Annotated in this window: 56 protein-coding genes (1 of these 56 cut by a window edge); 31 read left to right on the plus strand and 25 right to left on the minus strand. The window is 71.7% G+C overall.

Features of this window, described 5'->3' with window-relative positions; translation table 11 throughout:
* Window positions 1-216: 216 nt before the first annotated feature.
* Complete coding sequence (locus ACZ6BG_RS27555; protein WP_469006248.1) at window positions 217-522, plus strand: hypothetical protein; 306 nt, start codon at window positions 217-219, stop codon at window positions 520-522.
* A gap of 311 nt (window positions 523-833) precedes the next feature.
* On the opposite strand, the gene ACZ6BG_RS27560 is transcribed toward ACZ6BG_RS27555, so the two are convergent.
* The 4 genes from ACZ6BG_RS27560 to ACZ6BG_RS27575 all read right to left on the minus strand — a co-directional run bounded on the left by ACZ6BG_RS27560 (window position 834) and on the right by ACZ6BG_RS27575 (window position 3269).
* Window positions 834-1430, minus strand: coding sequence for a phage tail protein (locus tag ACZ6BG_RS27560; protein WP_469006250.1), 597 nt, complete (start codon window positions 1428-1430; stop codon window positions 834-836).
* A 366-nt stretch (window positions 1431-1796) separates the two neighbouring features.
* On the minus strand, window positions 1797-2240 hold the full coding sequence (locus tag ACZ6BG_RS27565) for a PIN domain-containing protein (protein ID WP_468454259.1): 444 nt from the start codon (window positions 2238-2240) through the stop codon (window positions 1797-1799).
* Complete coding sequence (locus ACZ6BG_RS27570) at window positions 2237-2497, minus strand: ribbon-helix-helix domain-containing protein (RefSeq protein WP_469006253.1); 261 nt, start codon at window positions 2495-2497, stop codon at window positions 2237-2239. Before ACZ6BG_RS27570 ends, ACZ6BG_RS27565 begins: the two co-directional genes overlap by 4 nt.
* Before the next feature lie 103 nt (window positions 2498-2600).
* Complete coding sequence (locus ACZ6BG_RS27575; RefSeq protein ID WP_469006256.1) at window positions 2601-3269, minus strand: YdcF family protein; 669 nt, start codon at window positions 3267-3269, stop codon at window positions 2601-2603.
* A 93-nt stretch (window positions 3270-3362) separates the two neighbouring features.
* Between ACZ6BG_RS27575 and ACZ6BG_RS27580 the strand changes: the two genes are divergently transcribed.
* Window positions 3363-3659, plus strand: a complete 297-nt coding sequence (locus tag ACZ6BG_RS27580) for a S1 domain-containing protein (protein WP_469006258.1) — start codon at window positions 3363-3365, stop codon at window positions 3657-3659.
* Window positions 3660-3954: 295 nt separating this feature from the next.
* Here ACZ6BG_RS27580 and ACZ6BG_RS27585 read toward each other — a convergent pair whose 3' ends face one another.
* A complete protein-coding gene (locus ACZ6BG_RS27585) occupies window positions 3955-4449 on the minus strand; it encodes a hypothetical protein (protein ID WP_469006260.1) in 495 nt (164 codons plus the stop codon).
* Between the two features lie 123 nt (window positions 4450-4572).
* Window positions 4573-5751 (minus strand): helix-turn-helix domain-containing protein, encoded by a 1179-nt coding sequence (locus ACZ6BG_RS27590; RefSeq protein WP_469006262.1) that lies wholly within the window; start codon window positions 5749-5751, stop codon window positions 4573-4575.
* A 129-nt stretch (window positions 5752-5880) separates the two neighbouring features.
* Between ACZ6BG_RS27590 and ACZ6BG_RS27595 the strand changes: the two genes are divergently transcribed.
* From ACZ6BG_RS27595 to ACZ6BG_RS27605, 3 genes are all read left to right on the plus strand, one after another.
* Entirely contained in the window at window positions 5881-6459 is a 579-nt protein-coding gene (locus tag ACZ6BG_RS27595; protein WP_469006264.1) for a flavoprotein, read from the plus strand.
* A gap of 302 nt (window positions 6460-6761) precedes the next feature.
* Window positions 6762-7937 (plus strand): 4-hydroxybenzoate 3-monooxygenase, encoded by a 1176-nt coding sequence (locus tag ACZ6BG_RS27600; protein WP_469007178.1) that lies wholly within the window; start codon window positions 6762-6764, stop codon window positions 7935-7937.
* Window positions 7938-8098: 161 nt separating this feature from the next.
* Window positions 8099-9814, plus strand: coding sequence for a methyltransferase (locus ACZ6BG_RS27605; protein ID WP_469006266.1), 1716 nt, complete (start codon window positions 8099-8101; stop codon window positions 9812-9814).
* A gap of 111 nt (window positions 9815-9925) precedes the next feature.
* On the opposite strand, the gene ACZ6BG_RS27610 is transcribed toward ACZ6BG_RS27605, so the two are convergent.
* Genes ACZ6BG_RS27610 through ACZ6BG_RS27620 form a run of 3 tightly spaced genes read right to left on the minus strand, consistent with a single transcriptional unit; the run spans window position 9926 to window position 11845 of the window.
* Window positions 9926-10486, minus strand: coding sequence for a CGNR zinc finger domain-containing protein (locus ACZ6BG_RS27610; protein ID WP_469006269.1), 561 nt, complete (start codon window positions 10484-10486; stop codon window positions 9926-9928).
* Between the two features lie 30 nt (window positions 10487-10516).
* Window positions 10517-10774, minus strand: a complete 258-nt coding sequence (locus ACZ6BG_RS27615) for a hypothetical protein (protein ID WP_469006271.1) — start codon at window positions 10772-10774, stop codon at window positions 10517-10519.
* A gap of 21 nt (window positions 10775-10795) precedes the next feature.
* Complete coding sequence (locus ACZ6BG_RS27620) at window positions 10796-11845, minus strand: alpha/beta fold hydrolase (RefSeq protein WP_469006273.1); 1050 nt, start codon at window positions 11843-11845, stop codon at window positions 10796-10798.
* A 318-nt stretch (window positions 11846-12163) separates the two neighbouring features.
* Between ACZ6BG_RS27620 and phoA the strand changes: the two genes are divergently transcribed.
* Window positions 12164-13543, plus strand: coding sequence for an alkaline phosphatase (gene phoA, locus ACZ6BG_RS27625; RefSeq protein ID WP_469006275.1), 1380 nt, complete (start codon window positions 12164-12166; stop codon window positions 13541-13543).
* Between the two features lie 134 nt (window positions 13544-13677).
* Here phoA and ACZ6BG_RS27630 read toward each other — a convergent pair whose 3' ends face one another.
* The gene (locus tag ACZ6BG_RS27630; protein WP_469006277.1) at window positions 13678-15816 is read right to left on the minus strand and encodes a TerD family protein; all 2139 of its coding nucleotides are present in this window, start codon (window positions 15814-15816) and stop codon (window positions 13678-13680) included.
* 142 nt (window positions 15817-15958) lie between these two features.
* On the minus strand, window positions 15959-17278 hold the full coding sequence (locus tag ACZ6BG_RS27635) for a PucR family transcriptional regulator (protein ID WP_469006279.1): 1320 nt from the start codon (window positions 17276-17278) through the stop codon (window positions 15959-15961).
* 318 nt (window positions 17279-17596) lie between these two features.
* Here ACZ6BG_RS27635 and ACZ6BG_RS27640 point away from each other — a divergent pair, with 318 nt between their 5' ends.
* From ACZ6BG_RS27640 to ACZ6BG_RS27660, 5 genes are all read left to right on the plus strand, one after another.
* Window positions 17597-18490 carry a DUF4394 domain-containing protein gene (locus tag ACZ6BG_RS27640; RefSeq protein ID WP_469007180.1) on the plus strand — a complete coding sequence of 298 codons (894 nt, stop codon included), beginning with the start codon at window positions 17597-17599 and terminating at the stop codon, window positions 18488-18490.
* Between the two features lie 495 nt (window positions 18491-18985).
* Window positions 18986-19543, plus strand: coding sequence for a tellurite resistance TerB family protein (locus tag ACZ6BG_RS27645; protein ID WP_468454237.1), 558 nt, complete (start codon window positions 18986-18988; stop codon window positions 19541-19543).
* A 346-nt stretch (window positions 19544-19889) separates the two neighbouring features.
* A complete protein-coding gene (locus ACZ6BG_RS27650) occupies window positions 19890-20093 on the plus strand; it encodes a cold-shock protein (protein WP_030362120.1) in 204 nt (67 codons plus the stop codon).
* A 237-nt stretch (window positions 20094-20330) separates the two neighbouring features.
* Window positions 20331-21818: a DEAD/DEAH box helicase gene (locus tag ACZ6BG_RS27655; protein ID WP_469006283.1), complete on the plus strand. Its 1488-nt coding sequence runs from the start codon at window positions 20331-20333 to the stop codon at window positions 21816-21818.
* Window positions 21819-21990: 172 nt separating this feature from the next.
* A complete protein-coding gene (locus ACZ6BG_RS27660) occupies window positions 21991-22320 on the plus strand; it encodes an SCO5918 family protein (RefSeq protein WP_469006285.1) in 330 nt (109 codons plus the stop codon).
* A 93-nt stretch (window positions 22321-22413) separates the two neighbouring features.
* Here ACZ6BG_RS27660 and ACZ6BG_RS27665 read toward each other — a convergent pair whose 3' ends face one another.
* Window positions 22414-22806: a hypothetical protein gene (locus ACZ6BG_RS27665; protein WP_469006287.1), complete on the minus strand. Its 393-nt coding sequence runs from the start codon at window positions 22804-22806 to the stop codon at window positions 22414-22416.
* 175 nt (window positions 22807-22981) lie between these two features.
* Here ACZ6BG_RS27665 and ACZ6BG_RS27670 point away from each other — a divergent pair, with 175 nt between their 5' ends.
* Complete coding sequence (locus ACZ6BG_RS27670; protein WP_469006290.1) at window positions 22982-23422, plus strand: helix-turn-helix domain-containing protein; 441 nt, start codon at window positions 22982-22984, stop codon at window positions 23420-23422.
* A gap of 5 nt (window positions 23423-23427) precedes the next feature.
* Here ACZ6BG_RS27670 and ACZ6BG_RS27675 read toward each other — a convergent pair whose 3' ends face one another.
* A complete protein-coding gene (locus tag ACZ6BG_RS27675; RefSeq protein ID WP_469006293.1) occupies window positions 23428-23823 on the minus strand; it encodes a DUF5994 family protein in 396 nt (131 codons plus the stop codon).
* A 493-nt stretch (window positions 23824-24316) separates the two neighbouring features.
* Here ACZ6BG_RS27675 and ACZ6BG_RS27680 point away from each other — a divergent pair, with 493 nt between their 5' ends.
* From ACZ6BG_RS27680 to ACZ6BG_RS27690, 3 genes are all read left to right on the plus strand, one after another.
* On the plus strand, window positions 24317-24712 hold the full coding sequence (locus tag ACZ6BG_RS27680) for an STAS domain-containing protein (RefSeq protein ID WP_469006295.1): 396 nt from the start codon (window positions 24317-24319) through the stop codon (window positions 24710-24712).
* A 159-nt stretch (window positions 24713-24871) separates the two neighbouring features.
* A complete protein-coding gene (locus ACZ6BG_RS27685; protein ID WP_469006297.1) occupies window positions 24872-25630 on the plus strand; it encodes an ANTAR domain-containing protein in 759 nt (252 codons plus the stop codon).
* Window positions 25627-26451 carry a GAF domain-containing protein gene (locus ACZ6BG_RS27690; protein WP_469006300.1) on the plus strand — a complete coding sequence of 275 codons (825 nt, stop codon included), beginning with the start codon at window positions 25627-25629 and terminating at the stop codon, window positions 26449-26451. Before ACZ6BG_RS27685 ends, ACZ6BG_RS27690 begins: the two co-directional genes overlap by 4 nt.
* Here ACZ6BG_RS27690 and ACZ6BG_RS27695 read toward each other — a convergent pair.
* Window positions 26448-27044, minus strand: a complete 597-nt coding sequence (locus ACZ6BG_RS27695; protein WP_469006302.1) for a TetR/AcrR family transcriptional regulator — start codon at window positions 27042-27044, stop codon at window positions 26448-26450. The genes ACZ6BG_RS27690 and ACZ6BG_RS27695 overlap by 4 nt on opposite strands.
* Window positions 27045-27132: 88 nt before the next feature.
* Between ACZ6BG_RS27695 and ACZ6BG_RS27700 the strand changes: the two genes are divergently transcribed.
* The 3 genes from ACZ6BG_RS27700 to ACZ6BG_RS27710 all read left to right on the plus strand — a co-directional run bounded on the left by ACZ6BG_RS27700 (window position 27133) and on the right by ACZ6BG_RS27710 (window position 31271).
* Window positions 27133-28743 (plus strand): outer membrane protein assembly factor BamB family protein, encoded by a 1611-nt coding sequence (locus tag ACZ6BG_RS27700; RefSeq protein WP_469006304.1) that lies wholly within the window; start codon window positions 27133-27135, stop codon window positions 28741-28743.
* An 88-nt stretch (window positions 28744-28831) separates the two neighbouring features.
* Window positions 28832-30463 (plus strand): outer membrane protein assembly factor BamB family protein, encoded by a 1632-nt coding sequence (locus ACZ6BG_RS27705; RefSeq protein WP_469006307.1) that lies wholly within the window; start codon window positions 28832-28834, stop codon window positions 30461-30463.
* 88 nt (window positions 30464-30551) lie between these two features.
* Window positions 30552-31271: a hypothetical protein gene (locus ACZ6BG_RS27710; RefSeq protein WP_469006309.1), complete on the plus strand. Its 720-nt coding sequence runs from the start codon at window positions 30552-30554 to the stop codon at window positions 31269-31271.
* Between the two features lie 2 nt (window positions 31272-31273).
* On the opposite strand, the gene ACZ6BG_RS27715 is transcribed toward ACZ6BG_RS27710, so the two are convergent.
* Window positions 31274-32791, minus strand: coding sequence for an MFS transporter (locus tag ACZ6BG_RS27715; protein ID WP_469006310.1), 1518 nt, complete (start codon window positions 32789-32791; stop codon window positions 31274-31276).
* Window positions 32792-32922: 131 nt separating this feature from the next.
* Between ACZ6BG_RS27715 and ACZ6BG_RS27720 the strand changes: the two genes are divergently transcribed.
* The 3 genes from ACZ6BG_RS27720 (at window position 32923) to ACZ6BG_RS27730 (ending at window position 34241) form a co-directional block, all read left to right on the plus strand.
* The gene (locus tag ACZ6BG_RS27720; RefSeq protein WP_469006312.1) at window positions 32923-33408 is read left to right on the plus strand and encodes a MarR family winged helix-turn-helix transcriptional regulator; all 486 of its coding nucleotides are present in this window, start codon (window positions 32923-32925) and stop codon (window positions 33406-33408) included.
* 69 nt (window positions 33409-33477) lie between these two features.
* Window positions 33478-33843 carry a PH domain-containing protein gene (locus ACZ6BG_RS27725; protein ID WP_189731390.1) on the plus strand — a complete coding sequence of 122 codons (366 nt, stop codon included), beginning with the start codon at window positions 33478-33480 and terminating at the stop codon, window positions 33841-33843.
* A 65-nt stretch (window positions 33844-33908) separates the two neighbouring features.
* Window positions 33909-34241, plus strand: coding sequence for a putative quinol monooxygenase (locus tag ACZ6BG_RS27730; protein WP_469006315.1), 333 nt, complete (start codon window positions 33909-33911; stop codon window positions 34239-34241).
* A 68-nt stretch (window positions 34242-34309) separates the two neighbouring features.
* Here ACZ6BG_RS27730 and ACZ6BG_RS27735 read toward each other — a convergent pair whose 3' ends face one another.
* Window positions 34310-34687 carry a nuclear transport factor 2 family protein gene (locus ACZ6BG_RS27735; protein ID WP_469006317.1) on the minus strand — a complete coding sequence of 126 codons (378 nt, stop codon included), beginning with the start codon at window positions 34685-34687 and terminating at the stop codon, window positions 34310-34312.
* A gap of 260 nt (window positions 34688-34947) precedes the next feature.
* Here ACZ6BG_RS27735 and ACZ6BG_RS27740 point away from each other — a divergent pair, with 260 nt between their 5' ends.
* Window positions 34948-35955 carry an SGNH/GDSL hydrolase family protein gene (locus ACZ6BG_RS27740; RefSeq protein ID WP_469006319.1) on the plus strand — a complete coding sequence of 336 codons (1008 nt, stop codon included), beginning with the start codon at window positions 34948-34950 and terminating at the stop codon, window positions 35953-35955.
* Between the two features lie 16 nt (window positions 35956-35971).
* Here ACZ6BG_RS27740 and ACZ6BG_RS27745 read toward each other — a convergent pair whose 3' ends face one another.
* Together ACZ6BG_RS27745 and ACZ6BG_RS27750 are read right to left on the minus strand one after the other, a co-directional pair.
* Complete coding sequence (locus ACZ6BG_RS27745; RefSeq protein WP_469006323.1) at window positions 35972-36925, minus strand: CU044_5270 family protein; 954 nt, start codon at window positions 36923-36925, stop codon at window positions 35972-35974.
* Window positions 36918-37463 (minus strand): RNA polymerase sigma factor, encoded by a 546-nt coding sequence (locus ACZ6BG_RS27750; RefSeq protein WP_469006325.1) that lies wholly within the window; start codon window positions 37461-37463, stop codon window positions 36918-36920. Before ACZ6BG_RS27750 ends, ACZ6BG_RS27745 begins: the two co-directional genes overlap by 8 nt.
* 106 nt (window positions 37464-37569) lie before the next feature.
* On the opposite strand from ACZ6BG_RS27750, the gene ctaD reads away from it, so the two are divergent.
* Together ctaD and ACZ6BG_RS27760 are read left to right on the plus strand one after the other, a co-directional pair.
* On the plus strand, window positions 37570-39207 hold the full coding sequence (gene ctaD, locus ACZ6BG_RS27755) for an aa3-type cytochrome oxidase subunit I (RefSeq protein ID WP_469006327.1): 1638 nt from the start codon (window positions 37570-37572) through the stop codon (window positions 39205-39207).
* Between the two features lie 5 nt (window positions 39208-39212).
* A complete protein-coding gene (locus tag ACZ6BG_RS27760) occupies window positions 39213-39557 on the plus strand; it encodes a hypothetical protein (RefSeq protein ID WP_469007182.1) in 345 nt (114 codons plus the stop codon).
* 98 nt (window positions 39558-39655) lie between these two features.
* Here ACZ6BG_RS27760 and ACZ6BG_RS27765 read toward each other — a convergent pair whose 3' ends face one another.
* Entirely contained in the window at window positions 39656-40609 is a 954-nt protein-coding gene (locus tag ACZ6BG_RS27765) for an esterase/lipase family protein (protein ID WP_469006331.1), read from the minus strand.
* A 195-nt stretch (window positions 40610-40804) separates the two neighbouring features.
* Between ACZ6BG_RS27765 and ACZ6BG_RS27770 the strand changes: the two genes are divergently transcribed.
* Complete coding sequence (locus ACZ6BG_RS27770; protein ID WP_469006333.1) at window positions 40805-40933, plus strand: hypothetical protein; 129 nt, start codon at window positions 40805-40807, stop codon at window positions 40931-40933.
* Between the two features lie 203 nt (window positions 40934-41136).
* Here ACZ6BG_RS27770 and ACZ6BG_RS27775 read toward each other — a convergent pair whose 3' ends face one another.
* Entirely contained in the window at window positions 41137-42225 is a 1089-nt protein-coding gene (locus tag ACZ6BG_RS27775; RefSeq protein ID WP_469006336.1) for a PP2C family protein-serine/threonine phosphatase, read from the minus strand.
* A 177-nt stretch (window positions 42226-42402) separates the two neighbouring features.
* Between ACZ6BG_RS27775 and ACZ6BG_RS27780 the strand changes: the two genes are divergently transcribed.
* A complete protein-coding gene (locus ACZ6BG_RS27780) occupies window positions 42403-44457 on the plus strand; it encodes an ATP-binding protein (protein WP_469006338.1) in 2055 nt (684 codons plus the stop codon).
* A gap of 101 nt (window positions 44458-44558) precedes the next feature.
* On the plus strand, window positions 44559-45236 hold the full coding sequence (locus ACZ6BG_RS27785) for a TetR/AcrR family transcriptional regulator (protein ID WP_468454182.1): 678 nt from the start codon (window positions 44559-44561) through the stop codon (window positions 45234-45236).
* Window positions 45237-45351: 115 nt separating this feature from the next.
* On the opposite strand, the gene ACZ6BG_RS27790 is transcribed toward ACZ6BG_RS27785, so the two are convergent.
* Window positions 45352-46218: an LLM class flavin-dependent oxidoreductase gene (locus tag ACZ6BG_RS27790; RefSeq protein ID WP_469006341.1), complete on the minus strand. Its 867-nt coding sequence runs from the start codon at window positions 46216-46218 to the stop codon at window positions 45352-45354.
* Between the two features lie 683 nt (window positions 46219-46901).
* On the opposite strand from ACZ6BG_RS27790, the gene ACZ6BG_RS27795 reads away from it, so the two are divergent.
* The 4 genes from ACZ6BG_RS27795 (at window position 46902) to ACZ6BG_RS27810 (ending at window position 50012) form a co-directional block, all read left to right on the plus strand.
* Window positions 46902-47501 (plus strand): hypothetical protein, encoded by a 600-nt coding sequence (locus tag ACZ6BG_RS27795; protein WP_469006345.1) that lies wholly within the window; start codon window positions 46902-46904, stop codon window positions 47499-47501.
* 242 nt (window positions 47502-47743) lie between these two features.
* Entirely contained in the window at window positions 47744-48559 is an 816-nt protein-coding gene (locus tag ACZ6BG_RS27800) for a hypothetical protein (protein WP_469006349.1), read from the plus strand.
* A 192-nt stretch (window positions 48560-48751) separates the two neighbouring features.
* On the plus strand, window positions 48752-49243 hold the full coding sequence (locus tag ACZ6BG_RS27805) for a cupin domain-containing protein (RefSeq protein WP_469006351.1): 492 nt from the start codon (window positions 48752-48754) through the stop codon (window positions 49241-49243).
* The gene (locus ACZ6BG_RS27810; protein ID WP_469006353.1) at window positions 49236-50012 is read left to right on the plus strand and encodes an SDR family NAD(P)-dependent oxidoreductase; all 777 of its coding nucleotides are present in this window, start codon (window positions 49236-49238) and stop codon (window positions 50010-50012) included. The genes ACZ6BG_RS27805 and ACZ6BG_RS27810 overlap by 8 nt, the downstream gene beginning before the upstream one ends.
* Before the next feature lie 307 nt (window positions 50013-50319).
* Here the strand turns inward: ACZ6BG_RS27810 and ACZ6BG_RS27815 are convergent, their stop codons facing one another.
* The 4 genes from ACZ6BG_RS27815 to ACZ6BG_RS27830 form a co-directional block, all read right to left on the minus strand.
* Window positions 50320-51339: an endonuclease/exonuclease/phosphatase family protein gene (locus tag ACZ6BG_RS27815; RefSeq protein WP_469006356.1), complete on the minus strand. Its 1020-nt coding sequence runs from the start codon at window positions 51337-51339 to the stop codon at window positions 50320-50322.
* A gap of 89 nt (window positions 51340-51428) precedes the next feature.
* Window positions 51429-52676, minus strand: a complete 1248-nt coding sequence (locus ACZ6BG_RS27820) for a hypothetical protein (protein ID WP_469006358.1) — start codon at window positions 52674-52676, stop codon at window positions 51429-51431.
* Between the two features lie 118 nt (window positions 52677-52794).
* The gene (locus ACZ6BG_RS27825) at window positions 52795-53640 is read right to left on the minus strand and encodes an ABC transporter permease (RefSeq protein ID WP_468454167.1); all 846 of its coding nucleotides are present in this window, start codon (window positions 53638-53640) and stop codon (window positions 52795-52797) included.
* Window positions 53637-54046, minus strand: the end of a protein-coding gene (locus tag ACZ6BG_RS27830) for an ATP-binding cassette domain-containing protein (protein ID WP_469006361.1). Its footprint extends 652 nt past the window's final position; only the last 410 of its 1062 coding nucleotides appear in the window; its start codon lies beyond the right edge, outside the window; its stop codon occupies window positions 53637-53639. Before ACZ6BG_RS27830 ends, ACZ6BG_RS27825 begins: the two co-directional genes overlap by 4 nt.

The following is a 54046-nucleotide window of genomic DNA, read 5'->3' on the forward strand; positions in this document are numbered from 1 at the left end:
TCAGACCGCCGCCCTGCGCGTACCTCATGACAACGGCATACCGCGACGATCAAGACTTGTCAGCAGCTACGACACCACGAGTTCAGGCTCAGTAGAACCTTGAAGCGGCGCGTATGACCGACAACGCCTGATTCGCATAGAGCTACGGATCAGAAGGTCATAGGGCAGATGCACCGACACGCTACTGTGCCGATGCATCGCTCTTGAGGGGGACTGATGACCGATCGATCTTGGCAACTCTTGCAGGCGAACAACCTGCTCGGAACTCTCACGCTCGATGAGATCGACCAGCCGTGGTTTCGCTGCCACTTCACCGGGACGCCGGCCTGGGAAGGCGTTCGCCCCATCCTTGAGGAGTGGACCCACTCGATAGAGGCAGAGCAGCCTGACCCTCCAAGGGTCGAGCGAGCCATGGGAGCGGTGGATGCTCTAGGGCTGTCATTGGTGCCTGCCGACGGCAGCGAACCGATCGACGACTTCCTCATCCACGTAAGGGGCACTCAGGCCAGCTTCCGCTACTAGTTGCTCGTAGAGCTCAGCTGAGACCAACAGTTGATCGTCGTGCCAGACCCGTGCCAGGTTGGGCGGGGAACCACGGGGAATCGCGGACGGCCAGGAGACACCCGTCCGGCCCTCGCAGGCCGTTACCCCGCAGGTCAGATGGACAGCTGGCCCTGGAACACCCGAGCTTCCCAAGCTGAGAGTGCGAGTTCGATTCTCGTCACCCGCTCTTCTTCGAACCCCCGGGTCATGGGCCCGGGGGTTCTTTGCTGCGCCCGAGGGTTCCTTGCCGTGCGGGTGCCCCGAGCGTCTTGCCTGATCAAGGAAGTGCCCTAGCCGACCGACAGGGACGAGAACTGGATCGTGACGCTCTGGGCGTTGCCGGTCTGGGGGTTGTCGACCTTGATGACCCTGGGCTCTTGCAGGGTGTACTGCTTCGTCGGGTTGCCCGCGGCGCCCAACATGCTGAGGGACGCCGTCTCGGGCTGGGTGCTGCCGTTGATCAGGTCGGTGAACTGCTGGGACTGTTCGGCGCCACGGACCACGGTCACCGTGCCCGTCTTCTGCTCGCCGGGGACGAGCCTGCGGTCGGGGGACTGCTCCGTGGGCTGGTCCACCTTCAGTTCGGAGACTCCGCCGAGGGCCTCGGTGCCGCCGCCGACGCTCAACTGGAACGTGTGGGTGGCAAGGGCGTCGCCCGGCTGGAGGCCCGCCTCCCCGCCCTCGGCCCGGGAGGACAACTCCGAGCGGCCCTTCGCGCCGCTGTCGGACGACTTGGCACGCGACTCGGCCTTCTGGGACGAACCGGCGCTCGACGCGTCGGTGTCCGAGGACCCGGAGCCGCACGCGGTCAGCAGCCCCAGGGACAGCAAGGCGGCGGTGGCCACCCCGACCATGCGGCGGCGCGAGCTGATGGTGGAACGGGTCATGGGGAGACTCCCTGAACTGGTCTGCGCTTGAGCCGTCCACAGCGGGTCGGGGCGCGGAATCACTTCCCTGGTGCCCACCGGTCAACGGCTGTGTGTGTTGGACGACTTGAGTCTGCGAGCCAGCCCGTCCCAGCCGCCACAGAAAGCAGGCAGAACGGGAAGCTGGGACGCCCTGTCCCCGCTCACCAGGTGAAACGAAGCACGGCTGGAACGCTGGGGTGGGACGCCCACGGCGGGAGCGCGGTGTGATCGGCGGAGTGCTCCCGGGCCCGCGGCTGGTGAGGGCGGGCCAGGCCGGCGAAGGCACCGTCCAGGTGCGGGCCGTGGTTCAGGACCGGGCCGATCCGGGGGTCGCCGTCAGAGAGGTCAGAGAGGGAGGTCGTCGGGCAGTACCCGGAATGCCTTGTGGCGGCCGAGCGGGCGTACGGCGCGGAAGTCCCGGCGGTCGAGCGTGAGGATCGCGTCCGTGTCGTAGTCGGAGGCCAGGGCCACATTCACCGCATCCGCGAGGTCGAGATCGAGGGAGCTGTAGCGCGCGCGGACGGACTGGGCGGCGCCCAGGTGATCCTCCGTGATCTCCGGCGCGACGACGCGGCCCCGGCGCATCCAGTGCCGGATGTCGTCGATCGCGCTGAGCGCGGCCTCCCGGCCCAGTTCGCGCGTCGCGACGTGGTCGAGCTCGGCGAGCAGAAGCGGGGACATGACGAGAAGGCCGGCGGCCAGAATCGCCTCGTTCGCCGCGGCGTGCTCCGGATGCGTGGCGTCGAGCGCGGCCAGCAGGCCGGAGGTGTCGGCGATGACGATGATCACGCGGCGGTTCCGGCGTCCGTCTCGCGGCGTACCGCGTCGGCGACCGTGTCACGGACCTCGGCCTTGGACGGCGTACGGCCCCGCCCCTCGAAGGTGCGGGAAAACAGCGGCTCGTCCCAGACGCGGTTCGCCATGGCCGCGAGGTGGATGCCTTGGCGAATGATCTCGGCCTCGCTTATGCCCCGGCGCTTGGCGGCCTCCTTGATGATCGCCAGGTCCTCGGGGTCGGCGTAGACGTTGGTCCGCTTCATAGACATGTACCAATGGTAGTCCATGTACCAGATTGGGGCATGTTTGCTCGCGCAGGCACCCCAGCACCCCCAGCCCTCTCCCAAGGCCGCGCCCACGGATCGCAGAGGTTCAGGGAGCGATCAGGCGGCTGGTGAAGCCGTCCCGGATGAGGGATTCGTACGCGGCACACACCCCCTCCGGGACCTCCTGCTCGATGGCGAACCCGCGCTTTGGATACTCGATGACCCGCTGGAGGTCACCGACCAGCATGTCCACCACGAGCTTCTCGTCGCCGCTGCTCTTCAGGTAGTCGTCGAACTCCATCCGCTCCGAGGCGCACACGAACTCGGCCTCGGGCCACAGCTTGCGGGCGGTCGCGAAGGACCGGCGCTGCATGTACGGCTTGGAGACCAGGAGCACCGTGGCCGGTGTGATGCCCGCGGCCGCGAGGGCGTCGCGGGAGAGGGTGATGTTCTGCCCGGTGTTCGCGGCGTTCGGCTCCAGGAGGATCACGGAGGCGGGTACGTCGAGGTCGACGGCGTGCTCGCGGAAGTGCACCGCCTCGCCGCGCGGGAAAACCTTGGCGGTGGTGCGGCTGTTGCCGCCGGTGAAGACCACGACGGGGAAGAGGCCCGCGTGGTACAGCTCGGCGGTGCGGGTGGCGACGCCGAGGTCGTGGCTGCCCAGGCCGATCGCCGCGTCGACGGGGTAGGGCTCGTGGTGCATCTGGTGGTGGTCCCAGATCAGCGTGGCCTGGTGCCGCTGATCTTCGGTGATGGCCCGCCGGTTGTCCCTCACGCGTTCGTCTCCCTGGTCACCGTTGACAGGCCCCTGTACGCGCCACAGCGGACGCCTGTCGACAACTTCACCCGCCCAGAACATGATTGGACAATGCCCGAGTTCAGTTGGCCGGACCGCTCGCAGGTGCCGGCCTTGGATGATGTTGACCGTTCCTGGCCGGCAACGGTCTCCGCGCTCCCCCTTGGATCTCGCGTCAGCGGACGAGTCATCGGCCGACAGCCGTTCGGTGTCTTCCTTCGCCTCGATGGCACGCCGCATGCGATCGGCCTTGCCGAGATCACCGCCATGCCTCACCACATGGAACTGCCCGACTTGGGGGCCATCGTCACCGGTGAGGTGATCTGGCACGCGGACCGCACCCGTCAGGTGAGGATCCGCCTCGATTGATGTGTGTCCGGCTGACCACCCCACAGCCCGCACAGCTCTTCAGAGGACCTGGGTCTTCTTGTAGCCCGCCGGGCGTCCGCTTACCAGCCGGGCGTCCGCTCGGATCAGCCATCGCACGCCGGATCCGCGCCAGATGCCTGATCGTCCGGCTTCGCCTCCGCGGCCGCGGCCCGTGCCGCGCGGAGCGCACGCCTGATGCGGGCCGCCGGGTCGCAGTCACGTTCTGCCAGGCAGTCCGCGCACCCGTCCAGGTGCGCGAGCAGCGCCTGGTACGTGGACCATTCCGTGGCCGGGGTCACTCCGATACCCCCGCCGACCGCGCGAGGCCCAGGGCGACCAGTGCGGCCACGGACGGGTGGGGGCACAGGTCGCCCGGCTGGTGCGGGAGGCTCACCCAGTAGGGGCCGGGTGGCGAGGTGCGACACACCGCTGGGATGCCGAGGTACGTCCCTGCCCCCAGGAGCGGGGCTTCGTGGTCGTACGACCAGATGTGCCCGGGGACAGCCCGGACCAATGCGTAGTAGTGGCGGCTGAAGCCGTTGCAGAACACCGGACCGCCCAGCATCGCCGCGAGCGAGACGTCCACCACCTCTGCCGCGTCCGTGCCGAAGGCCGCGTACACGAGAGGGCCGGAGAGCCTCACCGCGCAGAAGCGCGGCCCGCACGGGAGCAGTGCGACGCCTCCCTCCGCCCACTCGCGCCGGGCGTGCACGGAGCCCGGCTGAGCGTGCGCGAACCACTCGGAGATGGATGCGTCGGAGATGGCTTCGTCTGCTTGGTGGGTGTCCACTGGTCTCCCCTGCTGTCATCGCCGATCGAGTCCAGGACCAGGGTGGCGACGCACAAAGGGGCCAACTGTCACTTCACGGTGACACCTGGTCACATCTCTGCTCGCCTCCGCGGACGACTGCCGTCACTGACCGAGCCACGCGGAGATGTGGCCCAGGGCATCAGGGGTACGGCGCTGCTGGCGCACCAGTCCTTCGACGGTCGCGCGGGCCCCGGGGTGGTACCGCGTCTGCTGGGGAGCGAGTGCGCGGGCGTTCGTGAGGGAGACGAGCGCCGCGTCGTTGCGGCCGGTCTCCATCTCCGAGCGCCCGCGGTCGATCCACACGTGGGCGCGGCGCGACGCAGGCCATGACGCAGGGATGTGGATCTTCTTGGCCTTCGCCACGGCCTCCCCGTGACGCCCCATCTCGGTGAGCGCGGAGAGTTCGTGCGCCGCGCAGTTCGTCGGCCCGAATGACAGCCAGTGCACATGGCCCATCTCCCCGACCCGTTCGGCGATCTGCTTCGCTTCGGCCAGTCGGGTCCGTACCACGTCCTCGTCGCGGGCCCGGGCGGCGATGACGGTCGCACCCAGGTGCAACTGCCCGGCCACTGCCAGGGACTGAGGGGATTCGTCGGCCTGAAGGAGAAGGCGGTGGCCGGCGTCCACGAGGCGCAGCCCGATGGTGTGCTCGCCCTCCCGGTGGTAGACGAGACCGCGCATGTACTGGCGGACGGCCGACAGGACGGGGTCGGAGGCCCGTTGCGCGGCCCACTCCATCCGGTCAAGGGCGATGGTGGACAGGTCGTAGAAACCGAGCTTGATGGTGACGTCGTGTGCTGTGCGGTAGGCGGAGCCGAGCGCGGACCACAGTTCGGGCGACGGCTTGCGGTGTGCGGCTGTGGTCAGCTCGGTGATCAGCTGGGGCAGGGCGCGCGCGGCCTTGTGGAGGTGAGTGGCTCGCACCTCCCGGCAGAGGGTGGCCGTGGCTTCGACGAGCCGAGGCGTTTCCCGGGGGGATACGTCGGGGTCGGCGCCGAGGTCGTACAGATCGAGCGACTCGCGAATGGGCCTGATCAGCTCGGCGAGGCGGTCCTGCTGGAGCTCGGTCATGTAGGGCTGCCCCGTCAGGACAGCGACATCGATCCGCAGCGCCCTGGCGCACGCCGCAGTGAAGTCCGGGCTCGCCGCCTTGTGCCCGCTCTCCACCTGGTGGAGCAGGCTGTACGAGTAACCGGCCTTCATGGCCAACCCTCGCTGCGTGTACCCGGCCAGCTTCCGCTGCTGGGCGATACGGGCCCCGGGGTGATCGTCACTGGGCATGCTGGACTCTGCTCCTGACGGCCATCTGGAACGGTACCCACACCGGGCGCCCCCGGACCGCAAACCGCCTCTCATCCACCTGCTTCGGGGGTAGTTGCCCGACGCCCGCACACGGGGTGGGATGAGCGCATGACCTCGAGCTCACGAACCCTGTACCTGTTCGCCTCGGCCGCGCCGCCGGTGTTCGATCTCGGGCGGGTCATCGAGACGGCGCAGGGCGACGACGGTTGGAACGTGTGCGTCGGCCTAACGCCGACCGCGGCGCGCTGGGTCGCGGACGGTCTCGCGGGCGGCCTCGACGGGTTGGAGGCCCTGACCGGGCACCCCGTCCGGAGTGAGTACAAGCTCCCGGGCCAGCCCGATGTCTGGCCCCCTGCGGACGCGATCCTCTTCGCCCCGGCGACGTTCAACTCCCTCAACTCATGGGCCCTGGGCCTCACATCGTCCTTCGTGGTGGGCGTCGCCGCCGAGGCCATCGGCAAGAACATCCCCACGGTGACGGTGCCTTGCGTGAACGCCGCGTACGCCCGACACCGACAGCTCGACCGCAGCGTGGCGGAGCTGCGCGAGCAGGGGGTGGTGGTGTTGTACGGGGAAGGCGGGTTCACCCCCAACCCGGCTGGGTCGGGGGAGCCGGAGGGGTATCCGTGGGGGCTTGCTCTTGAGGCTGTGAAAGAGGTGGCCGGTGGGTCGAGGGGTGACGGTTGAAGGCGACCTGCGCCTTGTCAGCCTGCTGAGGCGGTGGCTTCGGCGGGCGCCGGGCCCAGACGAGCAGCGGTGATCGGCGGTCACCCACCTCCCGCCGCCCAGGCCCACCAACCCCCGTAGCCGAACCCACGGCGGCAGCCGAACCCGCGCCCACCCCCTCACGTCAGCGCATGCGCCAACCCGCACGCCCCACCTCACTGCTACAACCCCCGCTCCTTCAGGTGATCTCGTCAGGTCAGTCACTTTCACGGCACCTACGATCCCGTTTTGTGACAGACATGCAGAGCCGACGTGAAGCCGATGTGGTGGTTCTCGGTGCCGGACCGGCCGGGCTCGTGGTGGGGAATCTTCTGCAGGGCAGCGGGATCGACTGTGTCGTCCTGGAGCGGGCCGGGCGTGCGCATGTGCAGGCGCGGGCGCGGGCCGGGTTTCTGGCCGCCAATACCGTGCGGATTCTGGAGCGGCACGGGCTGGATGAGGGGATTCGGCTGCGGGGGCGGGGCCACAGCACGTGTGAGTTCCGGAGTGCGGACGGGCGGTTTCGGCTGGACTACGGAGGGCTCGGGCGTGGGGAGCGGCATACCGTTTATCCCCAACAGGATCTGGTGACTGACCTGTTGGCGCGTTTTCTGGGGCTTGGCGGGCGCGTGGAATTCGGCGTGGAGGCCGTCGCCGTCCTCGACGCCGATAGCGGGCAGCCCTCCGTCGCCGTGCGCGAGCCGGACGGGCGGCCCGGCCGGTGGCACGCGCGGTACGTGGCCGGGTGCGACGGGCGGCACGGGGCGGCACGGCGTTCGCTGCCGGACGGGTCGGTGCGACGTCATCACTGCGACCACGGCGTGAGCTGGCTCGGGGTGCTCGCCGAGGCGCCGCCCAGTCTGGACGCCGTCGGGTACGCGGTGCACGAGCGGGGGTTCGCCGGGCACATGGCGCGGACCAGCGAGGTCACTCGGTATTACGTGCAGTGCGAGCGCGGTACGCCGGCCGATGCCTGGTCCGAGGAGCGGGTCTGGGAGGAGTTGGAGCTGCGGATGTGGGCGGACAAGTACGGCGCGCTGCATCGGGGGCGGCTCGTACAGCGCGCCGTCGTCGACCTCGAGTCCGACGTTCTCGAACCGCTGCGCCACGGCTCTCTGTTCCTCGCGGGCGACGCCGCCGCACTCGTCAGCCCGTCCGCCGCCAAGGGCGCCAACCTCGCCGTCCTGGAGGCCGAGATCCTCGCCGGTGCCCTCGTCGACGACCTCGTCCACGGTGACTCCAAAGGTCTCGACGCCTACTCCGCGCGCTGCCTGGCCTACATCTGGCGTGCGCAGGAGTTCTCGCAGTGGATGATCCGGCTGCTGCACAGTCGCCCGTCGTCCGGTGAGCCGGACGGCTCGGTGGCCTTCCACGACTCCCTGCGGCGTGCCCGTCTGAGCTCGTTGCGTACTTCGAGGAGCCAGCAGGACTGGTTCGCCGAGCACTACGTCGGCGTCTGAGGTTCGGCGCCCGGCCGCTTCCTGCTGCGGGTCTCTGCTCCGCCCGTCTTCGCCCGTTGCCCTCTTGCCCCTCCCCCCGACCCCCTCCTGCCCGTTTTGCCCCCACCCTGTGCCCTCTCCCTCCCCTTCCCCACTCCAATCCAAGACCGAGGATTCCCGCAGTGATCACGACCTTGTCGGGCGACACCTCCCGCCTGCTCACGACCGTCGACTTCGTCAAGGAGCAGGACACCGCCGCCCTGCTCCCCCTCCTCTTCCCCGGGCTCGACGGGCCCGAGCTGCGGACTCTCGTGGAGCACTGCCGGTTCTCGCATGCCGCGCAGCTCGTCTTTCCCGCGGACGATGCGGAGCTGCGGGCCATGCTCACCGCCTGCGGACTCGTCGCATCCCTACCGCCGCAGGCGAGTGTCGTCGTACGCGAGCGACTGGCCGTGCGCCACCGGCGGTGGGCGGACGGCCTGGACGTCGGCATCCTGCGCCCCCCGGTGGTCGGCGCGGACGGGGCGCACCGGACGGTCGAGGTGTTCGTGCTGACCGTGCCGCCCGGGTCGGACCTGGACGTCATCGCCGAGGCCGAGCGGGAGCGGCAGCACGAAGCGCACGTGGCCTTCGAGGTGGTGGCGCCCGACCCGCTGGTGCTGCGCGGCCTGTGCGCGACCTTCGCGCGGTACGGGGCCACCGCGGACGGCGGCGGCTACAACCCGCACGAGAACGGCACGGTCTTCTACTTCGGGGCGGCTGCGGAAGCCAAGGCCGGTTACCGGCGCGTGGAGTTGTACGTCCCCGGCGACCACCGCGACGTACTCTCCGCGCACCTCGAAGAGCATCGCGCCCAGCAGCCCGCCGAAACGGTCCTGCGTCTGCTGACCGGGGCGTGGACGACGCAGGCGCTGGCCGCTTTCGTCGAGCTCCGGGTGCCCGACGCCATGGCCGGAGAGGGCGGGCCAGGCGTCGGCACCGGGACCGGCGTCGACGAACTGGCGCGGAAGGTCGGCGCACGGCCGCAGAACCTGGCCACGCTGCTGCGCTACCTCGCCATGCTGGGCATCGTCGCGGAGGATCGCGACGGCTTCCGGCTCACCGAGGCGGGCGCCCTGCTTCGCACCGGTGGCCCGGGGTCGATGCGGGCGCTCGCGCTGATGTACGGCGGGCCGTTCTACCAGTCCTTCGCCGGGCTCGGGCACACCGTGCGGACGGGACAGGTCGCCTTCGAGCACCACTTCGGCGAGAACCACTTCGACCACTTCGCCCGCGACCCTCAACTGGCGGAACTCTTCGACCAGTCCATGGCCGCCGGGTCCGCCATGTTCGACCCGGTCCCCGCGCATCCGGCGCTCACCGCCGCGGCCGGGGCGCCCGCCGGGGCCACGGTGGTCGACGTCGCGGGCGGCAACGGGGAGTTGCTCGGCCGCGTCCTCGCCGCGCACCCCCGGCTGAACGGGGTCCTGCTGGAGCGTCCGCACGTCGTCGAGGCCGCCCGCCGGCAGCTGGCGGAGCTCGGCCCGCGGTGTGCCTTCCGCGCCGGGGACTTCGCGGACGTACCCACGGGCGGTGACGTCTACGTCCTGTCCCGCGTCCTGCACGACTGGGACGACGAGCAGTGCCGCGAGATCCTGCGGCACTGCGCCCGCGCGATGCCCGCCCACGCCGACCTGCTCGTCGTCGAACGCGTGCTGCCCGCCGACGGGGCGTACTCGCTGGCGACCGCCTGGGACCTCCACATGATGTGCAACGTCGGCGGACGCGAACGGCGCGCCGACCACTACGGCAGGCTGTTCGCCGACGCCGGGCTCGCCCTGGTGGGCCGGACGCCGTTGCCGTTGGACGGCGCGGTGCTGCACGTGAGGGGGACCGGAGGGTCGGCCTCGGCGGGATGACTTGGTGAGGGGGGCGCTCCGGCCGTCGTGTCGTCCCTGGTGAGCGGGGGTCGGCGGGAGGAAGGGCGAGCCCGGCCGGGGCAGAGGTGAGGCGGGGCGGACCCGGGACGGTCAGTGCGCCGCCGCGGGCCCGCTCTTCTTGCGGGCCCGGTACGCCGCCGCCTTGATCTTGTTGCCGCAGGACTCCATCCCGCACCACTGCCTGCGCGTGCCGCGCGAGCGGTCGATGTACGTGCGCGTGCACTCCGGATTGCCGCACTCCTTGAGCAGCGGTACGTCCGGGCCGCTCAGGAGCTCGATGGCGTGCCGCGCCACCATCGACAGGGCCTCCTCCGGAGTGGCCTGCGTCCAGCGGCCCGCGGGGGTGAGCTGTGGGACGGCGGGCTGCTTGCGGGCGGCGTTGTTCACCACCGTCAGCGCCGTCCCGTCGTACTCCTCGCCGAGACGGCGCGCCGTGATGAGCGAGTAGAGGGCTTCCCGCACTGCCCTCGCCTGCTCCACGTCGCCCTCCTGACCTGGGGATACCGCGTCCACGAGGCCTGACTCCACGTACCACGCGTTCAGCCGCTGTGGCGTAACGAACATCTCGAAGCGCAGGGAGCGGCGCGCGCGGAGGGTCGCGGCGAAGTCGAGGGCCGGGTTGCCGCAGACGAAGACGTGGTCGAGGTTCACGTCACTATTCTGACAGGTGACGGGCTGGGCTCAGAGGCCCAGGTCGGCGGCCAGGCAGGCGAAGGACCGCCAGGATCCCTCGGGGTCGTAGGCGTACCGCGCCGGGTGGTGCGGGGTGGCCTCCCTCTCCTCGGTCATGTCCTCGTAGGGGATGCGGGCGGGGAGTTGGCCGAAGGCCGCGCGGCGAGCTGCGGTTTCGGTGGCGTCCGCGGTGCCGGCCGTGGCGCTCTGGGCGGGCTGGGCGCCCTGGCTGGGCCGGGTGCTCTGGGTGCTCTGGGTGCTCTCCATCGTCGAACTCCGTTCTCGCTGTCAGAAGTTGTCCACGTCCACGACCGCCTGCGCGAAGGCCGCGGGGGCCTCCTGCGGGAGGTTGTGCCCAATGCCCGCCAGGGTCCGGTGGTCGTACGCCCCCGTGAATCTGTCGCGGTACGAGGCTCCGTTGCCCGGCGCGGTGAAGGGGTCCCGTTCGGGGTCGAGGGTGATGGTGGGGACCGTGATGACGGGGCGGGTGGCGAGTCGGCGCTCCAGGGCGTCGTAGCGGCGCTCGCCGTCGGCGATGCTCAGGCGCCAGCGGTAGTTGTGGATGACCACGGCCGCGTAGTCGGGGTTGTCGAAGGCGGCCGCCGTGCGCTCGAACGTCGCGTCGTCGAAGTCCCAGGTCGGGGAGACCGTGTCCCAGACGAACCTGGTCAGGTCATGGCGCAGAGTCTTGTCCTCCATGGCGCGGCGGCCGCGCTCGGTGGAGAAGTAGTACTGGTACCACCAGGTGCGTTCGGCCGCCGGGGGCAGCGGCTTCTGGTTGGTTTCGAGGTTGATGATCAGGTAGCCGCTCACCGAGACGAGGGCCTTGCAACGGTCGGGCCACAGCGCGGCGATGATGTCGGCGGTGCGCGAGCCCCAGTCGAAGCCCGCGAGGACGGCCTTCTCGATCTTGAGGGCATCCATGAAGGCGATGATGTCGGTGGCGATGGCCGACTGCTGGCCGTTGCGGAACGTCCGGGCGGAGCGGAAGCGGGTCGGGCCGTGGCCGCGCAGGTACGGGACGATCACCCGGTAGCCCCGCTCGGCGAGGAGCGGGGCGACGTCCACATAGTTGTGGATGTCGTACGGCCAGCCGTGCAGGCAGATGACCACGGGGCCGTGGGCGGGGCCCAGTTCGGCGTAGGCGACGTTCAGCAGGCCGGCGTTGATGTGCTTGAGGTGGGGGAAGGTGGCGGCGGAGGGTGCGGTGGACGCGCCCCCGGGCACGGTGGACGCACCCCGGAGCGCCGCGGACGCGCCCTGCACCCCGGCCAGCGAGGCGGCCGCCGCCCCGGCCCCCGCCCCGAGACCCTTGCTGAAGCCACGCCTGCTGATCATGCGCATTCCTCCGCGTGTCCACGAATCCACGTACACCGGCTTGTCCGATGACTGACTCTTGCATGGGTGGTGTCACCAGTCAAGGTGGTGACGCTAGAGAAGGATGACCCCAGGCTGGCGGCGTACGTCACCACCCCAGCAAGTGATGGTGCGTCCCCCGAGGCCAGAGCACCCCGCCCCCCCACACACAGAAGGCGGGCCTCACGTCGTCCTCAGGTCATCGAGAAGGCACCGGCACGTCCCGTCCGGTTCACGTGGCGCTGGTGAGGTGGCTGCACCGTACAAGGACGTAACAAAGCACGTTTTGAGGAGTTCGCCATGGCCAGACCGCGTCTGTCCCGTCGTCGCCTGATAGCCGCCGGTTCCGTGGCCGCCGCCACCGCGGTGGCCGTGACCGTCACCGCGTCCGCGGGGGCCTCCGACACCAAGGACCAGGCCCAGCGGGCCATCAAGGGCGGGAAGGCGAAGAACGTCATCCTGCTCATCGGCGACGGCATGGGCGACTCGGAGATCACGCTCGCCCGGGACTACACGGTGGGCGCGAACGGCCGCCTGAACATGGACAAGTTCCCGCTGACGGGCGCGTACACGACGTACGCGGTGCACGCGGACGGCACGCCCGACTACGTCACCGACTCCGCCGCGAGCGGCTCCGGCTGGGCCACCGGCGTGAAGACGGTCAACGGGCGCATCTCGAAGACGCCGGGCACCGACAAGGCCGTACCGACGATCCTGGAGCTGGCCCAGAAGAAGGGTTACGCGACCGGCTCGGTCACCACCGCCGAGCTCACCGACGCCACCCCGGCCGTGCTCGCCTCGCACGCCACCGACCGCAGCTGCCAGGGCCCGGCCGACATGGCCAAGTGCCCGAAGGACACCATCGCCAAGGGCGGGCCCGGCTCGATCGCCGAGCAGAGCGTGAACCACAAGGTGGACGTGCTCCTCGGCGGCGGACAGCAGCGGTTCGACCAGAAGGTCACGGACGGCAAGTACAAGGGCCTGACCGTCACCCAGCAGGCGAAGAAGCTCGGCTACCAGGTCGTCACCAACGACCGCGAGCTGAAGAAGGTCAAGTCGGTCAAGAACGGCAAGCCCGTCCTCGGCCTCTTCGCGCCCGGCAACGTGCCCGTCGAGTGGACCGGCAAGGCGGCGGCCAAGGGCGGTACGGACCCGCAGCGCTGCACGACCTCCAACCCGGGCCGCCCCGCGGGCACCCCCGCCCTCAAGGACCAGGCGAGCAAGGCCATCAAGCTCCTGGAGGCCAAGCAGAAGAGCGGCAAGAACAAGCAGGGCTTCTTCCTGCAGATCGAGGGCGCCTCGATCGACAAGCAGGACCACGCCGCCGACCCGTGCGGCCAGATCGGCGAGACCGCGGCGTTCGACCGCGCGGTGAAGGTCGCCCGCGACTACGCCGCGAAGCACCCGGACACCCTGGTCGTCACCACCGCCGACCACGCCCACACCAGCCAGATCGTGCCCCTGGAGGCCCAGCCCCCCGGCCTCTCCTCCACCCTCGTCACCAACGAGGGCCAGCAGCTGAAGGTCAACTACTCCACGAACACCCCGGGCCAGTCCCAGGAGCACACCGGCACCCAGGTCCGCATCGCGGCCCAGGGCCCGCAGGCGTACCGCGTGCTCGGGGTCACCAACCAAACGGATCTCTTCACTACGGTGCGGGAGGCGTTGCGGCTGCGCTGAGCCGGGGCTCGACCGGGCTGGGGCTCCGCTGAGTCGAGGCTCCGCCGGGCTGAGGCTCCGCTGAGTCGAGGCTCCGCCGGGCTGAGGCTCCGCCGGGCTGAGGGACGCGGCCGGTACTCCTCCGGCCGCGTCCCTCAGCCCACAGCGGAGCGTTCCGCGGACGGATTCCGGCGAGGCGCCGGGCGGTCCAGGTGGGTCACCACCGTGGCGTAGAAGCGGTCGACAGCGTCGTCGACGCTGCGGATGAAGCCGGACTCGGCGTTGCCGCGGCTGCTGCCCATGCCCTTGAAGAGGGTGAGGCGGAAGCCGGTGATCGGTGCGTCGTTCCTGGGCAGGAGGTCCGCCGGTTCCGGGCGCAGTCGCTCCAGCGTGCCCCGCGGCCCTCCCGTACCGCCTTCCACCAGGGTTTCGACATGGAGGTCGGCGGGGGCTTCGGCGAGGCGCCGGACTAGGCGTTTGACCCAGGTCAGGGGATAGCCCTGGGCGGGGGCGGGCATCTCGATGGAGACGCGCAGCTTGCCCGTGCGCAGGTCGGCGGCGATGACGAGGACGCCCGGCGTGTCCTCGATGCGCATCTCCGCCTGCAGCCGCCCCTCGAGGCAGAGTTGGTCCGCCAGGTGGGCGCGTCGGATGCCGGGGTCCGTTCCACGCCGGGAGCGCTGTACGGGCAGCACCTTCTGGCCGAGTTCACCGCCGAGCCTGAGACAGACCTGGCGGATGAGCCGCTCCCAGCTCTCCACCACCTCAAGGCTGCGCGGGTCGCCCTGGCAGAGGGTCTCGTCGTCGATGCCGTTGCGTACCGGCACCCAGGCCGAGCCCATGTTCTGGAAGCCGTGGCAGCCGGAGTTCTCGTGCTGGAGGTAGTGCAGCAGTTCCTGGAGCAGCCACGCGTGCGCCATGTTGCCCACGCCCTCGTGCCGGATCAGCATCTGCGCCTGGTGGGCCACTTCGGCCCAGGACAGATGCCACAGCGCCACCTTGTGCTTGCGCCGTCCGTCGATCCTGACGTCGACCAGGGGGCTGCCCTCCAGCGCGACGTCGTTCGAGAGCGTGACCACGGCCTCGTAGCCGCGGCGTGCGGCGATGTCCATGTACGCCTGGACCTGCTCCCCCTTGAGAGGGTTCCCGTTGGTCTTCGTCTCGACCAGTACCGTCCACAGCTTGCCGGCCCGCTCGACACGGATCACACCGTCCGGTCGGCGCGGGGAGTCGCCGTTGGGCAGGGAAACCTCGGTGAACGTCTCCATGCGGCCCGCCGGGGCCCCGAACGCAGCGGTGAGCCTCCTGCCGAACTCCGGGATCTGCGCCATCACCGACAACAGCACCGAGGTGGCCCGCAATTCGCGGTCACGGTCGCTCTTGAGTGCGGAGAGGGGGAACAGCCTGGCCTCCTTCCAGGACTCGTTGTCCGCCAAGGACTTCTTGGCCGCCTTCGGCAGGGTGACCTTCTTCTTGGCGGTACGAGGTCGCGCCGGGGCCCTCCTCGGCTGCGCGTCCGCTTCGGGACGCCTCTGCGCCGGGACCGCCTCCAACATGGGCGGGGGTTCGCAGTCGACGGCCGGAGCAGGCTCCGGGGTCACGGCCTCGACCGGAGCCGCGGCCGGGTCCACGACCGGAGCCTGGGACAGAGCCCGGGCCGGCGTCGCGGCCTCCACCGGTACGTCCGCTGCCTCGCCGTCCAACGCCTCCTCGGCACCCCCGGCGTCCAACGCCTCCTGAGCAGCCTCGTCGTCGTCGATGTCGACACCGAAGTCCGTCGCCAGCCCGGCGAGACCGGCGTCGTAGCCCTGCCCGACAGCCCGGAACTTCCACTCCGCGCCCCGCCGGTAGACCTCACCGAAGATGAACGCGCTCACCGAACCAGCGTCCTCGATCGCGAACCGCAGCAGCCCCTCCCCGGAGCCGTCGGCCAACGTGAGCCGCAGGTCGCCGAGTTCGCCGAAGTGCGCCCCGCCGTACCGGCTCGCCGCCACCACGATCCGGTCGACGCGCTCCGGGACCGCCGTCAGGTCGAAGCTGATCCGGTCCTTGTCACCGCTGCCCGTAGGCGTCTTGCCCAGGAGCTGCACGCTCCCGTCAGCGGCGACGGGGTTGTTGTAGAAGTAGAAGTCCCCGTCGCTGCGCACCTTGCCGTCGGCGCCCAGGAGCAGTACGGAGACATCCGCGTCGCCCTCCCCTGTCGGGCTCGTCCAGTCCAGACTCACGATCACGGAGTCGGCGTTCTCGCTCAGGGTCCCCAGCCCCACATTGGCGCCCTTGCTCAGCTCGTACATGGCCCCACCCCCCAATAGCGCACGTCAGGCACACGTCGGCCACCACCCCATGACCATGCGTCGACCGAGCCCGTGTGACGTGGCACACACTGACTGCACACCGGAACTGTAGTACCGAGCGAGCACAGCCTGTGGCCGTCCGTCAGAAACGCGGACCCCACGCCCCTGACAACCCTCGCCTCACCACCGCGCTCAGCGCCCGCACCCCATGTGTCGACCCCGGTGCGATCCCCGTCAGTTCGCGTACGCGGCGCAGGCGGTAGTCCAGGGTGCGGGGGTGGACGTTGAGGGCCGCCGCCGTGGCGGTGCGGTTCAGGTCGTGGGTGTAGTACGCGTCGAGCGTGAGGAGGAGGTCCGGGCCGGGGGCGAGGCGGCGGGCCAGCGTGTGGAGCCAGGCGTCGACGAACGGGACGTCCGCCACGGCGAGTTCGACGAAGACGTCAGCCGTGGTGTGCGCGTGCGGGCGGGCGGGTGCGCGGCGCAGGGGGGCCGCTCTGCTGATGCGCCTCGCTCGGTCGAGGGCGGTGGGCAGGTCGGGGAGGGCGGCGGTGGCGGTGCCCGCCGCGCAGGGGATGGCGAGGGACTGGGTGAAGTCCCGTACGAGATCCTGCACTTCGGGCAGGTGCTCGTGCGCTTTTGGCAGTCGCGCGTGCGCCTCCGGCAGTCGCGCGTGCGCGTCGGGCGGATGGGTGTGGTCTGGCGGATGGGTGTGGTCGGGTGCGACGGGCGGGGGCGCCGAAGGGATCAGAGGGGTCAGGGCTATCAGTTCGCCGGGGGTCGAGGGCGTTGCCGCGCACCACATCAGCGGGACCTGGTACTGCTTGAGCAGCGCCTGGACCTCGGCCTCCGGGCCCCAGTCCCGCTCCGCGCCCGGCCCGCCGGCCGACGGCACCCGGATCACCGTCACCGCGCAGTACGCGGGGACCTCCATCCCCACGGAGCGGGCGAGTTCGTCCGCCATGGGATCCCCGGCCAGCAGCGCCCTGACCAGGAGCGCGACCTGGTCCACGTACGGGAGGCGATGGCGCAGCGCCGAGACGAAGCCCTGGCAGTACGCCTCGATGCCGCGTTCGCCCTGAGCGGCGAACCAGCCGAGGAGGCGGACGAGTTCGTCGGCGTCGCCGTCCCGCTGGGCGTCCGTCGCCTCGTTGACCTCGCGGAGCATGAGGGCGGTGTGCAGGCGCAGGACGCGCTGGCGGGATTCCGGGGACAGGCCGGAGGCGGCTCGGGCCTCGCCCATCGCGGCTATGGCTGCGAGGTCGGACTCGGTCAACTCGGCGCTGGTGGGGGCAAGTTCGCCGGTGCGGCGGCGCAGCCACACCGCGTACTCCAAGGTCTCCGCCCTCGCCCGGGCGTTCGTGTCCAGGCTCCTGAACTCCGGGATCTCGCGCGCGTACGTCTCGACCTCCCGGCGGGCGCTGCTGGACGCGCGCCGGGCCAGCTCCGCGAAGAGGCCGCCCATGGCCGGAGCATGCCATTCCGGCGGAATTGATCGACAGGTCAAAACCGGACGGGGTTTGTCACTTCGCGTGAATCGGAGGTGGATTTCAGTGGCCACTCGCCGTGCGCATTTGTCATCGTGCGCAAAGTTGCCGGGCGAAGACCGGCATGTCGCTTCCTTTGCTTGTGGCCTCCCGACGAGGCGGGCTTAATGGGGATCTGGAAATACCACAGCCATATTCATGCCCGCCTGAACTTCTTCACTTGGGAGGAAATCGTGAGACGTGATTCCAGAACCAGGACGACGGAGAGGACACGCAGGTCCAGGAACAGCAAGCGGATCGTGGCCGCCCTCTCCGCGTCGGCCGCCTCCGCCGCCCTCCTGGTCGCCGCGCCGGGCGCCAGCTCGGCCACCGCCCCGGCAGCGGGCACCAAAGCCACCGCCGCCACCAAGACCCCCGCCGCCACCCCCAGCCTCCGCGCCTTCGGCATCCTCGTCGGCGGCACCCGCATGGCCACGTTCACCACCGACCGGCCCGACAGCCTCGACTGGGTCCGGGTCATCAAGGGGCTCAAGGGGGACACGAAGCTGATCGGCATCGACCACCGGGTGCAGGACGGGCTGATGTACGGCGTCGGCGACCAGGGCGGGATCTACACGATCAAGACCCCGCCGGACGTCGCGGACGTCGTCGTCACCAAGGTGTCCCAGCTCCAAGTCGCCCTGTACGGCACGAAGTTCGGCGTCGACTTCAACCCCGCCGCCGACCGGCTCCGCGTCATCAGCGACAACGGACAGAACCTGCGGCACAACCTCAATGACGGCAGCACGGCCGAGGACAGCGTCCTCACCACCCCGCCGAACCCCGCCCCCACCCGGGGCGTCACCGCCGCCGCGTACACCAACAACGATCTCAACGGCGCCACCGCGACGACCCTGTTCGACATCAACACCACGTCCGACCAGGTCGTCATCCAGTCTCCGGCCAACAACGGCACCCTGGCCCCGACCGGATCCCTGACCCTCGACGCTGGCGCGGATTCCGGTCTGGACATCTTCAGTTATCTGACGGGCGGCAAGACCACCTCGAATATCGCCTTCGCGTCCCTCACTCCGTACGGGGCGGAAACTCCGTCCTTCTACAGCGTGAATGTCTTCACCGGTGAGGCGACCGTCATCGATCAATTCCCGCTGGATGTCACCGATGTGACGATCAAACTCAGCGGTAGCTGAGGCGGTAGCCGAGGAACTGTTCGGGGAACCGCCCGCTGTCCGATCTCCACCACCCGCGCCCACTCCGGCGGCCCGTCCGGTACGCAGCCGGGGTCGCTCTCGTCCCGCGTCGAGGTGTCGCGGCGGTGGCGGGGGAACAGGCCGACCGCCGTCCGGCACGGCGAACTCGCGTACGCGCGGCCAGACGGACGGGTGCCCGTCGGAGGGGCGCCGGGAGGAAGGACGGGTGTGCCCGTTCGCGATGTCGGTGAGCATCAGCACTCACCTTGCGCGGACGGGTCCCCCAATCTGTCAACAGAGTGAGTCGTCATCGCGAGGGATGGTACGACCACACACCGCGCTGTGTCAGGTGTTTTTCCTGAGCTGTGCCAAGTCCTGGTCCGCCCTGTACTGAGTCTGGAACTTCGGGGAACGTGGGGGCGTTGGCAGAAGGCAGAAGGACGCGCGGAACGCGCGCGCACGAGCGGTTACATGGCAGAAGCTGAGGTGGCACAGATGGCTATGTGGGACAAGCTCAAGGAGCAGGCCAAGGGTCTGCAGCAGGCGCAGGGTTCGCGCTCGGGCAGCTCGGGCGGGCACGGGCACGGCCGACCCGGTGGGTCCTCCGGCGGCTCGAAGGCGCAGTTGATCAGCGCGCTCAAGTCCCAGCTCACGTCCCTCAAGACGGAGCTGAAGAGCGGTTCGTACCGCGACGCGAGCATGGCCATGTGCGCCCTGGTCGCGGCCGCCGACGGCCAGGTCGACCCGGCCGAGCGGCAGCACGTGGAGTCGCTGATCCTGCAGAACGACGTGCTGCAGAACTTCCCGCCGGAGCAGCTGCGCCAGCGGTTCAACAAGCACGTGGACCAGCTGGCGTTCAACTTCCAGCAGGGCAAGACGGAGGTCCTCCAGGAGATCGCCAAGGCGGCCAAGAAGCAGACGGAGGCCCGGGCGGTCGTGCAGACCGGCCTGGTCGTCGCGGGCGCGGACGGCTATGTGGCCCCGGCCGAGGAGCAGGTCCTGCGTGAGGCGTGCGCCGCGCTCGGCCTTTCCCCGCAGGAGTTCGGCCTCTGAGACGGCCACAGGGCGGCCGCCGGGAGCAAGCCAGGAGGGGCCCGGGAGCGGCCCGGCAGCGGCCCGGCAGCGGCCCCTGAAACGGTCGGGCGGCGGCCCCTGGGATCTCGGCGGGAAAATATCTGTCGTGGCGACATGAGGAATTACAGTCAGGCGCACTGAGGGTTCCTCGCGCGACAGCCGGAGCAATTTCTTTTTTCACCCTCCCGCGATCCTGCCGTGCTACTGTCGATCTCAGTTGCAGTTGTGGTTCCCGAAAACGGTTCATTTTTTCCGACGGGGCACATCACGGCGACACGGGGTCCGCACAGGGCGGACTCCGAGCACCGCCCCGAAGGAGAAGAAAATGGCTGCTGGTACGGTCAAGTGGTTCAACGCGGAAAAGGGCTTCGGCTTCATCGAGCAGGACGGCGGCGGCCCGGACGTCTTCGCCCACTACTCGAACATCGCCACCCAGGGCTTCCGTGAGCTGCTCGAGGGCCAGAAGGTGACGTTCGACATCGCGCAGGGCCAGAAGGGCCCGACGGCGGAGAACATCGTCCCCGCCTGACGCAGCGGACACACGCACTTCGCAGCTGGGGCCCGCACCTTGGGGTGCGGGCCCCAGCTCGCTGCGTTTCCGGACGCCCACCGCGTCTGCCGTATTCCACGGCAGCGCCACCGGCGCATTTCTCGCGGGAATTGTCCCGCCACTCTTGGCTCGTTCTTGCGATTCTCTGCGCCGCCCCTTGTGCTGCGGGAATTCCTTGATACCTGCCGATACGTGCCACATCAAGGAAGGTTCCGCATGAACCGCACACGCAATGGCGATCGCTACACCCGTACCCGAACCGGCGGTTCCGGCCGCCCGAATTCCGGGGGCCGCACCGGCTCGGGGCGACCGAATTCCGCGGGCCGCGCCGGCGGCCCGTCCCGCCCGAACGGCCACGCCCGGCACCGCACCGCGCTCCAGGGCGAGTTCGCCCCGCCGAAGACGATCACCCCCGCGCTGCCCGCCGTCGAGGCGTTCGCCGACCTGGACATGCCCGCGGAACTCCTCACCGCCCTCGGCCGGGAAGGCGTCACCGTGCCGTTCCCGATCCAGGCGGCGACCCTGCCGAACACCCTCGCGGGCCGCGACGCGCTCGGCCGCGGCCGCACCGGCTCCGGCAAGACCCTCGCGTTCGGCCTGGCCCTGCTCGCCCGTACGGCGGGCCGTCGTGCCGAACCCCGGCAGCCGCTCGGACTCGTCCTCGTACCCACCCGTGAACTCGCCCAGCAGGTCACCGACGCGCTCACGCCCTACGCCCGCTCGCTGCGGCTGCGCCTGGCCACCGTCGTCGGCGGGATGCCGATCGGACGCCAGGCGAGCGCGCTGCGCGGCGGCTCGGAGGTCGTCGTGGCCACTCCCGGGCGGCTGAAGGACCTCATCGACCGGGGCGACTGCCGTCTGGACCAGGTCGACGTGACCGTCCTCGACGAGGCCGACCAGATGGCCGACATGGGCTTCATGCCGCAGGTCACGGCGCTGCTCGACCAGGTGCGGCCCGGCGGGCAGCGGATGTTGTTCTCCGCCACCCTCGACCGCAACGTCGACCTGCTCGTCCGGCGCTATCTGAACGACCCGGTGGTGCACTCCGTCGACCCGTCCGCGGGGGCGGTGACCACGATGGTCCACCACGTCCTGCACGTGCGCGCCGCCGACAAGCACCAGGCGACCACCGAGATCGCGGCCAGGGACGGCCGGGTGATCATGTTCCTGGACACCAAGCACGCCGTGGACCTGCTGACCAAGCACCTGCTGAGCAGCGGTGTCCGCGCCGCGGCGCTGCACGGCGGAAAGTCCCAGCCGCAGCGCACCCGGACCCTCACCCAGTTCAAGGACGGGCACGTGTCGGTGCTCGTCGCCACCAACGTGGCGGCGCGCGGCATCCACGTCGACCAGCTCGACCTGGTCGTGAACGTGGACCCGCCCACCGACCCCAAGGACTATCTGCACCGCGGCGGCCGCACGGCCCGCGCCGGGGAGTCCGGCAGCGTCGTCACCCTGGTGACCCCCAACCAGCGGCGCGCGATGAACCGTCTGATGGCGTCCGCGGGCGTCACCGCGCAGACCACCGAAGTACGCTCGGGCGAGGCCGAGTTGAGCCGTATCACCGGAGCTCAGGCGCCGTCCGGCATCCCGGTCGTGATCCGCGCGCCCGCCCCGGAGCGACCCCGCCGCAGCGCCTCGTCCTCGCCCCGGGGACGTCGCGGTCGCGGCGGGCGGAGCCGGTCCGCCACCCCGAGGGCCTAGGGTCGGCCCACCGGACAGGCCCTAGAGTCTCCTCAGGGCCCCGTGGCCCGGCGGACCCGCGGGCCACGCCCGGGGCCGCCCGGCCCCCGCGCCACCCGGCCCCGTCAGGACCGCTCAGCCCGCTCAGCCCGTAGCCCCGCTCAGCCCCTTCTCTCCCCGTCTGTGAGGCATCATGCGCTGCGTCATCGCCAGGTTCCCGTTCGACCTCTCCAAGAGCGAAGTGCTGGCCACGATGAAGGACGTCGAGCCCGAGCCGGTCACCGGTGGCGAGTACGTGATCATCGGCCGCCGCAACTACCCCGCCAAGCAGGTCGGCGCCGTCATCACCCGCCAGGACCGCCGCGACTTCACCAGCGGCGAGGTCACCCGCGCCATGGCCCGGCTCGGCTTCACCTGCCGCAGCGCCCAGGAGCCCGCGCCCCAGCAGCCCCTCGCCCCCATGGAGAACGCCTCGGCGCTGCTCGGCGGCCCCGTCCCCGAGCCCACCACGCTGGAGCCGTAAGGCGCCCTGGAGCCGTAAGGCGCCGCACACAGGTCCGAAAGCCGTGAAGGGCCCCGCCGACTCATGTCGGCGGGGCCCTTCACACATGCGTGTTCACTGGTCGGAGTAGCTGAAGTCACCCACGGTCCAGGCGCTGACGTCCTTGATCGCGACCCGGTACATGCCCCCGGTCTCGGGAATCCCCACGCTGCCCTGGAGGATCCGGGCGAGGTGGAAGTGGAGATGCGTGGGCGCGCCGCCGCCCCCGTCGTCCGTGTCCGGTGCGGACCGGACCGGCGTGCTGTGACCGGCGAAGACGTCGGAGAACGGGCCGAGGCGGTCCGAGTCCTTCAGGACCTCGGAGACCCGCTGCCTCCACACGCTTTCGGGAGCGAGGCGGCCGGTGAGCACGGCGCCGGCGACGACTACGGTAAGCGACATCTGATTGCTCTGCTCCGACTCGACCATGGCGGAGATGTTGACGAGCAGCTCGTCAGGGTTCGACATGACAGCGGATTCTATTCAGCGGCCGGTCCCCGCCCCACCCCGCGTGCGGCCCCACCCGGGGACGGAAACGGAAAGTCGCCAGGGCGGCGGAGGCGACGCATGGTGTTGAATTCGTTCGGGGCCCCGGGTGCCGTACGGCATCGGGGCCCTTCGACGCGTTGCACAACGAGGTGACATGACAGCAGATATCCCCCTCAGTGGTCGTCTGGACGACGACGACTATCCCGCCTACACGATGGGCCGAGCAGCGGAGATGCTCGGCACCACCCCGGGCTTCCTCCGGGCCATCGGCGAGGCCCGCCTGATCACCCCGCTCCGCTCCGAGGGCGGCCACCGGCGCTACTCCCGCTACCAGCTGCGCGTCGCCGCCCGCGCCCGTGAACTCGTCGACAAGGGCACCCCCATCGAAGCCGCGTGCCGCATCGTCATCCTTGAGGACCAACTTGAGGAGGCCCAGCGGATCAACGCGGAGTACCGCCGGGCGGCGAGCGAGGCGGCGAGCGAGGCGGCGAGCGAGGCGGCCGACGCCCGGACTTCCGGCGCCGAACCCGAACCCGGCGCCGAACCCGGGACGGACACCCGGCCCGGCACCGACACCGGATCCGGCCACCGCTGAACCGCTCAGCACGCCTGCGCCGCCACCGCCGCCATCAGGCGCTCGGCGTCGGGCGCGGCCACCTCCGGCGGGACCACGAGCAGGTCCCTGCGGCCCCGGCCGGAGCTGAGCAGGCAGATCGTGTGCCGGTTGCGGGCGCCTGGCTCCCTGCGCAGTCGTACGACATGGGCGGCGATGAGCAGCCGCCGCGGGGAAGGCGACCACACGTCCTCGTGCACGCAGGCACCGTCGACCTGCCCCCAGGTCGGGGGCACCGCGCCGAGCAGCAGGGGCAGTTCGACCATCAGGTCGCGGGAGCGTGGCCACCACGCCCCGTCGACGCGGCGGGGCGACGAGTCGTGCGGAGCCAGCCGGAGACGCACCACGGGCTGGGCGGGCGGGCGCTGAAGGACGGTGGACATGAGCGGGCGACTCCTGTCTGGGGGCCCGCCGAACCAGGCGGCGGGCGGGGGTCCTCGGCCTCGGTAGGAGGCCGTGCGGCCGGGGTCCAGGGCCGTCCTCGTGCGGGGGGGGCGCGGAGCATCGGGAGAACGAGGCCGGTCCGGTCACCGGCGTGCGAAGTGCCCTCGGTGTGCCCACCGTACTCGCCCGGCGGGAAAAAGGGCTTCGCGAGAGCGGTCTTCACCGGAGCCGCGTGCCGCGGCTGCCGCGGCTCCCACAGGACCCGCGGCAGCCCCGCTCCCCCGGTCAGCTACCGCCCCCGAACCACCAGAAAGCGTCACGCGCGGTACCCGCACCGACGGCCTGTGCGCACACCTGAAGCGGCCGGGACCCGTGCCGCCCCCGGCAGTACGCTGGTCGTACGGCCGCCCGTGACCCCGGCCCTCTCCGTGCAGTCCCACCCCGCGCAACAGAGGCCCTGCGCAAGGCGAAAGCACCCGGAAGGCAGAGGCGATGGGACCCATGGGCCCGTATCCCGACCTGTTCGAGGACTGCCAACTAGTTCAAGCCAACGGCGAGTTGGACCTGACCAATGTCCCTGACCTGGTTCGCGACCTGGACCGGGCGCGCGGCCTGAGGCCCGGCCGCCCCTGGCTCATCGTCGACCTGAGCCAGGTGACGTTCATGGACGGCAGCGTCCTCTCGCCCCTCTGCGCGGCCTGGGAGGACTGCCGACGGCGGCTCGGCTGGCTCCGCCTCGTCCGCACCGGCCCGGGGACCGCGCTCGTGCTCCGGGCCAGCGGGCTCGTCGACCGGTTTCCCCGGTACGCGAGCGCACGGGACGCCTGGCGGGGCGTACAGGCCGACGAGGGCGAGCGGCGCCCCCCTGCGGCGGACCGGCCCGCGTGAGGCACGGCAGCGGCCGGTCGACGCCCCGGCCGGGGGCGGCCCGACCGGGGGCGGCCCGACCGGGGGCGGCCCGACCGGGGGCGGCCCGACCGGGGGCGGCCCGACCGAGGGCGGCCCGACCGAGGGCGGCCCGGCTCGGCCATCGAGGAACGGATTCCGGTGATCAGTGACGGCATGGCCGCCGTCCTGCGGTCGCTGCGCCGGTACGACGACGTCGACCTCGCGCGGGCGTGCGCGTGGGCACTGCGCGCCGACGGCGTGGCGCTGGCGGTGCTCGTGGGCGCCGACCGGATGGCGGAGCCGCTGTGGCACTACCCCGAAGTGAGCGCGCGGTTCGAGGAGTTGCAGTTCACCCTCGGCGAGGGCCCGGGTCCTGATGCCGTCCGCGCCGGCTCCCCCGTCCTCGAACCCGACCTCGGCCGGGTGCGCCCCGACCGATGGCCCGAGCTGCTGCGGGGCGCGCAGGAACTCGGCGTGCACGGCGTGTGCTGCTTCCCGCTGTGCGTCGGCGTCATCCGGGTGGGCGTGCTCACCGTGCTGAGCACCGCGGACCGGCGGCTCGGCGCCCAGCAGGCGATGGACGCCCGCGCCCTGGCCGCCGCGCTGACCGGCACGCTCCTGAACGGGGACCGGCGCAGCGAAGGCAACGGCGGTGGGCCGGGGCCCGGGCCCGCACGGCTCGCCGGACTCAACCGCCCGGCCGTGCACCAGGCCACCGGCATGATCAGCGTCCAGCTCACGGTGTCCATGGAGGAGGCGCTGCTGCGGCTGCGGGCCCACGCCTACAGCAGCGGGCGGCCCCTCGGGGAAGTCTCGGCCGACGTGGTCGCCCGCAGGCTCCGTTTCGACGACGGTTTCGACGACGGTTTCGACGACGACAAGGACGGGCCGTGTTCGCCCGACGGTGGAGAGGAATGATCGGTATGGCCCGCGAACGACGTCTTGCGGAGATCTTCGTGGAGGTCGCGGACTCCCTGGTCGAGGACTTCGACGTACTCGACCTGCTGCAACGCCTGTCCACCCGCTGCGTCGAACTGCTCGACGTGTCGGCGGCGGGCATCCTGCTCGTGGACGCGCACGACGAGCTGCAGATCATCGCCGCCTCGGACGAACACGCCCGGCTCCTGGAGCTGTTCGCGCTCCAGCACGACCAGGGCCCCTGCGTGGAGTGCTACCACAGCGGGGCCGCCCGCACGAACATCGACCTGACGTCCCCGGCGGAGACGTCCCGCTGGCCCCACTTCGCCGTACGGGCCCGCGATACGGGCTACTCCGTCACGCACGCGCTGCCGCTGCGCCTGCGCAACCGGGTCGTCGGCGCCCTCAACCTGTTCCAGGCCGCCCCGGCGCCGCTCACCCCGGACGACACCGCGCTCGCGCAGGCACTCGCCGACGTGGCGACCATCGCGATCCTCCAGCAGCGCACGCTGGAGCAGTCACACGTCGAGAACAGCCAGCTGGAGGCCGCGCTGAGCAGCCGCATCCTGGTCGAGCAGGTCAAGGGGGTGCTCGCCGAGCGCTGGAACACCTCCGTCGACGACGCCTTCGCGGCCTTCCGCTCGTACGCGCGCGCCCATCATCTGCGCCTGTCGGAGCTGGCGGGACGGATCATCTCGGACGGCTTCGACACGACCGCCATCCCGGCGCCCGGACAGCCGGGAGAGCCGGGAGAGCCAGGAGAGACGGGAGAGCCAGGGGAGCCAGGACGCCACGCCGACCCGACGCCGGACAGGTCCTAGTCCGCCCGCAACGACCGCCAGATCCGGTCCGGAAGCACCCGGATCGCCTCGTCCAGATCCACCTCGTAGGTGCCGGACAGCCAGCGGTGGGCCGTCTCCGCGACCGGGCCGAGGAGCAGGACCTCGATCATCTGGTCGGGCAGCACGGCCACTTCACCCGCGGCGACGCGGGCGTACATCCAGGAGGAGATGGCGGCGAACTTGGCCTCCTTGGCGGCCATCACCTCCTTGGCGTGGGCCGCGAGATAGCGGGAGTACGTGGAGGCGTGCAGGAAGGTGGCCACGTCGCGGTGCTCGCGGGTGAAGTCCAGGTACGCCCTGACGAAGGCCTGGACGCCGGTGCGGGCGGTGCGGCAGCGAGTGACGGCGGCCACCACGGGGTCGCAGAGCTGGTCCTGGCAGCGGATGTAGAGCGCGGCGGCCAGACCGTCGAAGCTGCCGAAGTGGTGGTAGAGGCTGCCGAAGCTGACGCCGCTCGCCGCCGTGACCGCGTTGACCGTGAATCCCTGCTGTCCCGATGCCGCGTACACCCGCAGGGCCGTGTCCAGGAGCAGGTCGACCGTGGCTTCGCCGCGCTGCTGCTTAGGCGCCATGCGGAACAGCGTAGTTCAGATCCAGCACCGAAAACTTTTTCTAGAAAAAGTCTCTAAAAACTCCGTTGGTTGGGACACACTCTCTGCCATGGTCAGTCATGAGCCCGAGCCGGGGCGTCCGCCGGCGCACCAGCCGGTCCCCGGCAACCCCTACGCCCAGCCGTTGCCGCAGCCGCCCGCTCAGCCTCCGCTCCAGGCCCCGTCCGGACAGCCGCCCACGAGTTCCCGCAAGCGCGCCCTCGTCGTCGGCGTCGGCGCCCTCGCCCTGGTGCTCGTGGGCACGGGCGTCTTCGTGCTCACGCGGGGAGACGGCGACGGGGACAAGGACGGTTCCCGTAAGCCCGTGGCGCAGGATTCGCGAAAGCCCACGCGGGACGACGCCGAGTCGGCGCCCGCGCGCGACGGCAGCGACGACGACGGCGGCAAGGGCACCGGGTCGGCCGGGCAGATCGACGTCAACGCAGGACGCAAGCCCGGTGACGCCAAGGCCTGGCTCGCCGTCAACGACGTGAAACTGCCGGGCAAGGGCGGCCAGTTGCTCGATCTGTGGCGGGTGGACGGCCTCGTCGCACAGGCCGAGTACAACGAGGTCAGCGCGTACAAGAGCGCGGACGGCGAGCGGGCGTGGCGGGTGCGGCTGCCCGGCGAGGTCTGCGACACCCCGGTGAACCCCTCGCCCGACGGCAAGGTCATCGTCGCCTACACCACGAGCGAGGCCCGGGTCGGGGCCAAGTGCAATCAGTTGCAGCAGATCGACCTCAAGACCGGCAAGAAGGGCTGGCACAAGCAGCTCAAGGAGCACAGCACGCTGGACAGCACCACTGCCACGCACGTGGCGATCAGCGGCTCCACCGTCATGGTCGACCAGGACTCGACCGCGCACGCCTACCGCATGCGGGACGGCAAGCGGCTGTTCACGACCAAGCACCAGCGCGAGGGTGCCTGCTTCCTGCGCGGTTTCGCGGGCGGCGCCGGGCTGCTCGAGGTGCGGTCGTGCGCGGCGGGTTCGAAGCTCGCCCACGGCAGGCTGCGCAAGCTCGACCCCCGTACCGGCAAGGCCGAGTGGAACTATCGCAGCAAGAAGGGGTGGACCATCGAAAAGGTGTACTCCGTCGACCCCGCCGTCGTCGTCCTGCGCAGCCGCACCGAGCCGGAGAAGTGGGCCGTCGCCGCCGTCGACAAGCGGGGCGAGCAGCGGTCCTGGATCGAACTCGACCAGGACAAGTTCGAGCAGTGCACCGGGGCCGGGGACTCCGGCGAGGGCGTGCAGAACTGCGTCGGGGGCGTCGTCGCCCACGACACGCTGTACCTCGCGGGCAAGCCCAAGGACATCCTCGGGCCCAACAAGATCACCGCGTTCGACCTCGGCACGGGCAAGGCCAAGTGGTCCACCGGCGCCGGAGGGCGGCAGCTCCTGCCCGTCACCGTCAGCGACCGGGACGGGCCCGGGGTGGTCGTGTACGCGCGGCCGTACCGGGACATGACCGGGCGCACCCTGCTGCTGCCGCCCGGCGGCGGCAAGCCGAAGGTGCTCCTGAAGCACACCGCCGCCGCGCAGAAGATCGAGGTCTTCATGTTCGCCGGGAACACGCTGTACTTCGACGGGCGGCTGTTCATCACGCCGACGCGCCTCGACGGCAGGAGCCACGGTTCCGCCGGCGAGGAGAAGAACGGGCGGATGCTCTCGTTCGGACCGTGACGCAGCCGTTCCCCCAGTAGTCGCACAGCCGTTCCGGCCCCTGCTCGCACCGCCGTCTCTCTCCCCCCTCGCTGTTCCTGGAGTCACGATGACCAACCCGCCCTCACCGCAGTCGCCGCCGCCCCAGCCGGGAGGCTTCGGACCCCCGCCGCCCCAGCCCCCGCAGACGCCCCAGCCGGGCGGCTTCGGCCCGCCGGTCGAGCCGCCGCCCGGCGGGTACGGGCAGCCCGGCGGATACTCCCAGCCCGGCGGCTTCGGACCGCCCCAGCCGGTGACCGCGACGAACCCGGCGGCGGGCGGGGGCGGGCGGCCCCCGGGCCGGGGCCGGGCGGCGATCATCGGCTCCGCCGTGCTCGCCATCGCGCTGATCGTCGGCGGTGGTGTCTGGTACGCCAGTCAGCAGGGCGACGACGACGGCTCCAAGGACAAGTCGGCGGGCAAGCCGCGGGCCGACGGCGCCGGACCCGCGTACGAGAAGCCGAAGGAGCCGGTCCCCGCCGACCCGAAGGCCTCGTTCAAGGGCGCGGCCGAGCAGCCCAAGCTGCCGAAGGGGGCGAACACGTACCGGGTGAAGGGGTCCTGGCTCACCGACAAGGTGTACGCGAAGGCGTCGGTCAAGCGGATCACCGGCCTGGACGCGGCCACCGGCAAGGACGTGTGGAAGCTGGACAAGCCCGGGATGTCCTGCGCGGGCTCCACCAACCTCGGCGACGGCTCCATAGCCGTCGTCGTCACCCAGCCCGCGCCGAAGCCCGGGGACGACGAGAACGGCTACGCCCCCTGTACCGAGGTCATGGCGTTCGACGTCGACACGGGCAAGAAGCTCTGGACCAAGTCCGTCACCATCGGCTACCAGAAGGAGAAGACCCAGTTCAACCAGGCCACGATCAGCGGCAACACCGTGGCGCTGTCCGGCCTGTACGGCGGCGCGGCCTTCGACCTGCGCTCCGGCAAGCTCCTGTGGAAGCCGAAGCTGGGCGAGAAGTGCCGGGACGTCGGCTACGGCGGCGGCGACCGGCTCGTGGCGGTGCGCTCCTGCGGTGACCTGAGCGCGGCGCAGTTCAAGGTCGAGCTGCTCGACGCGGCCACGGGCAAGCCCAAGTGGAGCTACAAGATGCCCGAGGGCGTCAAGTCCCCGAACGTCATCTCCACCTGGCCGGTGGTGGTCGGCACGGACTCCGGCGAGATCACCTCGTCCGGCGCGACCGACATCTTCTCCCTCGACGACCGCGGCAAGCTGCGCACGAAGTTCGAACTGCCGGACGGCCAGTACATGCACACCTGCGGGACGTCGTCGACCAACGAGGACTGCAAGGGCATCGTGGCCGGGAACGGCAAGCTGTACGTGGCGACGGCGCGGCGCGACGGCGCCAAGGAGTACACGACGACGAACGACATCGTGGTGTTCTCGCTGGCCACGGGGAAGACCACCGGGCAGCGTCTGAAGGGCGGCGAGGAGTACCCGGTCTTCCCCATCCGCATGGACGGCGGGAACCTCCTCGTCTACAAGAGCTCCCCCGTCACCCGGGTCTACTCCGTCCACGGCCGCACGATGAAGCAGACCCTGCTGCTCGACGCCACCACCCGCCCGACCGCCCTGCCGCCGCTCATCTCGGAGCTGCACTACCGCCACGGCAAGCTGTACCTCAGCACCGACCTGCTGTCCCGCCCGGTCTCGGACCGAAAGTCGAGCATGATGATGGGATTCGCCGCGAAATAGCAAGCATGATCTAACCTGGCCCCGACGGACATATGTGTGCGAAGTGCCGGGCGGCGCGACGCGGTGGGGGAAAGAGGACGGTCAGCCGATGCCGCGAGCTGTGCTGGCCGTCCGCCGCCTCCGCGCCGCCCTGCGGGCCGAGTGGCAGTTCCTCTGCCTGGCCGCGTGGCGGGAGCTGCGGGAGCGCCGCACCGCCGGGGTGTCCCTTGCCGTGGCGGCCGCCCTCACCATGGTCTGCCTGCACGAACTCCAGCAGATCCCGGCGAGCGACCGCGTCCTGCGCCGGGTCAGCGAGGTCCGCGCCGACCAGCCGCTCTGGCAGTCGCTGCTCCGCACCCCGGTCTCCGTGCTGGTCCCGACCCGGGACCAGCCGGTCTGGGGCGGCCTGCCCCGCCTGCTTCTCTCCCTCGGCCTGGCCCAGCTCCTCATCGGCTGGAAACGCACCCTGTTCACCGCGTACGCGGCCACGCTGGCCGGCACCCTCAGCGCGCGGGTGATGGTGGCCATCGGCCCCGACCACTTCGCCGGGGTGCCGGCCGCGTACGCCCACGACGTGGACACCGGCGCGTCGGCGGCCGTGGTGGGCCTCTTCACCTACCTGGCGGTGCGGCTGCGGGCCCCCGTCCTGTGCCTCCTGACCGTCGTGCCGACGGTTGTGGGCTCGATCCTCGAACCGAACCTGGCGGGCCGGGAACACCTGGTGGCGGTGACGCTCGTCCTCGTCCTGGCCCTGCTCCAGGAGCACCGGCGCCCGAACGAGTTCCGCCGGGACCGCTCCCGCCCGGACAGGGCCGCCCCGGCCGCCTGACGTCAGACGGACCCGGGGTCCGAGGGGCCCGGCCGGGTCGGGCGCAGCACCGTCAGCGCCACCACCAGGGCCGCCACCAGGAGGGCCGCTCCGACCGTGAAGGCCAGGTGGTAGCCGGATGTCAGGGCTTCCGCGGGGGTGCCGCCCTCGGCCAGGGTCCGCTCCGTGCGGGAGGCCGCCAGGGTGGAGAGGACCGCTACGCCCAGGGCGCCGCCGATCTGCTGCGTGGTGTTGAACAGGCCCGAGGCCAGGCCCGCGTCGTCCTCGCGGGCGCCGGACATGCCGAGGGCGGTGAGGGCGGGGAGGGCCAGGCCGAAGCCCGCGGCGAGGAGCATGACGGGGAGGAGGTCGAGGGCGTAGGAGGAGTGCACCGGGACCCGGGCCAGCAGGGCGAGCATCGCCACGAGGAGGAGCAGTCCCGCCAGCAGGACGTTGCGCTCGCCGAAGCGGGCGTTCAGGCGGGCCGAGACACCGAGGGAGACCGCGCCGATGGCCACGGCCGCGGGGAGCATGGCGAGGCCGGTGGCCGAGGCCCCGTAGCCGCGCACGTTCTGGAGGTAGAGGGCCACCAGGACCTGGAAGGCGAACAGGGCCGCCACCATGAGGAGTTGGACCGCGTTGGCGCCCGTCACGTTGCGGGAGCGGAACATGCGGAGGGGCAGGAGAGGAGTGCGGGCGCGGGTCTGGCGGTAGGTGAACGCGCCGAGCAGGGCGAGGGCCAGGGCCCCGAGGCCGAGGGTGTGGGCGGAGAGCCAGCCGTGTGCCTCCACCTTGACGACGCTGTAGATCCCGGCCATCAGGCCCCCGGTCACCAGGAGCGCCCCGGTCACGTCCGCCCCGGCCTTGATGCCGAGGCCCCGGTCGGCGGGCAGCGCGGGCAGCGCGAGGAGCAGCGCCGCCAGGCCGATCGGCAGGTTGATGAAGAAGATCCAGTGCCAGTTCAGGGCGTCTGTGAGGACTCCGCCAAGGACTTGCCCGAGGGAGGCGCCCGCCGCGCCGGTGAAGCTGAAGACCGCGATGGCCTTCGCCCGCTCCCTCGGCTCCGTGAACAGGGTCACGAGGATGCCCAGGCTCACCGCCGAGCTCATCGCGCCGCCGATGCCCTGGAGGAAGCGGGCGGCGATGAGGGTCGCCGGGTCGCCGGCGAAGCCCGCGAGCACCGAGGCCGCCGTGAACACCGCGATGCCCGCGAGGAACATCCGCCTGCGGCCGATCAGGTCGCCCAGGCGGCCCGCCAGGAGCAGCAGGCTGCCGAACGCGATCAGGTAGGCGTTCACCACCCAACTCAGGCCCGCCGACGTGAAGTTCAGGTCCTTCTGGATGGCGGGCATGGCGACGGTCACGATCGATCCGTCGAGGATGATCATCAGCATTCCGGTGGCGATGACGCCGAGGGCCAGGCGTTTCTGGCGGGCGGTGGGCGGCGGTTCCGTGTTGGCCGCGGGTGCAGGAGCGGGTGCGGAAGCGGGCGCGGGTGCGGAAGCGGGCGCGGGTGCGGGTGCGGAAGCGGTGGCGGACATGGGCTCTCCCGTTGACGAAGGCGCGGCCCGGCGTGTGCCGGGACCGTCCGATGTCCAGGACCGTAGCAGATAGTTTCGTTGCAGACTATCCATCTCGGTCACACCCTCGCTTTCTCGGCTACGCTGGCGACATGACCGCCATGGCACCCGCCCGCACGGAACCGGACCTCTCCTTCCTGCTCGACCACACGAGCCACGTCCTGCGCACGCAGATGGCGGCGGCGCTCGGCGAGATCGGGCTCACGGCACGCATGCACTGCGTCCTGGTGCACGCCCTGGAACAGGAGCGCACCCAGGCGCAGCTCGCCGAGATCGGGGACATGGACAAGACGACGATGGTCGTGACCGTGGACGCCCTGGAGGAGGCCGGGCTCGCCGAGCGGCGGCCGTCGAGCCAGGACCGGCGGGCCCGGATCATCGCGGTCACCGCCGCGGGCGCGAAGGTCGCCGCCCACAGCCAGCGGATCGTCGACCGGGTGCACGAGGAGGCCCTCGGCGCCCTCTCGGCGACGGACCGCACGGCCCTGCTGCGCGCCCTGAACCGGCTGGTCGACGGGCATCTGGCGACCCCGGCGGAGAGTCCGCGCCCGGCCCGCAGGCCGCGTCAGCGCGGGTAGGTCCTTAGGCCCCACGCACGGGTGTTCACGTACGGTGGCTGGACGCATCGTCACACGAGGGGGCCTGACATGGCGCTGTTCGGAAACGCCCACACCGTCGACCCGGCGTCGGCGCAGCAGGAGTACGCCCGGCTGATGGGCCACGGCGAGCAGGTCTACGCCGCCTACCGACTGATCCGCGACACCATCCTGCTCACCGACCGCCGCATGATCTTCGTCGACAAGCAGGGCATGACCGGCAAGAAGGTCGAGTACCACTCGGTTCCCTACCGCAGCATCACGCACTTCTCGGTCGAGACCGCGGGCCACTTCGACCTCGACGCGGAGCTGAAGATATGGATCTCCAGCAACCCCGTGCCGATCGAGAAGACCTTCACCAAGGGCGTCGACATCTACGAGGTGCAGGCGATACTCACCCAGTTCGTGGCCAGGTAGTCGAAGGACCGGGGACGGGGTACGTTCATGGGTGCACTGCACAGCAATCCAGGGAACGACCCCCCATGATCTTCATCACCGTAAAGTTCACCGTCCGCCCCGAGCGGAGCGCCGACTGGCTCGACCTGGTCGACGACTTCACGCGGGCCACCCGCGAGGAGCCGGGCAACCTGTTCTTCGAGTGGTCGCGCAGCGTCGACGACCCGCACCAGTTCGTCCTCGTCGAGGCGTTCCGCGACGGCGAGGCGGGCGCGGCGCACGTGGAGTCCGCGCACTTCAAGGCCGCGATGGACACCATGTCGTACGCCATCGCCGAGATCCCCCGGATCGTCAGCACCGACATCCCGGGCATGGACGGCTGGGGCCGGATGGGCGAGGTCGCGCCGCGCGAGGCCTGACCCGAGACAGACGCGCGTGGGGCCCCGGACCGTCGTGGTCCGGGGCCCCACGCGCGTGCGTACGCCTCTCAGGCGGCCGGCACCCGGTCCAGGAACCCGTGCACCGACCGGATCCGGCCGTCCTCCGCCAGGACGATCACGTCGAACCCGGCCACCGGCGCCGAGCCGTCCGCGTCGGACACCAGCTCCCAGGTGAAGCGGGCGATGCCGTGGTGGCCGTCGACCTCACCGGTGTGGCGGAACGAGAAGCCGGGGAACTGCTCCCGGGCCCCGGCGATCACCGCGGCGACGCCCTCGTGCCCCGCGACGTCGGCCAGCGGGTCGGTGTAGGTGCCGTCCTCGGTCCACGCGGCGGCCACGGCCTTGCCCAGGCTCGCGGGGTCGGCGCTGTTCCAGGCCTCGAAGTAGCGGGCGACGGCGGTCTCGTGAACGTCCTGTGCGGCCATGGGTGTTCGCCTCCGGCGGTGTCGTGGGACAAGGTCCTGTCCCCGGATACCGGGCGGAGTGCGCCGCCCGGGCTCCGGTGACCCAAAGACTGCCGGGCGGGCGCACGGGGGTCGATTACGCCCGAGGTAATGGCCGCGGTGGTGCCGGTACGCGGCCGACGTCACCCCGTCCGCCACGGTCGGCGCACGCATGACTTCCGCCGCCGCCCCGGCTGTGCTTGCCTGGGGGCCGATTCCGTGGGGTGGGACGGGAGTTGCGGATGCGTAAGGCGTGGTGGATCGGAGTGCTGCTCGGCGCGCTCCTGGCCGGCGGATGCGGGGACCCGGGCTCCGGCGGCGATGCCGACCGGGGGGCGCCGCCCGCCCCCGCCCTGGGCGACCCCACGGACGGCGCGTCGCAGACCACCCGGGGCCGCGCGGAGGCGAACCGCGACGCCCGCGACGAGCGCGGCAGCGGCGAGCGCGACAAGCCCGGCGGCGGCGAGAAGGACGGCCAGGTCGCCCCGCGCCCCACCACGCACCCCAAGGTCCTCTACCTCGGCGACTCCCTCGCCATGGAGAACCAGAGCGTCCTCGGCACCCTCCTGCGCGACCAGCTCGGCGCCCGCTACACCAGCGCGCCCTACTCCGGCACGACCCTCTGCGACTACCTGGAGGGCACCGGCAAGGACTCCCTCGTACCGGACAGGGACAAGGCGGCGACGCTCGTGCGCGAGCTGCGGCCCGACTATGTGGTGCTCCAGTTCTGGGGGAACGCCTGGGGCTACACGCCCTGCATGGAGGGCATCACGTACGACAAGGCGCGGGACCGGTACTTCGCACGGTACGCGGCCGACGCGCGCCGTCTGACCGGGCAGATCACCGACGCCGCGCGCGAGGCGGGCGGCAAGCGGCCCCGGGTGGTGTGGGTGTCGCAGGGCCCGGACCCGATGACCCCGGACCGGGTGCGCCGCGTGAACGCGCTCTACCGCCAACAGGCCGCCTCGACCAGCGACTTGGTGTCCGACGCGGGCAGGTCCGTCAGCCCGGCCGGCGCCCGGCACACCTGGGTGGAGAAGCTGCCCTGCACGGCGTACGAGCGCGCCCACCGCGCGTACTGCACCGAGCCGGAGAGCGGCCGCACCGCCCTGCACCGCTCCGACGACCCGCTGCACTTCTGCCTGGCCCCGACGACCGCCAAGTCCCGTCCGTGCCCGGTGCGTTCACCGGGCATCCGGCGCATCGGGCAGGCGGTCGCGGACACGCTGCGGGCGCACGGGACCCGCTGACGGCGCCGGGACCCCGCTAGCGCCGCCAGGCGCTGTACGACATGACGTCCCCGGCCTCGACCGCGAACCGCGGCCGGTCCTTGGTGAACAGGACCTCAAGGCCCAGCGGCTCGCCGGAGTCGGGGTCGAGGACCAGCATGTACCGCAGGTGCTCGTCGCGGGAGTCGTGGACGTACGCCTGGCCGGAGCGGCCGAGCCGGTCGGTGACCGTGCCCGCGGGCCGCAGGCCGCCGCTGTCGGCGAGGAGCCGGGCCAGGGCGGCGCTCTCGCGGGCGCCGAGCGTCCAGGTGTCGAGGAGCGAGGGCAGCGCGTCGAGGATCTCCTGGGTGGTGGCGGGCGTCGTGCGGCGCGGGAAGCCCGGGTCGTGGACCTCGGTGAGGTAGGCGCGCAGGGCGGCGGCGGTGCCCGGCGGGCGGGACCGGGGCGGGGCGTCGGACCGGCCCGGCGGGAAGATCCGCTCGCTGAGCAGCTTGCCGTCGGCCGTGACGCGTTCGGTGCGGCTGCCGTCCGGGCGCCAGCGGACCTGCCGCTCCTCGGGCAGCGTGACCGGGCGCTCGGCGTCGGGGCCCTCGTCCATGGCGAGGCTCCAGGTCTGGACGTGGGCGCCCTCGCGCAGCCGCGGACCGCCGTCGCGGGCGGCGTCCGCCGCGCGGTCGGCGAGGCGGTCGAGCGTCAGGGCGGCGCCGTCGCGCGGGTGCAGGGCGCCGGGCACGGCGGCGGTGGCGGGCGCGGCGGCCAGGTCGGGCACGGTGAGCGCGAGCACGGCGGCGAAGGCGACGGCGGCGGCCTCCGCCCACAGCACGACGCGGCGGCGGGCGCGGCGGGCGCGGGTGCGGTGCAGGAGCTGGTTGAGGCCGCGCTCGGCGACGTGGTCCAGGGGGCGGTCGCGCCAGGGGCCGGTGGTGGCGGAGACGGGGTTGGCGGCGCGCAGGAGGTCGAGGTCGCCGCAGTCATCAAGGTGGTCAGTCACGGCTCTCAGCTCCCGCTCGTCCCGCTCGTACGTTCATCTGCATCCGGTCGATCTCCGCGCGGAGTCTGCGGCGGGCCCGGTGCAGCCGCATCGCCGCCGCGCCGGGGCTGCACTCCAGGGCCACCGCCAGCTCGTCGACGCCCAGCTCCTCCCAGGTGGTCAGGCGCAGCGCCTCCTGGTCGGCGGCGGAGAGCCGGGCCAGGGCCTCGTGCACCCAGGAGCCGGGGCGTTCGGTGTCCGGGCTGTCCACGACCTGGTTGCCGTGGGCGCTCTCGTTCAGGCCGATGCGGTGCAGCAGGCGGCGTCGGCGGCCGAGCCCGCGCACGGTGTTGGCCAGGCAGTTGCGGGCGACGGCGTACAGCCAGGGCAGCGGCGCCTCGGGGAGTTCCGCGCGGCGCCGCCAGGCTATGGAGAAGACGTCCGCCACGACCTCCTCGACCTCGTGGGCCTCCCCCGCGTCGAGCCTGCGCGCGACGAACCGGCTCACCGCCCAGTAGTGCTCGCGGTAGGCGGCCGCGAAGGAATCGTCCGTGCTCATGGACCGTAGGTGTCCGGCATGGGTCCGATCCTCACACCCGGCCGCTGTGATTCTCGCGGCAGGGGTGCGCGGTGATGCCGCGCCGCCTTCCGGACACGTACGGGGCATGAGGTCAACCGTGAAGTGGCTGACGACCACGGACCACAAGACGATCGGCACGCTGTATCTGGTGACGTCGTTCGCGTTCTTCTGCATCGGCGGGGTGATGGCGCTGTTCATGCGCGCCGAGCTGGCCCGCCCCGGCACGCAGATCATGTCGAACGAGCAGTTCAACCAGGCGTTCACGATGCACGGCACGATCATGCTGCTGATGTTCGCGACGCCGCTGTTCGCGGGCTTCGCGAACTGGATCATGCCGCTCCAGATCGGCGCGCCCGACGTCGCGTTCCCGCGCCTGAACATGTTCGCCTACTGGCTGTACCTGTTCGGCTCGCTGATCGCCGTCGGCGGCTTCCTGACCCCGCAGGGGGCGGCGGACTTCGGCTGGACCGCGTACGTCCCGCTGTCGGGCGCCGTGAACTCCCCGGGGATCGGCAGCGACATGTGGATCATGGGGCTCGCGTTCTCCGGCTTCGGCACGATCCTCGGCTCGGTCAACTTCATCACCACCATCATCTGCATGCGCGCCCCCGGCATGACGATGTTCCGCATGCCGATCTTCACGTGGAACGTGCTGCTCACGGCCGTGCTCGCGCTGCTCGCCTTCCCGGTGCTCGCCGCCGCGCTGTTCGCCCTGGAGGCGGACCGGAAGTTCGGGGCGCACATCTTCGACGCGGCGAACGGCGGGGCGCTGCTGTGGCAGCACCTGTTCTGGTTCTTCGGCCACCCCGAGGTCTACATCATCGCCCTGCCCTTCTTCGGCATCATCTCCGAGGTCATCCCGGTCTTCTCCCGCAAGCCGATGTTCGGCTACATGGGCCTGGTGGGCGCGACGATCGCCATCGCGGGCCTGTCGGTGACGGTGTGGGCGCACCACATGTACGTCACGGGCGGCGTGCTGCTGCCGTTCTTCTCGTTCATGACGTTCCTGATCGCCGTCCCGACGGGCGTGAAGTTCTTCAACTGGATCGGCACGATGTGGAAGGGGTCCCTGTCGTTCGAGACGCCGATGCTGTGGGCGGTCGGCTTCCTCATCACGTTCGTCTTCGGCGGTCTGACGGGCGTGATCCTGGCGTCACCGGCGATGGACTTCCACGTGTCGGACTCGTACTTCGTCGTCGCGCACTTCCATTACGTCATCTTCGGCACCGTGGTCTTCGCGATGTTCGCCGGATTCCACTTCTGGTGGCCCAAGTTCACGGGCAAGATGCTGGACGAACGCCTGGGCAAGATCACGTTCTGGACGCTCTTCGTCGGCTTCCACGGCACGTTCCTCGTCCAGCACTGGCTCGGCACGGCGGGCATGCAGCGCCGGATCCCGGACTATCTCGCGGCGGAGGGCTTCACCGGCCTGAACACGCTCTCCACGATCTTCTCGTTCCTGCTCGGCATGTCCCTGCTCCCGTTCTTCTACAACATCTGGAAGACCGCGAAGTACGGCGAGCAGGTCACCTCCGACGACCCCTGGGGCTACGGCCGTTCCCTGGAGTGGGCCACCTCCTGCCCGCCGCCCCGCCACAACTTCACGTCCCTGCCCCGCATCCGCAGCGAGTCGCCCGCGTTCGACCTGCACCACCCCGAGATCACGGCGGCCGAGGGCGGGCTCGCGGCGGCGCCCGCACCGGCGCAGGTGGCCGCGCGGTGACGGCGATGGACGAGCGCGGGGCCGACGCGCGGGCGCTGGTGCGGGACCTGGAGGGGCTGCTGCTCGTCGAGGCCGCCCGGGCGGAGAGCCGGGCGGCGGCCGAGCGGTTCGCCGCCCGCCTCCCCTGGCTCACGGACGGCCAGCGCGAGGAGGTGGAGCGGCACTACACCGAGGAGCACATGCTGCTCGTCCGCCGCGCCTGGGACCGCACGGCGGCCCGCTCGCGCGAGCTGCGCACGGAGTACGAGGAGGCGTACCGGGTGCTTCAGCGGCGGACGTTCGCGTGGTGCGTGGTGGGGGCGGCGGTGTTCATGGGGGCGGTGCTTGAGCTGAGCTGGGGGTGGGGTTAGCCGGGGGGGGCGACCGGGGGTGGGGCCGGCCGGGGTCGGCCGGGGTGGCCCTCGGCCGACCCCGGGGCCCCGCCCCCGGTCACCGGGCGTCGGCGCCGTCAGAGCGGCAGCCCGTACCCCTCGCACTTCGGCTGGAAGTCCGGCTTGTCCGCGCCGAGGGCGTTGACGACGTTCTGGGTCGTCGGGCCGTCCGTGAAGAGGCCGACGTGGCCGACCGGGTTCTTCGGGCACTGGTCCTGCACGACGATGTTGCGGACGTTGTCGCCCTTCAGGAAGCCGTTGTTGTACGGGCTCGCGATCAGGTCGTACTTCGTGGCGATGACGGTGTAGCGCACGCCGGGGACGGTGTCGCCATCCGCGAACAGCGCCTTCTGGAAGTCGGAGCCCTCCTGCTGGTCCTTCAGGCCCTGGAGGTTCAGGTGGTCGAAGGCGCCGTTGACGATGCCGAGCACGCCCAGTGCCTTGCCCAGGTTCACCAGGCCGCTGAGGGTGGTGCCGTGGTTGGTGGGGGCGAGCGCGACGAGCCGGTCGACCTTCTGCGCGCCGCCGAGCCGCTTGATGTAGTAGTTCGGCATCATGCCGCCCTGGGAGTGCCCGAGGACGTCGACCTTCTTGGCGCCGGTGGCCGCGAGCACCTTGTCCACGAACGCGCGCATCGTCTCGGCGGACTTGGCGACGCCGGTGAGCCCGCCGACGCGCCCGCCGAAGTCGAACGGGCTGCCCATGCCGTAGTTGAAGGCGTAGACGCAGTGGCCCTCGTTGGCGAGCGTCGGACCCATCTTGACCCAGTTCGCGCCGAGGTTCACGCCGGTGCCGTGCACGAGGACGACCGGGTTGGGGTGGGCGGCGCTCGGCTTGCACTTCCAGTCGTTCACGCCGGTCACGGCGTTCGGGCTGAATAAGAAGTTGCTCACGCCCTCGGCGACACCGCCGACGGGGTACTGCTTGCGCGGCTGTTCGTCGGCCTGCGCCGGGACGGCCGCGGCGGTGAGCGCGGTGGCGGCCAGGGCGAGGGCCGCGGCCCAACGGGCCGGTGCGGAGGTTTTGTTCATGGTTCCGGTCCCTTCGGATGCACGGGTGGGATGGCGCGGGTGGGACGACCGGACACCGGCTTGTCATAGGCATGACAGATCCGGACCCAGAAATCTGAAACGACAGCACTTCAGATTTGGTTACTTGAAAGTAAGGCCACGGAAACAGCCGCGCAAGATGTGCGCGTACGAGAATTTCCGCGCACGCCAGGGGAGTTGACGCCGACGGGGCTGACCTCGGGCGACGCGGCAGAGCGCGCCCGCAAGGCCCTCGGTGAAGCGGGCTACGTCCCGACCCTCATCACGGCTGACGGCCTGCGCGGCCACCCCGAACGGGCCCCGTAGGACGTCGTGATCGCGTATCGCCCGCCCCCCCCGCCCGCCCAGCGCAGGCAACCGACACAGCGGGCGGAACCACACCGGCTCCGCGCGACAGGCATCCTCACTGCGGGACTGAACCGAGGTCACCCCTGCGTGGCGCGGTAACCACACGAACTGACCGGGCACGCCAGCCGAGCCGACTCCAAGTTCCGACCTCCGACGCCCGGTTACGCCGAGGGCCGGGCCGGTCGCGGCCACGAGCCCGGGTCCTGCTCCTGATCCCGCTCCGGCACGGCCGCCGCGGGGGTGCGGGTCGGCTGGGCGAGCACCAGGGTGAGGTCGTCCGCGAGCGGGGCACCGCCGGTGTGCCGGCCGACCAGGTCCGTCAGGCACTCCAGCGCGTCGGGCAGGGCGGGTTCGGCCAGAGCCGCGTGCACCTGGGGGGCGTCGAGCCGGAAGGGGACACGGTCGCCGTCGCGGGCGTCGGTGAGGCCGTCGGTGTAGAGCAGCAGGCGCTGGCCCGCCGACAGATGGACGCGCTGCACCCGCGGGGCGGGGCAAAGGCCCAGCGGGGGCGAGGGCCGCGGCGGAGCGAGCAGGCACAGCCGACGGCCGGTGCGCAGCGGGGCCGGATGGCCGCAGTTGACGATGCGGACCTCGCCGGGGTGGAAGTCGGCGAGCAGCAGCGTGACGAAGTCCTCCGATCCGAGCTCGGGGCGCAGCCGGTCGTCGAGGGTGTGGGCGAGCCTGACCGGGTCGGGCTCGGTGGCGGCGGTGCACCGGAAGGCGGCGAGGACGGCGGCGGCCACCCAGGTCGCCTGCGCCCCGTGCCCCTTGACGTCGGCGAGCAGCAGGCGCGGCCCCGCGGCGGTGAGCACGGCGTCGTGCACGTCGCCGCCGAGCAGGGCGTGCGGGTCGCAGGAGCGGGTGTGCGCGGCGAGGTCGACGTGGCCGACGCGGTCGGGCAGGGGGCGGGCCAGGGCCTCCTGAGCGGTGACGGCGACCCGGGTCACGTCGTCCAGCGCGCGCTCGGCGCGTACGCGGGTGTGCGCCGTGAACACCGCCCACAGCGAGACGGCGGCGACGTTCGACGCGACGCCCAGCGCGCTCGACCGGGTGGGCGACGCGCCGAGGAGCGTCACGGTGACGGCCACGGCCCCCAGAACGGCGGTGACGCGCGCCGACAGGCGGTGGACGGCAAGGAGCGGCCCGATCAACGGCAGCCCGTACGAGGGAACGGGCAGGGCGAGCTCGACCAAGGCCGCGACGGCCTCCACGCCCGCTGCCGCGGCCAGCCATGTGCGCCGTGTCTCCACTGCGTCCCCCTGGTCGTTCGGCGAAGTCCGGCTTCTCCGCGCACGGCCCCTGTGTGCGGGGTACTGTGCCAGCTTCGATGACGGTCCGTGGCCGATTCGCCACAGCCTGCGCGGCGGCCGTGCGGTGGCGGCAGCATGGGACGGACTGCCTCGGGCACGACTCAAGGGGGGGCGAACGTGGCGGAGTTGCGGAAACCGGAAACGGGCAGCCTGCCACCGGGCCGGGACGCGGGGCTCGTCGGCAGGCAGGACGAACTGGCGGAGCTGTACCGCCGGTTGGAGCGGCACCGCCTCGTCACGCTGAGCGGCGTCGGCGGGGTCGGCAAGACCCGCCTCGCCCGACAGGCCGTGCTCGGCCTGCGTCCGCGCTTCGCCGACGGCGTCTGGTGGGTGGAGCTGTCCCCGCTGGTGGACGGCGCGCTGCTCGCGTACGCGATCGCCGAGGCGCTGCCCCTGTTGGACCAGAGCGGACGGCCGATGCTTGAGGCGGTCGCCGAGTATGTGGCGGGGCGTGAGCTGCTGCTGGTCCTCGACACCTGCGAGCACGTGGTCCAGGAGTGCGCCGATGCGGTCGCGGCCCTGCTGATGGCGGCCCCGGGGCTGCGTGTGCTCGCCACCAGCCGCCGCCCGCTCGGCCTGTCCGTCGAGGACGTCGTGCCGCTCGCCCCGCTGCCCGAGGCGGACGCTCAGGCACTGTTGTCCCTGCGCGTCGGCGAGTCGCCCCCCGGCGGCAGGTACGACGACAGCGCGGCGGCCGCGCTGTGCCGCAGGCTCGACGGCCTGCCGCTCGCCATCGAACTGGCCGCCGCCCGGCTGCGGGAGATGCCCCCGGCCGAGCTCAACCGGCGGCTCGACGACCGCTTCGAGGTCCTCGGCGAGACCCGGCAGCCCGTGTACGAGGCGGACCCGCCCTGGCACCAGGCGCTGCGCACCGCCATCGGCTGGAGCCACCAGCTGTGCACCCCGGCCCAGCGCCTGGTCTGGGCCCGCCTGTCCGTGTTCGCCGGGACCTTCGACAGGGAGGCGGCCAGCCGGGTCTGCGCGGACGACCGGCTGCCCGCCCGGGACGTGTCGGACCTGCTCGCGTCGCTGGTGCAGAGTTCGATCGTGGAGTGGGTGCCCGCCGGGCCCGTCTCGCGCTACCGGATGCTGGACACCATCCGGGAGTTCGGCCTGTTCTGGCTCCGCGGACTCGGCGAGGAGCGGGCGGTGCGGCGCCGTCACGTCGACCACTACACGGCGCTCGCCCACACCGCCGAAGAAGCCTGGTCGGGCCCCGACCAGGTGGCCTGGTACCACCGTGTGAACGCCGAGCACGCCAACTTCCGGGCCGCCCTCGACTCCTGCCTCGCCGACGGCGACGGGCACCGCGCCCAGGAGCTGAGCGGGACCCTGTGGTTCGTCTGGTTCGCCTGCGGCTTCGCCACGGAGGGCCGCCACTACCTGGACCGGTGCCTGGCCCTGCGCCCCACGCCCGACCGCATCCGGGGCAAGGCGCTGTGGGCCAGCGGCCTGATCACCCTGGGCCAGGGGGACGCCGAGGCGACCCTCCGCACGGCCCGCGCCCTGCGGGACGCGACGGCCGACGAGGACGACCCGACCGCGCCACAGGCCGCCGCCTATCTGGCCGGGGCCGCCTACAGCACCAGCGGGCGGCACACGGAGGCGATCGAGACATTCGACTCCGTTCCGCACGCCCGGCCCGCGTCCGGCCGCTACGACGCGGCCTGGGGCCTGATCCGCGCCGCCCGCGGGTTCTCGCACGTCTGCCTCGGGCAGTTCGACGAGGCCGCGGCCGTCTCGGTGGAGCTGTGCGCCGAGTGCGTCCGTGGCGGCGAGCTGTGGCTGCGGGCGTACGGCGACTACACGCGCGCCCTCGCCGAGCTCTCCCGGGGCCGGCCCGCCGAGGCCGTCACGCACGCCCGCGCCGCGGTGCGGGGCAAGCTCCTCTTCCGTGACGGCTTCGGCATAGCGCTCGCCCTCGACCTCCTCGCCTCCGCGTCCGTCACCACCGGGGACGCCGTGCAGGCCGCCCGCCTGCTGGGCAGCGCCGACCGGCTCTGGCAGACCGTCGGCAGCGTCCGCGTCGGCACCCAGGAGTTCGCCGCCGCGCGCCGGGCCTGCGAGACGGCGGCGCGCGGCCTCATCGGCGACGAGGCGTACGGAGCCGCGTTCCGCGCGGGGTACGAGGGTGACCTGGACGCGGTCGTCACGGAGGCGCTGGCGGTGTGAGCGCGGGGCCCGCGGGAACCCGGCGCGCGGGCCCCGGTTGCGCGACAATTTCCGGGCAGGGGCGGGACGTTGACGGCGGACGGGCGAGGGGAGCGGGATCGGTGTTGTCCGACGAGGCACGGGACGCGCGGCGAGCCGCGCGCGCGTACGGGGGCAAGTCCGCCGAGCAGCGCCGGGCCGAGCGGCGACAGCGGCTCCTGGAGGCGGGCGTCGAGCTCTTCGGCGCCGGACCCGGCGCGTACCGCTCCGCGTCGGTGGCGACGCTGTGCGCGCGGGCCGACCTGTCGACGCGGCAGTTCTACGAGGAGTTCCGCAACCTCGAAGAGGTGCTCGCCGTGCTCCACGGCCATGTGCAGAAGGCGGCACAGGCCGCCATCGTGGAAGCCCTCGCCACCGCGACGGAAGGCAGCGTCCGCGAGCGCGCCGACACCGCGTTCCGTGCCTACGCCCGGGTGCTCACGGCCAATCCCCATCTCGTGCGCATCGCCTTCGTCGAGGTCACGGGCGTCAGCCCCGAGCTGGAGAAGCAGCGCCTGGAGGCCCGGAAGGGCTGGGTGGACCTCCTGGTCGGCGCGCTCGACGAGGCCGCGGCACGCGGCGAGATAGGGGCGCGGGACTACCGGATCGCGGCGCAGGGGTTCGTCGCCGCGGTCAACGGCCTGCTGTACGACTGGACGGCGGGGTACGTCGACGCGAGCCTGGACACGATCGTCGACGAACTGCTGCTGATCTTCATGGGGTTGCTGCAGCCGCCGGAGGGCAGGGGCGGGGTGGCGTAGCCGTACGACGTCGTCCCGCCCGGCTTGGTGCCCCTCCCCCGGCCTGCCGCGCCGCCCCGAGGAGCGCGTCGACCTCGCTCCGGGGAGCCCCGCGTCCCCCGACCGCCCGGCGGGCCTACAGCTCCGGCGGCCCCTGCTCGATCCGGCGCAGCACCGCGTCGAGGCGGTCGAGGCCGGGCCCGGTCTGGAGCTGGCGTTCGTCCCACCAGGTGGCGCCCGCGTCGCGGAGGGGACCGAGCAGGTCGCGGGCGCGGGCGGGGTCGCCGGGCGTGGCGCCGCCGAGGACGATCTCGTACGGCACCGCCGGGTCCTCCCGCTGCCCCCGTACGTACGCCACCAGCTCCCGCACCTCGTCGAGCGGCGGGATCTCCCCGTGCCGGGCCGACTTGAACAGCGGGACTGCGCCGTCCCAGCGGGCCGCGCGGCGCATCGGCGGCCGGTTCGGCCAGAAGCCCGCGATCCACACGGGCGGACGGGGCCGCTGCGCGGAGGCCGGCAGCAGCTGCACGTCGTCGACGCGGAAGTGCTTGCCGTCGTGCGAGACCCGCTCCCCCGACCAGTACCGGTCGAGCAGGCCGAGCCCCTCGTCGAGCAGCTCGGCGAGCACCTTGGGATCGGTGGGCTCACCGAAACTGGCGTACTCGTCCTGGACGGGACCACCGAGCCCCGCCGCGAACGTCACCCGCCCACCACTGAGGACGTCCAACGTGGCGACCTGCCGCGCGAGTTGCTGCGGCCGCCGCCGGGCCACCGGCGTGACCAGCGTCCCGAGCCGAATCCGCTCCGTGGCGAGCGCGGCCGCCGTGAGCAGCATCCAGGGGTCCCCGAACGGCTTCCCCCGCTGCACCTCCTTGTCGTGCACCACGTGATCCCACACGAACAGCCCGTCCCAGCCCGCCTGTTCGGCGGCGACCGCCACCCGGGCGACGATCCTGGCGTCCGCGAAGTCACCGAAGTTCGGAATGTTGATCGAGAAGCGCATGCGGGCATGGTGGCGCGGGCGGGCCAGGTCGGGCAACGGGTTTCGCGCGCCCCGTCCGTGCGCGTCCGCGCCTCTTTCTTCCTGTCTTCCCTTGTCGATCTCGCCCCGCCGATAGCATTTCTCACATCAGCGGGCGTGATGTGCCACGGGGCGAGGGGGCACCAGTGCGGGCAATTCCCAACGGACGTTCACGGCAGGCCAGTTCCTACCGGTGGACCCCGTTGTCCACACTCGTCGCGCTCGGCGTGACCGGGGCTCTCGTGATATCCGGATGTGGATCAGGGGATTCGCAGAGCAGTTCCCCGAACGGATCACCGAATGGCTCATCGAACGGGTCGGGGAATTCGTCCGGAGAGTCGAACGGGGAGGGCGGCGGCAGCTCTTCCGGTGGCCCTTCCGGTGGCCCTTCCGATGGCTCCGGGAGTTCGTCAAACGGCGGCCGGTCGGGGCACGGGGAGCCCGGGCCCTCCTCCTCCGGCGGCTCCGGGAAGCCCGGTCGTTCGAGCAGCTCCAGCGGCTCCACCTGGGACGGGGGTGGCAGCGGGGGGTCCACCTGGAAGCCCGGGGAGGGCGGGAAGGGCGGGGGCTCGGGGGGCAGGTCGTCGGATCCGCGTCCTCGGCCGGAGCCGGAGAAGGAGTTCTCGTGGACCCTGCCCGGACCCGGCTCCCCTTCCTTCGACGCCATGAACACCGACCACATCTACGACTTGGTTCACGACAGGAACTGTCAGAGGGCCAAGGGGTGGTACGAAACGGCGGGGCCGGGGAGATGGCAGCAGAATCCGGCCGGGTGGAAACTCATCGACGGGCTGATCGGTGCGTGCTTCGCGGTCGGCGGGCAGGAACGTGAATGGCGGACCGTGATCGACGCGTACGACGCCATCAGGAATCAGCCGTCCGGGGACTGCAAGTACGTCGCGGGCCGTCGCACCCTGATGCAACTGGCCGAATTCCGCATCGCCCACCCGAAGGGGAAGGTCCGCATTCGCCCGGCGTCGGGGAGCGCTCAGGCCTGTCCGGCGAAGATCATGGGGATGAGCCCCGAGAAGGCGGCGCCCGAGGAATCGGTATGGGTGCACGGGACCTGGCCCAGCGAGGTGACGGTCCACCTGGACGGCCAGAAGGTACCCCTGCTCCCCGACGACAACTTCCCTCCCTGCTGCCACAACACCAACGTGAAGTTCGCCGTGCCGAAGGACACGCCTGACGGGAAGGTACGGGTCACACTGCGGACGCGGACCATCTCCCTGGACGCGGGTCTGCTGACGGTCAGTCGCTCCTGACCATGGCCGCACCGCGACCGCGCACCGGGTCCCGGGTCGGATCACTGGCCGCGCGCCTCCGAAGCCTGCGCCCGGGGCCGACACCGCCCCCCAGCCCCACGCCCGCGCCGACCCCCACGCCTGCGCCCACGCCCGCCCCCGTACCCGCCCCGGACCCCGCTCCGCCCACCCCGCCCCCGGCACCACCACCGCCCCCGCCCCCACCGGACCCGGCACCCGACGGCCCCGCGCGCCCCGGCTGGATGGAGCTCCTCGGCACCATCGGCTCCCTGGTCTCCCTCTTCGCCGCCGTCCTGTTCTACTTCGGCTGGGCCAGCACCGACGCCGAGACCCGCGCCTTCGAACTCCGCGACTCCGTCTTCCGCCTGTCCACCAGCGACTACCTGCTGCGCAGCGTCCAAGCCCTGTTCCTGCCCGCCTGGCTGGTCGTGGGCGTGCTGCTCGCGGCCGTCGTCCTGCGCGCGTGGCTCACGAGGAACCCCGGCCGCGCCGAGTCCCTCGTACCGCGCCTGCGCTGGAGCTGGCTGCTTCCCGTCGCCCTCTTCGCCTGCTACCGCCTGCACCCGGCCTTCTTCGAGCTGGCGATCCCCCTCACCGCCATCCCCTGTCTCCTCGCCACGGGGTACGCCCACACCCGGCCCGACGCCGCCGAGCAGCATCATCGGCTCCAGATCTGGGCGCTCACCCTCGTCCTCTGCGTGCTCTCGCTGTTCTGGGCCGTGACCTCGTACGCCGGGATCGTCGGCCGGGGCCGCGCCGAGGAAGCCACCCGGGCGGTGAACACCCCCGCCTTCCCCAGCGTCGTCGTCTTCAGCGAGAAGGACCTGATGATCCGGGGCGACGGGGTCTGCGACCAGCGCGTGAGCGGCAAGGGCAGCGCGTACGGGTACCGGTACTCGGGGCTTCGGCTGTTCTACGTGTCCGGGGACCGGATCTTTCTCGTGGGGCGGGACTGGAGCCCGTCCCGGGGCACGTTGTGGACCGTGCGGGAGAGCGAGGCCGTGCGGGTGGAGTACGTGAGCGGGGCGCTGGGGCGGCGGGAGGGGTGCGGGGGCTAGCGCGGGCCATCGTGCCCTTCGTCGGGGTGAAACCTCCGTCCGTGAACTGGCCGAAGACGGACGGGGGCTGCTGCTTGTCGGAACCGTGACGGACCGGTGGGGGGTTACCGTGCTGCCGGAGCGCGCGGGCAAGACCACGGGCGGGACCACCTGGTGCGAGTGCGGCGACGGAGAGGCAGGCGAGGGAGCGGCATGGCGAGATCCCCTGTGACGCCCGAGGAGTTGATCGCCCGGTACGGGCTGAAACCACTGCCCTTCGAAGGCGGGCGTTTCCGCCAGACGTGGGCGGGGCCGCCGGACACCGCGACCGGCCACCCCTCCGGGACGGCGATCATCATGCTCCTGACGTCCGCCACGGGCGACTTCTCCGCGCTGCACCGCCTCCCCACCGACGAGGTCTGGCACTTCTACCAGGGCGACCCCCTCGACCTCCTGCTGCTCCACCCCGACGGGACGGACGAGCTGCGGATACTGGGCGACGGGGACGGGGAGGAGTTCCAGCTCGTCGTGCCCGCGGGGACATGGATGGGGGCGCGGGTGCGGGACGGCGGTGAGTGGTCGCTGTTCGGGACGACCATGGCTCCCGGGTTCCTGGAGTCGGACTACGAGGGCGGGGACCCGGACGTGTTGGCCGCCCGCTACCCCCAACAAGCCGAACTGATCCGGAGGTTGTGTCGTGTCTGATGCCGGGCTGCCCTCACTGGCGGGGCGGGTGGCGCTCGTCACCGGCGCCAGCGGACTCCTCGGCGGCGGCATCGCGCGCAGCTTCGCGCGGGCGGGCGCCGCGGTCGTCGTGCACTGCAACAAAGGTGCCGAGCGGGCGCGGGAAGTCGCCGAGGAGATCGGGGAGTCCGGCGGTGACGCCCTCGTCGTCGCCGCCGATCTGGGCGAGGAGCGGGAGTGCCGGCGGCTCGTCGAGGAGGCGTACGGCTGGCGGGGGCGGCTCGACTCGCTCGTCAACAACGCCGGGGTGCAGCCCGTGCAGGGGCTCGCGGGGATGTCCGCCGGGGACTGGCGGGGGATGTACGACGCCAACGTCACCAGCGCGTTCTGCTGCACGCAGGCCGCCGTCGGGGTCATGGCCGGGCAGGACGGGGGTGGCAGTGTCACCCACATCGCGTCCATCGAAGGGCATCAGCCTGCCGTCGGGCACGCGCACTACTCCGCCGCCAAGGCCGCGCTGATCATGTTCGCTCGGGCTGCCGCCGTCGAGTACGGGGGGCGGGGGGTGCGGGTCAACTCCGTTTCGCCCGGGCTCATCGGGCATCCCTCGTTGGCCTCGGAGTGGCCCGACGGGGTCGAGCGGTGGGGGCGGGCTGCGCCGCTCGGTCGGCTGGGGCGGCCCGAGGACGTCGGGGCCGCGTGTGTGTTTCTCGCGTCGGACGCGGCGGGGTGGGTGACGGGGGTGGATCTGGTGGTTGACGGTGGGGTGAGTGCGCGCTCCACGTGGTGACCCTCGCGGGGCGCCCCAGTCCCGCCCCTTCTCCGAAACCGGGGCTGCGCCCCTGGACCCCGCTCGTCGGCGCTCCGCGCCTCGTCCTCAAGCGCCGGACGGGCTTTCTCCCACCCACCCGCCCCAACCAGTCACAGACCGAGCAAGAGCCCGGCACCTCTCAGCCCGTCCGGCGTTTGAGGACGAGGCGCGGAGCGCCGATTCGGCGGCGCCCCCGGCCCACCCGAAGGGGACACCCACCCCGGGGTCCAGGGGCGGAGCCCCGGTTTCGGGAAGGGGTGGGATTGGGGAGCCCCCGGCAAGGCCCTCAGCCCCCGTCCCGATGCAACGTCAAGTCCACCAGCAAGGCCCGATGATCCGTGTCCCCGATCTCCAGGAACCGCGCGTCGTGCGCGGCGAAGTCGCCCGAGGCCAGCACATGGTCGATCTGCGCCCCGAACGGCCGCGGCAGCACCGTCGGCCAGCTCGGGGTGCGGGATGCCCCGGAAAGGCGGGCAGCGTCACGCAGCCCGGCATCGAGGACCCGGCGGAACGCCGCGTGGTCCTGCGTGGCGTTGAAGTCCCCGGCGACGATCGTGGGCCCGTCCCCCGCGGCGGCGTAGTCCCGAAGCCGCCCCAACTCGGCCCGCCACCGCCCGAGGTCCCCCGGCGTCGGCGGCATCGGATGCGCGAGCTGCACCCGTACCGGAATCCCCTTCACCTCGGCCACCGCCCCCGGCATCCCCAGCGTCCCCCGCACCCCGGCGGCCTCCTTCAGCGGCACATTGCTGAGGATCACCGACCCGTCGGCCCCGTCGTCCCCGGCGGAGGCGACGGCCGCCCGGTACGGGTACGCCGAGTCCGGCAGCGCGTCCCGCAGCTTCCCGTCGCACGCCCGATCGCACTCCGAGACGAAGACGAGGTCCGGCTTCCGCTCCCGTATCGCCTTGATCAGCCCCGGCGTACCGCGTCCGAACTCGACGTTGGACGCGAGCACCCGCACCTCGGCGACGGGCGGCCCGTCCGGGTCGGACAGCTTGCCGTACGGCTCGATGAACCAGGCGAGTCCGGCGAGTACGGCCACGGCCCAGACCAGGCCGACGCGCCAGCGTCCGAGGGCGGCGAGGAGCAGCCCGGCGGCGGCGGGCACGAGGAGCCACGGCAGGAAGGCGAGGACCTGCGGTACGGGCGTGACGGCGTCGGTGTCGGCGATGCGGCAGCCGAGGACGGCGCTCACGCCGACGAGCAGGATTCCGGCGGTCCAGGCGGCCACCCGGTGGCTCCGCGGCCGCCGTTCGTCCACATGGCCGCCGGGTTCGGCCTCGGGGGAGGTGGGCGCTGCCGTCACGTGCTCCAAGGGTCGCCCTTTCGTCGCCGGGGCGGCGGGGCTGTCACCGGCGCGCCCGCACTCGCCACGTCCTCAGAACAGATCCTCCCTCAGGGACGCGGAGGGGCGGGAGCGGGGTTGCGCAGGGGTGGGGAGTCCGCGGGGCGGGGCGCGCCGGAGGGGTCGGCTTCGCTGGGCGCGGAGGGGGTGCGGGGGTCGCTGGGCACGGAGGGGGTGCGGGCTTCGCTGGGCACGGAGGGGGCGTCGGGGTTGTCGGTCGCGCCGGGAGTGTCGGGGCTGTCGGGGCTGTCGGGGCTGTCGGGGCTGTCGGAAGCCTCAGAAGCGCCGGTCGCGCCGGAGGCACCGGTCTCGCCACTCCCACCAAACGCACCGACCCCGCCGGTCACACCAGAGGCACCCGCCCCAGCAGCCACACCGCGCGACCCCACCCCAGAGGAGCCCCCACCGGACACAGCCACCCCCACAGCCGAGCCCCCACCAGACACAGCCGACCCCTCACCGACCCACCACCCCACCCGCCCACTCACCCAAACCCCCACCCCCACCACGACCCCCACTCCCACGATCACCCACGACGCCGTGCGCAGTGTGTCGGTGAGGGCGTCGTAGACGGCGCCCGCGGCGGCGCGGGAGACGTCGGAGGGCAGGTCGTCGAGGGTGAGGCCGCGGCCGACGGCGATGGCGGCGGCGAGTGCGGCGGCGCCGATGGCCGTGCCGAGGGCGGTGGCGGTGACGGCGCGGCGGCGGCGTACCGCGAGGAGGATGCCGCCCGCGGCGAGGAGCACGGCGGTGACGGGCAGCCAGAGACCGGCGACCTGGAGCATGCGGAAGCCCTTCCGGAAGTGGCCGAGGTCCTGCGCCTGCATGACGGTGACCTCGGTGTGCCGCACCGGGATGCGGCTCGCGAACGGCGTGCCCTCCTCGGTGAGTTGCCGTTTGACCTGCTCGGTGATGGGGGCGAGGTCGATGGTGACGGCGCCGTCGGAGTCGTGGGTGAGGGCGGACTGGACGGCGTCGTGGGCGGCCCGGTTGGCGGCGTTCCACGCGGCCTGGAAGGCACCGGTCTCGGTGAAGGAGTGCACGGCGTCGCGGACGAAGGAGGCGACGGTGGACCGCAGCGGACCGGCGTCGATCTCCTTCATCACGGAGTCCGTCACCGCGTCGGCGACGGAGGCGCGGACGTCGGGGTCGGAGGCGAGGGGCGCCATCGTGGCGACGTACGCGTCGGTGTCCTCGATCTCGTACTTCGCCCAGGTCGAGACCGTGCCGAGGGGGACGAGCAGGCAGGCGAGGACGAGCAGCACGGCGGACAGGGCGGCGCGGGGACGTCGGAGCACGTCCTCAAGGCAAGACCCCGGGCGCGTGGGCCGCGACCGGGGTCACTGCATATGGGGGCAGGATTCCCCGCCTTTGTGGGACGGCGGCGGCGCGCCGCCGAAGGTCCGCCCCGTACGGCTACTTGCGGTTGTACAGCCGCATCGTGACCGGTCCGAACACCGCCACGAGCAGCCCCGCCCAGCCGAGGCTCCACGCGATGTCGGCGCCCGGCCAGTCGCCCGCCATCAGGCCGCGGACGGCGGAGGCGACGTGCGTGACGGGGTTGTTGTTGACGAAGGCCTGGAGCCAGCCCGGCATGGTCTCGGGCTTCACGAAGATGTCGCTGAGGAAGGTCAGGGGGAACAGGACCATCATGCTGACGCCCATGACGGACTTCTCGGTGCGCAGCAGCAGCCCGAACATCGTCCACACCCAGGAGAAGGCGAACGAGAAGACGAGCAGCAGGAGTACGCCGCCGAGGACGCCGAGCGCGCTGTCGGGGCGGAAGCCCAGGATGATGCCGACGGTGAGCATCACGGCGGACGCCATCGCGTACCGCAGGGCGTCGCCGAGGAGATAGCCGACCAGCGTCGACGGCCGCCAGATGGGCAGCGAGCGGAAGCGGTCGAAGACGCCCTTCTCGATGTCGGTGTTGACCGAGACGCCCGTGTACATCGTGATCATGACGACGGACATCACCAGGATGCCGGGGAGCAGGTACTGGATGTACTCGCGCGGGGATCCGGCGAGCGCCCCTCCGAAGAGGTACGTGTACATCAGCACCATCATGATCGGGAACGCCGTGACGTCGAACAACTGCTCCGGCACGTGCTTGATCTTGAGGATGGCGCGCCAGCCGAAGGTCAGGGACGTGGAGAGGGCACTGGGGCGCGGCGGCCGCTCCTTGGCGATGAGCAGTTCGGCCAGGGACTCCGTGCGGACGGGCGCGAGGTCCTGGGCCTCGGTGGTGGTCGCGGTGCTCATCGGGAGACCTCGGCTTCCTTCAGGTCCTGCGGGGTGTCCGGGCCGCCGTCGGGGGAACCGGTTTCGCTGGGGTGGCCGGTCAGGGCGAGGAACACCTCGTCGAGGCTGGGCTGGCCCAGGGAGAAGTTGTCGACGGTGATGCCGGTGCGGGCCAGTTCGGCGAGGGCCCGTGAGGCCTGCTCGGCCGCGCCCCGGCCGTTCGCCGGGCCGCCGCCGACGCGGGCGGTGAGCGCGACCGGGTCGGGTTCGAGCTGGACCTGGGCGTCGAGGGCGACGCGAAGCACCTCCTCGGCCTGCGGGCGCTGCTCGGCGTGGCGCAGGCGGACGTGCACCGAGCCCGCGCCGACGGACGCCTTCAGCTCGCCCTTGGTGCCCTCGGCGATGACCTTGCCCTTGTCGATGACGG

The sequence above is a fragment of the Streptomyces sp. NPDC041205 genome (genome assembly GCF_055591765.1).

Excerpts from the sequence above, each read along its gene's own strand:
- ACZ6BG_RS27555 (WP_469006248.1), top strand. The coding sequence starts at position 217 with ATGACCGATCGATCTTGGCAACTCTTGCAGGCGAACAACCTGCTCGGA.
- ACZ6BG_RS27560 (WP_469006250.1), bottom strand. The coding sequence starts at position 1,430 with ATGACCCGTTCCACCATCAGCTCGCGCCGCCGCATGGTCGGGGTGGCC.
- ACZ6BG_RS27570 (WP_469006253.1), bottom strand. The coding sequence starts at position 2,497 with ATGTCTATGAAGCGGACCAACGTCTACGCCGACCCCGAGGACCTGGCG.
- ACZ6BG_RS27580 (WP_469006258.1), top strand. The coding sequence starts at position 3,363 with ATGCCCGAGTTCAGTTGGCCGGACCGCTCGCAGGTGCCGGCCTTGGAT.
- ACZ6BG_RS27590 (WP_469006262.1), bottom strand. The coding sequence starts at position 5,751 with ATGCCCAGTGACGATCACCCCGGGGCCCGTATCGCCCAGCAGCGGAAG.
- ACZ6BG_RS27595 (WP_469006264.1), top strand. The coding sequence starts at position 5,881 with ATGACCTCGAGCTCACGAACCCTGTACCTGTTCGCCTCGGCCGCGCCG.
- ACZ6BG_RS27615 (WP_469006271.1), bottom strand. The coding sequence starts at position 10,774 with ATGGAGAGCACCCAGAGCACCCAGAGCACCCGGCCCAGCCAGGGCGCC.
- ACZ6BG_RS27620 (WP_469006273.1), bottom strand. The coding sequence starts at position 11,845 with ATGATCAGCAGGCGTGGCTTCAGCAAGGGTCTCGGGGCGGGGGCCGGG.
- phoA (WP_469006275.1), top strand. The coding sequence starts at position 12,164 with ATGGCCAGACCGCGTCTGTCCCGTCGTCGCCTGATAGCCGCCGGTTCC.
- ACZ6BG_RS27630 (WP_469006277.1), bottom strand. The coding sequence starts at position 15,816 with ATGTACGAGCTGAGCAAGGGCGCCAATGTGGGGCTGGGGACCCTGAGC.
- ACZ6BG_RS27635 (WP_469006279.1), bottom strand. The coding sequence starts at position 17,278 with ATGGGCGGCCTCTTCGCGGAGCTGGCCCGGCGCGCGTCCAGCAGCGCC.
- ACZ6BG_RS27645 (WP_468454237.1), top strand. The coding sequence starts at position 18,986 with ATGGCTATGTGGGACAAGCTCAAGGAGCAGGCCAAGGGTCTGCAGCAG.
- ACZ6BG_RS27650 (WP_030362120.1), top strand. The coding sequence starts at position 19,890 with ATGGCTGCTGGTACGGTCAAGTGGTTCAACGCGGAAAAGGGCTTCGGC.
- ACZ6BG_RS27655 (WP_469006283.1), top strand. The coding sequence starts at position 20,331 with ATGAACCGCACACGCAATGGCGATCGCTACACCCGTACCCGAACCGGC.
- ACZ6BG_RS27660 (WP_469006285.1), top strand. The coding sequence starts at position 21,991 with ATGCGCTGCGTCATCGCCAGGTTCCCGTTCGACCTCTCCAAGAGCGAA.
- ACZ6BG_RS27665 (WP_469006287.1), bottom strand. The coding sequence starts at position 22,806 with ATGTCGAACCCTGACGAGCTGCTCGTCAACATCTCCGCCATGGTCGAG.
- ACZ6BG_RS27670 (WP_469006290.1), top strand. The coding sequence starts at position 22,982 with ATGACAGCAGATATCCCCCTCAGTGGTCGTCTGGACGACGACGACTAT.
- ACZ6BG_RS27675 (WP_469006293.1), bottom strand. The coding sequence starts at position 23,823 with ATGTCCACCGTCCTTCAGCGCCCGCCCGCCCAGCCCGTGGTGCGTCTC.
- ACZ6BG_RS27680 (WP_469006295.1), top strand. The coding sequence starts at position 24,317 with ATGGGACCCATGGGCCCGTATCCCGACCTGTTCGAGGACTGCCAACTA.
- ACZ6BG_RS27690 (WP_469006300.1), top strand. The coding sequence starts at position 25,627 with ATGATCGGTATGGCCCGCGAACGACGTCTTGCGGAGATCTTCGTGGAG.
- ACZ6BG_RS27695 (WP_469006302.1), bottom strand. The coding sequence starts at position 27,044 with ATGGCGCCTAAGCAGCAGCGCGGCGAAGCCACGGTCGACCTGCTCCTG.
- ACZ6BG_RS27700 (WP_469006304.1), top strand. The coding sequence starts at position 27,133 with ATGGTCAGTCATGAGCCCGAGCCGGGGCGTCCGCCGGCGCACCAGCCG.
- ACZ6BG_RS27705 (WP_469006307.1), top strand. The coding sequence starts at position 28,832 with ATGACCAACCCGCCCTCACCGCAGTCGCCGCCGCCCCAGCCGGGAGGC.
- ACZ6BG_RS27710 (WP_469006309.1), top strand. The coding sequence starts at position 30,552 with ATGCCGCGAGCTGTGCTGGCCGTCCGCCGCCTCCGCGCCGCCCTGCGG.
- ACZ6BG_RS27715 (WP_469006310.1), bottom strand. The coding sequence starts at position 32,791 with ATGTCCGCCACCGCTTCCGCACCCGCACCCGCGCCCGCTTCCGCACCC.
- ACZ6BG_RS27720 (WP_469006312.1), top strand. The coding sequence starts at position 32,923 with ATGACCGCCATGGCACCCGCCCGCACGGAACCGGACCTCTCCTTCCTG.
- ACZ6BG_RS27725 (WP_189731390.1), top strand. The coding sequence starts at position 33,478 with ATGGCGCTGTTCGGAAACGCCCACACCGTCGACCCGGCGTCGGCGCAG.
- ACZ6BG_RS27730 (WP_469006315.1), top strand. The coding sequence starts at position 33,909 with ATGATCTTCATCACCGTAAAGTTCACCGTCCGCCCCGAGCGGAGCGCC.
- ACZ6BG_RS27735 (WP_469006317.1), bottom strand. The coding sequence starts at position 34,687 with ATGGCCGCACAGGACGTTCACGAGACCGCCGTCGCCCGCTACTTCGAG.
- ACZ6BG_RS27740 (WP_469006319.1), top strand. The coding sequence starts at position 34,948 with ATGCGTAAGGCGTGGTGGATCGGAGTGCTGCTCGGCGCGCTCCTGGCC.
- ACZ6BG_RS27750 (WP_469006325.1), bottom strand. The coding sequence starts at position 37,463 with ATGAGCACGGACGATTCCTTCGCGGCCGCCTACCGCGAGCACTACTGG.
- ctaD (WP_469006327.1), top strand. The coding sequence starts at position 37,570 with ATGAGGTCAACCGTGAAGTGGCTGACGACCACGGACCACAAGACGATC.
- ACZ6BG_RS27760 (WP_469007182.1), top strand. The coding sequence starts at position 39,213 with ATGGACGAGCGCGGGGCCGACGCGCGGGCGCTGGTGCGGGACCTGGAG.
- ACZ6BG_RS27765 (WP_469006331.1), bottom strand. The coding sequence starts at position 40,609 with ATGAACAAAACCTCCGCACCGGCCCGTTGGGCCGCGGCCCTCGCCCTG.
- ACZ6BG_RS27790 (WP_469006341.1), bottom strand. The coding sequence starts at position 46,218 with ATGCGCTTCTCGATCAACATTCCGAACTTCGGTGACTTCGCGGACGCC.
- ACZ6BG_RS27795 (WP_469006345.1), top strand. The coding sequence starts at position 46,902 with ATGAACACCGACCACATCTACGACTTGGTTCACGACAGGAACTGTCAG.
- ACZ6BG_RS27800 (WP_469006349.1), top strand. The coding sequence starts at position 47,744 with ATGGAGCTCCTCGGCACCATCGGCTCCCTGGTCTCCCTCTTCGCCGCC.
- ACZ6BG_RS27805 (WP_469006351.1), top strand. The coding sequence starts at position 48,752 with ATGGCGAGATCCCCTGTGACGCCCGAGGAGTTGATCGCCCGGTACGGG.
- ACZ6BG_RS27825 (WP_468454167.1), bottom strand. The coding sequence starts at position 53,640 with ATGAGCACCGCGACCACCACCGAGGCCCAGGACCTCGCGCCCGTCCGC.